Here is a 56,034-nt window from a genome sequence, read left to right as displayed (position 1 = left end):
GCCCGGCGAGTTCGGCGCGGTGAGTTGCCGATGCCGGACAACGACGACCTGGCCGACAAGTACGTGCTTGCCGACGACCTGCTCAGCCAGGCCGACCTGAACTGGTACGAGGTCTCCAACTGGGCCCGCACCGAGGACGCGCGCTGTCGCCACAACGAGCTCTACTGGCGCGGCGACACCTGGTGGGGCATCGGACCGGGCGCGCACAGCCACGTCGGCGGCGTCCGGTGGTGGAACGTCAAGCACCCCACCGCGTACGCCGAACGCCTGACCGCCGGCGTCAGTCCGGCCCACGCCCGCGAAGTGCTGGACGACGAGACTCGCCGGATCGAGCGTGTGCTGCTGGAGGTCCGCCTCTCAGCCGGCCTGCCCCTCGACGTCCTCGACGCCCCCGGCCGAGCCGCCGTCGACACCCTCGTCACCGACGGACTGGTGAGTGTCACCAAAGATCGCCTCACCCTCACCGACCGCGGCCGCCTGCTCGCCGACGCCGTCGTCCGCGATCTGCTGCCCTGAAACCAGGTCTTCGCACGACCCTGGTAACTCCCTGTGAGTAATGTAAAGATTGAGCACACGGTAATCGGCGTGGCTCACAGCGTCACAACGCTGCCACCTATGTACTGACTAAGGTGTTCCGGTACCGCAGAGTAGTCATCAAACCCTTGACAGACCTGCTGCGAACGCTCGAAACTCAGCTCACTTTCGCGATCCGAGAGCGCTCTCAACTCCGTCCAGTTCCAGGGAGCCATTTCATGCGGCGCAGCAACCGTGCCGGCCACCACCCCCTCCACGTACGACGCTCTGTTGCTCTCCTGCTCGGCTGCACGCTGACGTTGCTGGCTGCCTCCTGTGGCGGCGGCTCGACCGGCTCCGGCGACCAGCCCGAGATCCAGCTGACCATCGCGACCTTCAACGAGTTCGGGTACGACGACCTGTACGACGAGTACATGGCCGAGCACCCGAACATCCGGATCGTCGAACGGCACGCGGAGACGGTCGACGCGCACATCAAGAACCTCGACCAGAACCTGGCCAGCGGCTCCGGTATGGCCGACATCGAGGCGATGGAGATCAACTGGATCTACAAGTACCTGGCCCGTGGTGACCAGTTCGTGGATCTGCGCGACTTCGGCGCGAACGACCTGAAGGACCGCTGGCTGGACTGGAAGGTCGCCGGCGCCACCACCCAGGACGGCCGGATCATCGGCTACGGCACCGACATCGGGCCGGAGGCGATCTGCTACCGCCGCGACCTGTTCGCGAAGGCGGGACTGCCGACCGACCGCGTCGAGGTGGCCAAGCTGTTCGCGGACTGGAAGTCGTACTTCGCGACCGGGCGCAAGTTCAAGGAGAAGGTGCCGGGCTCGGCCTGGTACGACTCCGCGGTGCTGACCTGGGAAGCGATGCGCAACCAGCTGGACCAGGCCTACTACTCCAACCAGGACCGCTTCCTCGCCGGCGAGAACTCGAAACTGCAGGACGTCTGGAAGCAGGTCGTGCAAGGCAGCGCGGACGGTCTGTCCGCCCGGCTGCCGGCCTGGAGCGACGCCTGGAACAAGGCCTTCCGCTCCGACGCGTTCGCGACGATGGCCTGCCCGGGCTGGCTGCTCGGCGTCATCCAGACGAACGCCGGTAGCTTCGGCAAGGGCAAGTGGGACGTCGCCGACGTGTTCCCCAGCGGAGGCGGCAACTGGGGCGGGTCGTACCTGACCGTGCCGAAGCAGTCCCCGCAGCAGGCCGAGGCGGCCCGGCTCGCCGCGTGGCTGACCGCGCCGGAACAGCAGGTCAAGGTGTTCAAGAAGGTCGGCTCGTTCCCGTCGACGCTCGACGCCTACGACGACCCGCAGGTGAAGTCGCAGGTCAACGAGTACTTCAACAACGCCCCGGTCGGCGAGATCTTCGTGAACCGGGCCCGAGCCGTGATTCTCAAGCAGCACAAGGGTCCGCGCGAAGGCGAGATCAACCAGGTGTTCAGCGCGGCGCTGGCGCGGGTCGACAACCGCAAGCAGCAGGCCGACGCCGCCTGGCGGCAGGCCCTGGACGACGCGGACAAGGCGGCGAACACCCGGTCGAGCGGCTAGCGCCAGAAATTAACCCCGGATAGTAATACGGTGTGAACACACACCAACTGATGCGGGGAGGGCCGATGGACGACACGGGTTCTCCCACGCTCGAGCAGGTCGCAGCACTGGCCGGGGTATCGCGGGCGACTGTCTCGCGCGTGGTGAACGGATCGCCCAAGGTCCTGCCGGAGACGGTGGCGCTGGTGGAGCGGGCGATCGGTCAGCTCGGCTACGTGCCGAACCGGGCGGCCCGCGCGCTGGTGACGCGCCGGACGGATTCGGTCGCGATCGTGGTTCCCGAGCCGGACAGCCGGGTCTTCTCCGACCCGTTCTTCGCCGGGATGCTGCGCGGTGTGAGCCGGACGCTGGCTCCGACCTCGTCCCAGCTGGTGCTGTTGCTCGAGCCCGCCGAGGGTGACGACCAGCGGCTGCTGCGGTATCTGCGTGGCGGTCACGTCGACGGCGCGATCATCATCAGCCACCACGGTCGCGACAACGTGCTGCAGGAGCTCGCCCAGTTGCCGCTGCCGATCGTCTTCAGCGCTCGGCCGCTGGGTGTCGACGTACCGGTGGCGAGTGTGGACGTGGACAACGTCGCCGGTGCCCGGACCGCGGTCGAGCATCTGCTGAGTCTCGGCCGGCGCAAGCTCGGCACGGTGGCCGGGCCGATCGACATGACGGCCGGTCTCGACCGGCTGACCGGCTACCAGAACGCCGTGGCCGAGGCCGGCCTGCCCGAGGCCGTTGCCTTCGGCGACTTCACGGCCGACGGCGGTGAGCAGGCCGCGCTGGAGCTGCTCGACAAGCACCCCGATCTCGACGGGATCTTCGTGGCCAACGACCTGATGGCGACCGCCGTACTGCGCGTGCTGTCCGAGCGCGGTCGCCGGGTGCCGGCCGATGTCGCGGTGGTCGGCTTCGACGACTCGGTGATGGCGACCACGACGACGCCGAAGCTGACGACAGTGCGGCAGCCCGTGGAGCGGCTCGGCGCACGGCTGGCCGAGATCCTGCTGGCCAAGATCGGCGGCGCCGACCTGACCAGCCCCGAGGTCTACGGCACCGAACTGATCATTCGCGACTCCGCCTGAGAGATCAGGGCGGATCGTTCTGGAACAGGAACTGCACGCGGACCGAGTCGTTCAGCGGTACGACGACCGTCGTGTTCGCGGCGTTCCAGTTCTGCGGCACCAGGAACAAGCGGTTCTCACCGACGACGAGGAGCCGCAGACCGCGGTACCGGTAGTTGAAGGTCTGGCCGGCCCCGGGCCGGAGCGCGGTCTCCTCCAGACCGGGTGATCGCAGCGCGAGCTTCTCCTTCGTGTCCAGGATGACGACAGGGAAGCGATCCAGCTGTCGTGCGTCGCCTTTGGCCAGCCCGCGGCCGGAGTACTCCGCTGTCGTCGCGGTCGCCCAGAACGCACAGGTGACCGTCACGACAGCGAGCAGACCGATCAGCACCCGCGGTGCGCGAGTCGGCGGATCGAGACGGCTCCGCAGATAGCTGACGTAGGCGAGCGCGGCAGCCGCCAGTCCGATCAGCACCGGCACGACCAAGGCGTAGTACGGCATCTGACCGAGCAGTGGGTAGGCGAGCAGCCCGACCACCCCGAGCAGCAGTACGACGACGATGACGCGGGTCGATCGCCGTACGGCGGTTGCGGTCGGATGAATCGCGTTGTGGACGAGAAGCGCTCCCACCGCGAGGAGAGTGAAGACCAGCAGCGGAACAAGCAGCGGCTGGGGACTGCGCATCACGTAGTCCTGCGTGCTCAGGCCGATCGTGTCGACGTCGATGCCGAAATATCGGTACTGCGATCGCGCGGAGACGTAGCCGAAGTAGAAGAGCAGCGTGCTGATCAGCGTCACCGGCGTGACGATGCCGGCGGCGAAGCTCACCCAGCGCTCGGCCTGCGACCGTTCGTCCGCCATCGCCTATCCACCGGTAGGAGTTTCGGGCGTTTCGCTGGGGAGCTCACCTGGAATGAAGAAGACCTGTGTGCCTTGCTTCTCGGCAGCCGCGCGGACGTCTCGGCAGTCCTGCTCGGTCGCGCACCTGACGTCGGCGGCGATGACGACCTGCACGTCTTTGTCGCCGGCCGCGACCTGTTCCGCGCCGACGTAGCAGGTCTCGGTCGAGTCCGGCTTCCAGACCACGCCGGTGCACTGCGGACGGTCGCTCGAACAGACCTGCTGGTTGAGCTTGAACACGTTGTCCGGTTCGAGCGTGACCGTGCCAAGCGTGACGGTAGTGCCTTCCGGGATCTGGCCGGCCAGCCATGCGACCGCGGTGCATTGCTTGACTCCGGCCTCGTCGGGATTACCGCCGATCGGCGCGGTCGCGAGCGAGATGGCGGGCTGATTCTGCTTGGTCTGCGTGCTCTCCGGGTCCGTCGGCTCCGGCGCCGGCTCGTCGGACGTCACCGATTCCTGGGGCGGCGTCGTACCACCGGGCGGGTCACTACCCGCTGACGTATCGCTGCATCCGACAACCAGCATTACGATCGCAACTGCCGACGCCATCACTGTGCGCATACCGGCCACCCCCGATTACAGAATGCGCCTCGCCTCAGGTGCCGACAACACTTCGACGCAGCAACGTTCTGTTCACGCTCCGCTGTTGCTTTCGTCTCTCTTCGTGACATTGTGGTACCAGTGAGGCTAGGGGGACTTATGAGTGAGCATGAGATCCGGATCGCGCTGGTTCTCAACGGTGGCGTCAGTCTGGCTGTGTGGATGGGCGGCGTGACGCACGAGCTGGACCTGATCCGGCGTGCGTCGGGCTCGGACAACGCGCCCGTTTCGCAGCCGTACGACGCGGTGCTGGCGGACCGTTGGCGTGAGCTGTGCCGCCGGGGTGACGAACGGCGGCGCGTGGTCGTCGACGTCATCGCGGGGACGAGCGCCGGCGGGCTGAACGGGTCGTTGCTGGCGACCGCGATCTCGAACGGGTCGACGCTGGACCCGGGTGGATCGGACGGTCCGTGGCTGCGCCAGAAGTGGGTCGGGCTGGGATCGCTCGAGGTCGGCAAGCTGGTGCCGTCGGCCGGTGCGAAGTCGACGTCGGTGCTGGACGGCAACTACTTCCTGCAGGAGCTCGACAGTCTGCTCAAGGACGTCGCGGACGCCGGTGAGACCGCGGCCGAGGAGCCGGTCACCTTGTTCGTGACCGCGTCCGGGTTGGGGGTTCAGCAGTTCGAGGCGCGTGATGCGGCCGGCCAGCGGTTCGTCGTACCGGACCATCGGTATCTGTTCGCGTTCACCAGCGAGAACGCGGCGAAGTACGACGGGACCACGCGGACGTTCGAGGTCAAGGACACAAACGGGTTGAAGGACACCAAGCTGCTGGCGCGGGCCGCGCGAGCGAGTGCGTCGTTCCCGGCCGCGTTCGGCCCGGTGCTGGAGACGCCGAAGCTGGCGGCGTCGCCGCCGCGGATGCAGCCGACGACCGCGGACTCCGGTGCCTGGCTGGTCGATGGCGGTGTCCTCGACAACGCCCCGTTCGGGCCGGTGCTCGACGTGGTGGCGCGGCGGCCGGTGGCCGGACGAGCGAGCCGGTACGTCCTGTACGTCGTACCGTCGGCCGGGATCGGGAGTGCGGCGACAGCGTTGCCCGAGGCGAAGGAGCCGAGCTGGCGAGTGGCCGCGCTGTCGGCCGTGCAGTTCCCGCGCGAGGTCGACTTCAGGTCCGATGTCGAGCAGCTCGAACGGCTGCTGCTGGAGGCGGACGCGTCCTGGTCGGACACCCAGCGGCTCTTCGATCGTTGCTTGGAGCAACCAGTTGAGCTGCAGCGGCTGCGCTCCGCGGCGGAGGCTCTGCAGCCGGTCTATGCGCGCGGGCGGGCCGCCGGGGGAGTCTGGGAGGCCGTTACGATCGCGAGCCACGACCACTCGACCGTGCTCGACGCAGCCTCTGCCTTGTCCGAGCCGGAGATCGACGAGATCCTCGCGACCGCGCACCCGTGGGTGCCGGATCCGGACGGCTCGATCGAACCACTGCGCAAGGACGGTGAGTCGCTCTGGCTGTGGGGGAGTGGTGCGGCCGAGCGTGTGGTCCGCTTGGTCCTGCGGTCGCTGCGCACCCGGATCGACGTCGCACCGATCGCGGAGCGGCCGGATCTCGAGCGACGGTTGATGGCGGCCAGCGATTGCCTGCTCAAGGTGCAGGCCGTCCGGGACGCGTTGACCGAACAGCTCACCAAGGCGGACCTCGACCTGCGGCCGGCCGGAGGTGCGGAGGCGGTCGCGGTCGGGCTGACCGACATCTTCGAGGACCTGCAGATCCAGCAGGCACTGGGCTCCGCGTTCGCGGACCTGATCGAGGTGGTCGGCTCGAACCTCGTCGAGACCGCCCTCGCGGTGGAGATCGTCTCCCGCTGTACGTCGGCGCGGACGCCGCAGCAACGCAGTGCGCCGTTCCAGTTCCTGCGGCTCGGGCCGGACATTCCGCTGACCCTGCTGGAGGATCTACCGGCCGGGTCGATCGCGGACGACCTGAAGGATCGCATCCTCTACGGCAGTCAGGTCGGGCACTTCGGCGCGTTCGGTGCGGCGGACTGGCGACGCTGGGACTGGCTGATGGGTCGCCTGCACTGCGTGGCGCACCTCGGGGCGATGCTCGGCGCCGATGCGGACTGGATCCGCGAGACGCAGCGCCAAGTCCTGCTGGCCGAGGACTGGAAGCCGCAGGCGCTCGCGGACCGGATCCAGCGGCTGGCCGAGGACTTCCCGATCGATGCCGGCCTCGGTGCGCTGACGACGATGCGGGACGAGCTGAACCAGTCGGCGGAGGGCCGCGCCACGACCAAGGGTCTGGCCGATCGGATGATCGATGTCTCCGGTGGGATCAGCCCGCAGGTCGGCAGCGCGGTGCGAGCGATGGCCGGACGTAAACAGGAGCCGAAGACGTGGCTGCTGCGGACCGCGCGCTGGTTCACCGAGCCGGCCCGGCAGACGGTGTGGGGCCGACTCGTGCGGGGAGCCAAGCTGACGCCGGCGCACCGGCCGCTGCTCTTCGAGCCGTGGCTGCCGGTGGCTGCGCTTGGCGTCGGCGTACTGCTGCTGGTTGTCGCCGGCATCGTCGATGCACCGGCGGTGCGCATCGTTGTCGCCGTACTGGCGGGGATGGTGCTGGCTTCGGCCGCGGTGCTCGGTGCGTTGACCTGGTACGTACGCCGGGCGCGCCGGCTGATCCGGGCGTGGATCGAGAAGCGGTTGCCGGAGATCAGTCCAGCGTCACGAAATCGATGAGCTCCTCGACCCGGCCGAGCAGGCTCGGGTCGAGGTCCGCGAAGCTGTTCACCTTGGACAGGATGTGCTTCCAGGCCGCGGCGACGTCGGCCTGGTCGGTGGCCGGCCAGCCGAACGACTGCAGCACGCCCTTCTTCCAGTCCTGGCCGTGCGGGATCCGCGGCCAGGCCTTGATCCCGACCGACGACGGCTTGATCGCTTCCCAGACGTCGATGAACGGGTGCCCGACGATCCGGACGTACCGGTTGTCGATCTGGGCGGCGATCTTCGACTCCTTCGAGCCCTCGACCAGGTGGTCGACCAGCACGCCGAGCCGCCGGCCGGGACCGGGCTGGAACCGGTTCACGATCCCGGGCAGGTCGTCGATGCCCCCGAGGTACTCGACGACGACACCTTCGATCCGCAGGTCGTCACCCCAGACCTTCTCGACCAGCTCGGCGTCATGCCGGCCCTCGACGTAGATCCGGCTGGCCCGGGCGACCTTGGCCCGGACGTTGTCGACCGCAACCGAACCGGACGCCGTCCGGGTCTTCTTGGCCGGGCCGGCCTTCTTCGGCGCGGTCAGGCTGACCGGCTTGCCGTCCAGCCAGAACCCCGGCCCCATCGGGTACGAGCGGATCTTGCCGTGCCGGTCCTCGAGATCGACGACGCCGTGCTCCCAGCGCACGATCGCCCCGACGAACCCGGACGAGGGTTCCTCGACGACCATGCCCTTCTCGATCTCGACCTCGACGGTCCGCCCGTTCTTGGGTTTGCGCCAGTCCCCACTCAGTACGTCGTTCCCATACCGATCAGCCACGCGCCAACCGTACGTGCTCTTCGCCCCCTTCCCCCTCAACCACACACCCCAACCCCCTCAACTCTCACCCCTACCTCCCCGCCACCGAAGCCAGTGCGCGAGTGGGGGGAGTGTGCTTACGAGTGTGAGGACTGGGGTGCTGGTAAGGGCATTCCGTCGACGCACTCCTCACACTCGGCGCCAGGTTCTTGGAGCCCGCGCGAGGAGCCGCCGTACCCCGCGACCGAAGCCAGCCTGCCCCGCGACCGAAGCCAGCGTGCGAGTGGGGGAGTGTGTGGTTGTGGGTGTAAGGAAGCTGGGGTTTGGTGAACGGTTGGCGGTACGGCCCTTGCAGCCGGGGTGCTGGCTGGGATCGGAGGCTACGCCGGGTCGGGTGGTTGTTAGCGGGATGCGGGGGCGGGTTTGGCAAGGAGGTAGTAGGCAGCGAAACCGGCGACCAGGCCGACGATCCACGAGTAGTCGTACAAGGGTTTGAGGAACGGGATCAGGCCGTCCGCGGGGAACGGGCCGGCGCCCGGGTTCGAGTACGCGCCGCCGACCGCGAGGACCGAGCCGAACACCGTTGCCGCGACCGCGCGCCAGTTCCAGCCCGACGAGTACCAGTAGCGGCCGGACGACTTGTAGAGGTCGGGCAGGGCGAGCGCCGTACGGTCGACGAACCAGTAGCCCGCGATCAGGACGCCGGCGACCGAGGCGAGCAGGCCGCCGTAGAAGGACAGCCAGACGAAGATGTAGATCGACGGGTCCGAGATCAGCCGCCACGGCTGGATCACGATGCCGATGACACCGGTGAGCAGGCCGGCCGTCCGGAAGTTCAGCCAGCGCGGCAACGCGTTCGCGAAGTCGTACGACGGGCTGACGACGTTGGCCGCGACGTTGCACGACATGGTGGCGAGGATCGCCATCACCAGACCGATCGTGACGACGACCGGGTTCTCGAAGCGCCGGGTGAGCTCGACCGGGTCCCAGATCGCCGAACCGTAGACCAGGACCGTGCCCGAGGTGGTGATGATCGAGACCAGCGCGATGAACGACATCGTCGTCGGCAGGCCGATGATCTGCCCGATCACCTGCTGGCGCTGGCCTTTGCCGAACCGGGTGAAGTCCGGCATGTTCAGGCTCAGCGTCGCCCAGAACGCGATCATGCCCATCAGCGACGGCGCGAAGATCTTCCAGAAGTCGGCGTCCCAGCCGAGCTTGGAGGGCTGCGACAGGATCGGGCCGAAGCCGCCGGCCTTGACCAGGATCGCGATCATCAGCGCGAGGAACGCTACCGTGACCAGCGGCGCCGCCCAGTTCTCGAACCGCCGCAGTCCTTCGATGCCGCGCCAGATCAGCACCATCTGCAGCAGCCAGAAGAAGCCGAAGCTGAGCCACATCGTCCACGGGTGACCGCCGACCGCGGACGCCTCGGTCCAGCCCTTGCCGAACAGCTCGCCGACGATCACGTAGATCGCCTGACCGCCGATCCAGGTCTGGATCCCGAACCAGCCGCAGGCGATGAACGCCCGCAGCAGCGCCGGGAAGTTCGCCCCGCGGACGCCGTAGAAGGCGCGCGCGAAGACCGGGAACGGGATGCCGTACTTGGTCCCGGCATGGCTGTTCAGCAACAGCGGCACGAGGACGATCAGGTTCCCCAGCGTGATCGTGAAGAACGCCTGCAACCAGTTCATCCCGAGCGCGACCAGGCCGGCGGCAAGCAGATAGCTGGGGATGTTGTGCGCCATCCCCATCCACAGGGCGGCGTAGTTGTACGTCGTCCAGTTCCGATCGGCCAGCCGGGTCGGCGCGAGCTCCGCGTTCCCGTACTTGCTGGTCGCGATCACATCCGGATCGGTGAGCTCGACCCGGCCGTCGGGGTGCGTCGTCTGTTCAGTCGTGGCCATGGATCAAGTTGCGCCTTTCACCTGACCCATGTCAACGAGTAACTACTCAGCTGGGCCCGAGGAGCGGAATGGTGGGGCGGCGCGGCGGCCCGAGCACTGCGTAGCCGCGCTTGATCGCGTCCTGCAGCCCGGCCGGGTCCCACGGCCAGCCCTCGGTGTGCTGCAGGGCGTCCTCGAGCGACTTGCCGTTGTGGTGGAGGTCGGAGATCGTATTGGCGACCTGGCCGATCTCGTCTCGTTGCGCCGTCGCGAAGGCGGCGTCGACGACCGCGCCGTGGCCCGGTACGACGACCGCGCCCTTCGGCATCGTCCCGATCACGCGCTCCAACGTGTCCGGCCACTCGAGCGGGAACGAGTCCTCGCCGTACTGCGGGGGCTGGGACTCCTCGACGAGGTCGCCCAGGAAGAACACGTTCACGTCCGGTACGACGACGACCGCGTCGCCGGCGGTGTGGGCGTTCCCGAGGTAGAGCAGCTCGACCCGGCGATCACCGAGGTCGATCACCTTCGCGACCGAGAACGACTCGGCGGTCAGCTCCGCGGCCTCGACCGTGTTCTCGTGCGCGTACGCCGTCGCATCCGTGAAGACGCTGTTGCCGTTCACGTGGTCGAAGTGCGAGTGCGTGTTGACGACCCAGCGCACCGGCAGATCGGTCAGCTCGCGGATGTGGCCGAGCAGTTCCTCGGCTTCTTCGGTCGTGGCCCGGGTGTCGATCACCAACGCCCCGCCGGATCCCACGACCAGCCCGACGTTCAGGTCCAACTCGTCGTACCGACGTACCCAGCACCTGTCGCCGATCTCGGCCCAACCACTCATACCGAGGACCCTACTTGCCGATCACATCGCCTCTGAGCACCTGGTCCTTCGCGACCCCGCGCAGCAACAGCCCGACGTTGTCGCCGGCGTTCGCGACCGTGGTGGTCTTGCGGAACATCTCGACGCCGTCGATCTGGCTCTGCAGCACGACCTGTCCGCCCCGGACGACCACGACCTGGTCACCCACCGACGCACTGCCCGAGAGCACCCGCCCGGTCACCACCGTGCCGCGACCGGTGATCGAGAACACGTCCTCCACCGCCAGCCCGAACGTGCCCGGCGGCAGGACATCCTGCGGTCGCACCCCTGGGAAAGGGGTTGCAGCCGACTTCTTCCAGAACTTCCAACCCATGGCCCGACCCTAGACCTTGCCCGGTACACACGCTTAAAGTCATTACGAATATTCCGGTAGTTCATTCGAAAGTTTCGAAGGATGGTCGATGTGACGACACGACGTGCACTGGTGGTGCGGGGTGGCTGGGACGGGCATGTGCCGGTCGAGGCGACCGAGTTGTTCATCCCGTACCTGAAGGAGAACGGGTACGACGTCACCACCTCGGAGAGCACCGAGAGCTACCTGGACCTGGACGGCGTCGATCTCGTCCTGCAATGCGTGACGATGTCGAAGGCCGATCCGGAGCACCTCAAGAGCCTGGACCAGGCGATCCGCCGCGGCACCGGGTTCGCCGGCTGGCACGGCGGGATCGTGGACTCGTTCCGCGACAACGCCGACTACAGCTTCATCACCGGCGGTCAGTTCATCTCGCACCCGCACAACTTCACCGACTACCGCGTCGAGGTCGTCGGTGAGCACCCGATCGTCGAGGGCATCACGCACTTCGACGTCCACACCGAGCAGTACTACGTGCACGCGGACCCGACCAACAACGTGCTCGCGACCACCACCTTCGACACGCACCCCGACTTTCCCTGGATCGAGGGCGCCGTGATGCCGGTGGTCTGGACGCGGACGTGGGGTGAGGGCCGCGTGTTCGTCTGCACGGTCGGTCACAAGCTCGACGACTTCGACGTCCCCGAGGTACGCACGATCATCGAGCGGGGGCTGCTGTGGGCGAGCAAGTGACAAGGGTCGGCATCGTCGGAACCGGCGTCATCTCGGGCACCTACCTCGAGCACCTGGCCAAGCTCCCCGGTGTGGAGGTCGTCGCGGTCGCGGATCTCGACCTCGCCCGCGCGCAGGCCGTCGCGACCGATGGCGTTCGCGCGCTCTCACCCGATGAGCTGTACGCCGCCGACGACGTCGACATCGTCGTCAACCTCACGATCCCCGCGGCGCACGCCGCCGTACATCAGGCTGCGATGGCCGCCGGCAAGCATGTGTACGGCGAGAAGCCGCTGGCCATGGATCGCGCGGAAGCCGAGCCGCTGCTCAAGTACGCCGCTGCGAACGACCTGCGCATCGGCTGTGCCCCGGACACCGTCCTCGGCACGGGCACCCAGACCGCGCGAGCCGTCATCGATCGTGGTGACATCGGTACGCCGCACGCCGCGACCGCCTTCATGGTTACGCCCGGCCACGAGCTCTGGCACCCGGCGCCGGAGTTCTACTACCAGCCTGGTGGCGGCCCGGTGCTCGACATGGGCCCGTACTACGTGACCAGCCTGGTCACCATGCTCGGCCCGGTACGCCGGGTGACCGCGCGGGCCGGTCGGTCGAAACAGGAGCGGATGATCCACACCGGCCCCCGGGCCGGGACCGTGTTCCCGGTCGAGGTGCCGACGCACCTGACCGGCGTACTGGAGCATGAGTCGGGTGCGTTGACCACGGTGCTGATGTCGTTCGACGTGTGGGCCGGGCGGCTGCCGCGGATCGAGGTGCACGGCACCGAGGGCAGTCTGTCCGTTCCGGACCCGAACACCTTCGACGGCGCCGTCGAGCTCGTCACTGCGGCCAACCGGGAGTGGACCGAGGTACCGGTCGCCGGTGGGTACGCCGACTCGGGTCGTGGCGTCGGTGTCGCGGACATGGCGCGGGCGCTGCGCAACGGCGAACCGCACCGGGCGAACGGCGAGCTGGCGTACCACGTGCTCGACGTACTCGAGTCGTTCATCGACTCCGCCGTACAGGATCAACCGCTGGATGTGGCGAGCACCGTGACGCGCCCCGCAGCGGTTCCGTTGGGAGCGACGCCCGACACCGCCTAGACTGGCACTCTGAACTTGTGAGTGCCAGGTCGTACTGGCCGGCTGGGAGAGGGTGGTGCGCGTGCTGGACGAACGCAAACTGGATGTTCTCCGCGCCATCGTCGAGGACTACGTGGCCACCCATGAGCCGGTCGGCTCGAAGACTCTGGTCGACCGGCACAACCTGGGCGTCTCCCCGGCCACCGTGCGTAACGACATGGCCGCGCTGGAGGAGGAGGGGTACATCACCCAGCCGCACACCAGCGCCGGTCGGATCCCGACCGATGCCGGCTACCGGCTGTTCGTCGACAAGCTGAGCACGGTCAAGACGCTCTCCGCGGCCGAGAAGAAGGCGATCACGTCCTTCCTCGGCGGCGCGGTCGACCTGGACGACGTCGTCCGGCGGACCGTGCGGCTGCTGGCGCAGATCACCCGCCAGGTCGCGATCGTGCAGTACCCGTCGCTGAACCGGTCGAGCGTTCGCCACATCGAGGTGGTCACGATGACCCCGCGCCGACTGCTGCTCGTGCTGATCACCAGCAACGGCCGGGTCGAGCAGCGGATCGTCGAGCTCCCGAAGGACATCGAGGAGCAGTTGGTCGCCGACCTCCGGTCGCGACTGAACACGGCGATGGTCGGCCAGCGGCTGACCGAAGCGGCCACCTCGCTGGCCGCCGTCGCCGACAACTTCGCCCCGGAGGACCGGTCGCTGGTGAGCGCGATCGTCTCCACCCTGCTCGAGGCGTTCACCGACGAGATGGGCGAGCAGCGGATCGCCGTCGGCGGCGCCGCCAACCTGACCCGGTACGGCGACGACTTCGAGCGGAACGTGAAGCCGGTGCTGGAGGCGCTGGAGGAGCACGTCATCCTGCTCAAGCTGCTCGGTGAGGCGACCCACCCACAGACCCTGACCGTCCGCATCGGTCACGAGAACCCGTACGAGGAGCTGGCCACCACCTCGGTGGTCGCGACCGGCTACGGGTCGAAGTCGGAGGCGCTGGCCACGCTCGGCATCGTCGGCCCGACCCACATGGACTACCCGAGCACGATGGGCGCTGTCCGGGCCGTCGCGCGCTACGTCAGCCAGATCCTGGCCGAATCCTGATGAAAGGGGGTGTGTGATGGCCCAACGCCTACTGCGCAGCACTCGGCACGGCATCTCGCCGCACTGGAGGAAAGGCCACGATGGAACCACATCGAGGCCTCCCCTCCAGCACGCCGAGCTACCGCCCCGAGCACTTGCTCGCTACGGCGCTGGACCATCACACACCCCCACCACCAACCCCTGGTCTGGAGTATGAGCACCGATTACTACGCCGTCCTGGGCGTCAGCCGTGACGCTTCAGCGGACGAGATCAAGAAGGCGTACCGCAAACTGGCACGCCAGTACCACCCGGACGTGAACGACTCCGAGGACGCGCACCACAAGTTCCAGGAGATCGGCCGCGCGTTCCAGGTGCTGAGCGATCCGCAGAAGCGGCAGATGCACGATCTCGGCGGCGACCCGTTCGCGTCGGCCGGTGCGGGGGGCGGACCGGGCGGCTTCGGTCAGGCGTTCACCTTCACCGACATCATGGACGCGTTCTTCGGCCAGACCGGCGGGGCCACCCGCGGGCCGCGGCCGCGGACCCGCCGTGGTCAGGACGCGTTGATCCCGCTGCGGATCGACCTCGCCGAGGCGGCCTTCGGGACCACCCGCGAGCTCAAGGTCGACACCGCCGTACTCTGCCCGACCTGTTCGGGCTCCGGCGCGGCGGCGGGCTCCGAGCCGGTCACCTGCGAGATCTGCCACGGTCGCGGCGAGGTCACCCACACCCAGCGCTCGTTCCTCGGCGAGGTGCGCACCATGCGCCCCTGCCCGAACTGCCGCGGCTTCGGTACGACGATCCCGAACCCGTGCGTGGAATGCGCCGGCGACGGCCGCGTCCGCTCCCGCCGTACGGTCACTGTGAAGATCCCCGGCGGCGTCGACACCGGCACCCGGGTGCAGCTGTCCGGCCAGGGCGAGGTCGGCCCCGGCGGCGGTCCCGCCGGTGACCTGTACGTCGAGATCGAGGTTGAGCAGCACGAGGTCTTCACCCGCAACGGCGACGACCTGCACTGCACGGTGACCCTGCCGATGACGGCGGCCGCCCTCGGGACGACGATCGACCTGCCGACGCTGGAGGGCGAGAGCACCCCGCTGGAGATCCGGCCCGGCACGCAGTCCGGGACGGCGATGACGCTGACCGCGCGCGGTGTACCGCGGCTGCGGCACGCGGGCCGCGGCGACCTGATCGTGCAGATCATCGTCGAGACCCCGACCAAACTCGACGAGAGTCAGGTCGAGCTTCTCCAGCAGCTCGCGGTGGCTCGCGGCGAGGAGCGTCCGCAGGGTCAGATCCAGGCAGCCCACAAGGGTGTCTTCGGTCGCCTCCGCGACGCCTTCGGCCAGCACTAGAGATGGGCATTGCGGTCTTCTTCGCCGCCGAACTCGACGGCGAGGAGCTGACCCTGGACGGGGCGGAGGGCCGGCACGCCGCCGTCGTACGGCGGATCGGCCCCGGCGAGCGGATCCGGCTGACCGACGGCCGGGGCGCGTGGGCCGAGGGCCCGGTGACGACCGCCTCGAAGTCCGGACTGACCGTGGCCGTCGACCAGCGCGGCAGCGAAGCACCCGGTACGCCGCGGCTCGTCGTCGTACAGGCGTTGCCGAAGGGGGAGCGCGCCGAACTGGCCGTCGAAATGCTGACCGAGGTCGGCGCCGACGTGATCGTGCCGTGGAACGCGGAGCGCAGTCAGTTCCGCAGCAACCCCGAGCGGTCCGCGAAGACGCTCACCAAGTGGCAGGCCTGGGCCTTCGAGGCGAGCAAACAGTCCCGCCGGTCGTGGTTCGCCGAGGTCGCCCCGATCGCGACGACGCCCGAGATCGCCAAACTGCTGCAGGACGCGGCTCTGCCCGTGATCCTGCACGAGGAAGCGACTGTCCCCCTCGCCGGCCTCGAGGTCCCAGCCACCGGCGACATCGTGATCGTCATCGGCCCCGAAGGCGGAATCGCCCCCGTCGAGCTGGCCGCCTTCGCCGTCGAGCCGGTCCGCCTCGGCGACACAGTCCTCCGTACGTCGACCGCCGGCGTGGCCGCCGCCTCAGCCCTCCTCGCCCGCTCCCGCTGGAGCTAATGGGCCGGGGCAGCTAACCCGCCCGTGCGGCTCGTGCGTGGATCCGTGGCCTGACCCGCCCGGGCCAGCGGTGGCGCAGGCGTGCGCGGCCCGCTGAGGTTGTCATTGGCTACAGATGAACGGTGGTTGCCGCTAGCGGCGTGAACGCCGCCCTGATCGATGGGATATCCCCGGGTGTTGCCCCTCCTCAGCTCGTATACGGGGAGCGAACGGGCAACAGCAACGGATATCCGTTGGTGTTGGCGGAGCGACGAGTCGTCCGCCCGTGAACTGGCGCTAGCCCCGCACTGCGTGCTGGTAGGTGGCGAGCGCCTCGGGGTCGTCGATGCTGCCGTGGTGATGAGCCTGCGCCCAGCGGCCGTCGTCGTAGGAGAAGATGCGCGTCGTACGGATCGTGAGCGGCACTTCGCCACGGTCGGGGTGCTGGTAGCTGCCGGTCTCGCGACCGGCGAAGACCACCGAGTCCGCGTGCCAGTAGGTGGCCGCGTCGCCGAAGGTGACCTGGAGGCGGAGGTCGCCGGCGAAGACCTTGCGGTAGAGGTCTGCCACCGCGGCCCGGGAACGCAGGATGCCACCGAGCGGGTTGTTCAGCTGGACCAGTTCGTCGTCGGTCCAGACCGCCGTCAGGACGTCGAGGTCCTGCTGGTTGAGCGCGTAGTAGAACGTCTCGAGCGCCGCCAGCGCGCCGTCTCGCCCGGGCTGTGCTGCCTCCGCGAGCCGGTTCCGCGCGCCGAGCCCGAACTGATAGTCGGCGAGTTCGATCATCACGAGTCGATCGTACTCAGCGCACCACGATGGTCTTGGTGTCCAGGTCGCTGACCGCGCCGTTCTCGGCCGACAGCAGGTAGGCCTCGATCTGCCACTGGCCTGGCTCGAGCTTCAGCTGGAAGGTAAAGGGCGCGAACTTCTGCCCCTCGGTGGTGTTCACGACGTCCTTGAACGTCCGCCCGGTCTTCGCGTTGGTCGCGACGTAGTTGACGGTCGCCTCGTAGGCGGCGGCCTGGCCCTTCACGGTGACCAGGCCGGAGCTCGTCATCGACCCTTCGGTCGGCGACTCGATCGAGACCAGCGCCCGGACGTCGGCCGCCTGGGCGCGCAGGAGCGGCTCACTGGTGTCGACCTGGCCGAACAGCCGCGCGCCGGCCCGGCCCTGTTGCAGGACCTGGACCGGCTGGGTGCTCTCGCCCAGCGCACCTTGGACGGTGTAGACGAGCTGCTGCGCCGCGACCTCCGCGACGGCCGGATCGATCCTCGTCGCCGGCGGCAACCGCTCGAAGTCGACGGTGATCAGGTCGCCGTCCGTCGACACCGACTTCACCTTGGCGCCCTTCCAGAGCGAGTAGTAGTCGGCATCGTCGGGCTGCTGCGTCGTCATGATCTCGACGGCCTCGTACGCCGGCCGGCCCGACACCCTGGAAAACGTCCGGTAGAGCCTCGTCGACGACTTCGCCTGCACGCTCGGCTTGGTCATCGGCCGACCGGCGGCGGCGTCGCCCAGCCAGTAGACCGCGACGGCTTTGTCCGACACGGCCGGCTCGGAGATGCTGTGTCTGGGCTCGGGAGTGGTCGACCGGTCGGCCGGCGCCTCCGTCGGCGCCGTAGCCGACTGGCTCCGCGGGGTCTCCGGCGGAACCACCGGTGCGCCGGTGGCGGAGGTGACTGTGCCGGGTCCGGCGACGGCGTCGCCCTCGTCCGCTGTGTTCAGGTTGTCGTTGAAGACCGTGAAAGCGCCGACCGCTGCCGCCGTACCGACAGCGGCCAGGCCGGCTGTCACCACCCACGGGCGGCGCACGACAGGACGCCGTACGGCGTGGGCGCGGGTGAGGATCTCCGGCAGGGCGTCGGTCGGCTCGATCCGGTCGGCCTCCTCGGCCAGGGATCGGCGCATCAGCTCGTCGAACGGGTCCTTCGAGTAGTCGTTCATAGGTTCTGCTCCAGGAGCTGGCGTAGCGACTTGGTCGCTCGCGCGGCATGGCTCTTCACCGATCCGCGGCTGATCCCCATCGTGTCGGCGATCTCCGCCTCCGACAGGTCGCCGTAGTAGCGCAGCACCATCACGGTGCGCTGCTTCTCCGGCAGGTTGCGCATCGCTTCGATGACCCGGTCGGTCTCGGCCGTCCGCAGCGCCGCCTGCTCGGCACTCGGCTCGTCCGGCAGGCTGCGCGGCATGTGCTTGTCGACCACGACCAGGTGGCGCTGGCGGGAGCGGGTGCGGTTCACCACGGCGGTGCGCAGGTAAGCGAGTGCCTTGTGGGGGTCGCGCAGCCGGTGCCAGTGCCCGTGCATCGCGACGAACGCGTCCTGCACGATCTCCTCGGCGGTTCCGGTGTCACGCAGCAGCAAGGCGGCGAGGCGGACCAGCGACGTGTAGTGCGCCGTGTAGACAGCCGTCAGCGCCTCGTCGGCATTCCACGAGGACTCATGTGTCACGCACTCTTCGTACACCACCGCAGGTTGTGCCACACAACAGAGACGCGAAGGCCTTGTCCCAGGTTGACAACAGCGCTCGATGAACCGTTCCGCTGGCACCCTCTGTACATGAAGCAGCACGGAGACGGTCACTGGTGCGGGCACCGGGACATCACCTACGCCGCCGTCGGGCGCTTGTACGACCGGATGTCTCGGGACGGTCTGACCCGCCAGGAGTACTCCGAGCAGCTCGACAAGGCGCAGGCCTACCAGGACCGCCCGCTCGGCGCCGGCGTGATCAAGAACTTCAACGGCACCGGAAAACCCTTCGTGTACGCCGGAATCGGGCCGACCGGTCACTCGGCGTACGCGAATCCGGACGCACAGCGAGCACACTTCATGGCCGACCCGTACCGGCGCGGCGCCGACAACCTGCAGTCGAACACCGAGTACCTGTACGCCGAACTCGCAGCGGCTCATACTGCCGAGTCGCCGCACGACGAGATGATGCACCTCGGTGCGGCCGTGCACGCGTTGCAGGACAGCTATTCCGGCGCCCATGCCTGGCGGGAGCTCTCCGTGTACGACGGCGATCCCACCGCGCGCGTCCAGTCGTTGCACGTGTTCACGCCGGGGCATGTGGTGGGGCTGGACAAGCACCGCAACACGCATGCCGACGAGTTCGACTCACCACCGGCCAAGTCCGGGTCCACGCTGGCCGCGATCGAGGCGACGTACCGGATGTTGCGGGCGTACGAGGTGAATCGGGACAAGCCGCCGCAGGAAGCAGAGCTCGCCCACCGGGCAGCGCTGGACGAGCTGGTCCGGCCGGGGGACAAGGTCGAGGTGAACCTGCATCCGACAAAGGAGTGGGAAGCCGAGCGGGACCAGCGGCTGGCGCTGGAGCAGGCCGGTCCGGGCACCCAGCGGTCCGGGGAGCTGGGGCAGCTGCGGGGTGTGCTGACAGCGAACGCCGCGCCCGGTCAGGTGCCGTCCGGAGGCGCCTATCGGCCGCCCGAACAGCGGGCAGCGGGCGTGTCCCGGGAAAATGGCAGTGAGGGTGTCGGCCGGGGCGGCTAGCATGGACGTCTCACACTACTTTTCTTCAGGAGGAAGAGCCTGTCCAGGCCACGCAGTATCGAACCGGAGGCGCGCGCGGACGGCGCCACCGCGACCCCGCAGGCGGCCCACAAGATCGTCGTGCCGAACAGCATCGACATGGTGGCCCTGCTCGGAGCCCGGGACGAGTTCCTCCGCATCATCGAGAAGGAGTTCGTCGCCGACATCCTGGTCCGCGGCAACGAGATCACGCTCAAGGGCGAGCCGGCCGAGCTGGCGCTGGCCGAGCGGCTCCTCGACGAGCTGGTCGTGGTGATCCGCACCGGGCACGGCCTGACCGCCGACTCGGTCGAGCGGAGCATCGCGATGGTCAAGCAGGCCACCGGCGAGAGCCCGGCCGACGTGCTGACCCAGAACATCCTGTCCAGCCGCGGCCGCACCATCCGGCCGAAGACGCTGAACCAGAAGCGCTACGTCGACGCCATCGACAAGAACACGATCGTGTTCGGGATCGGCCCGGCCGGTACCGGCAAGACCTACCTGGCGGTCGCCAAGGCGGTGCAGGCCCTGCAGGCCAAGGAGGTCAGCCGGATCATCCTGACCCGGCCGGCCGTCGAGGCCGGCGAGCGGCTCGGCTTCCTGCCCGGCACGCTGTCGGAGAAGATCGACCCGTACCTGCGCCCGCTGTACGACGCCCTGCACGACATGCTCGACCCGGAGTCGATCCCGCGGCTGCTGACCGCCGGCACGATCGAGATCGCGCCGCTGGCCTACATGCGCGGCCGGACGCTGAACGACGCCTACATCATCCTCGACGAGGCGCAGAACACCTCGCCGGAGCAGATGAAGATGTTCCTCACCCGGCTCGGCTTCGGCTCGAAGATGGTCGTCACCGGTGACGTCACCCAGGTCGACCTGCCGACCGGGACGAACTCGGGACTGCGGGTCGTCCAGGACATCCTCGACGGTGTCCAGGACCTGGAGTTCTGCCGGCTCACGTCGCACGACGTGGTCCGGCACAAGCTGGTCGGCCGGATCGTGTCGGCGTACGAGAACTACGAAGGACAACGGGGCGCTGAGCACCAAAGATGAACGTTGAAGTGAACAACGAGTCCGGCGTCGAGATCGACGGCGGCGGACTGATGCGGCTGAGCCGGTTCGTGATGTCGTCGCTGCGGCTGCACCCCGAATGCGAGCTGTCGATCAAGCTGGTCGACGAGGACACGATGGCCAGGTACCACGTCGAGTTCCTGGACCTGCCGGGTCCGACCGACGTGATGTCCTGGCCGATGGACGAGCTGCGGCCCGGGTCGGACGGCGGTGACGACGCCGACCTGCCGCTCGGGCATCTCGGCGACATCGCGCTCTGCCCGACCGTCGCGGCCGCCCAGGGCGCGAAGGCCGGCCACGGCACGTGGGCCGAGCTGGAGCTGCTGACCGTCCACGGCATCCTGCACCTGCTCGGGTACGACCACGCCGAACCGGCCGAGAAGGCCGAGATGTGGGACATCCAGGGCCGGCTGCTCGAAGCCTGGCGCGCCCCCGGAAACAGGTTGGAAGGCGTCTGACGTGAGTTCCCACGACCTGGTCCTCCTGGTCGTTGCGGTCGCGCTCGTCCTGCTCGCCGGTGTGTTCGCCGGCATCGAGGCGGCGCTGTCGGCGTACTCGAAGGTGCGCGCCAACGAGCAGGTGGAACTGGGCAACCTGCGCGCGGTGCGGTTGCGCGACCTGCTCTCGGACGCACCCCGCTACCTGAACTCGCTGCTGCTGCTCCGGCTCAGCTGCGAGATCACCGCGATCGTGCTCGTCACCCAGGCGCTCTCGAACGTCTTCGAGGTCACCTGGGAGCACATCCTGATCACCGCGGTGGTGATGATCCTGATCTCGTACGTGATCATCGGCGTCGCGCCGCGGACGCTGGGCCGGCAGCACTCGGACCGGTTCGCGATCGTCTCGGCCGGCCCGGTGATGGCGCTGACCCGGATCCTCGGGCCGCTGCCGAAGCTGCTGATCCTGGTCGGCAACGCGCTCACCCCGGGCAAGGGGTTCGCGGCCGGCCCGTTCGCGACCGAGGCCGAGCTGCGCGCGCTGGTCGACTACGCGGAGAAGTCCGCGGTGATCGAGTCCGGCGAGCGGCAGATGATCCACTCGGTCTTCGAGCTCGGCGACACCATCGCCCGCGAGGTGATGGTGCCGCGCACCGACATGGTCTACATCGAGAAGCACAAGAAGCTGCGCCAGCTCACCTCGCTGGCGCTGCGCTCGGGCTACTCGCGGATCCCGGTGATCGGGGAGTCGCTGGACGACATCGTCGGCGTCGTCTACCTCAAGGACGTGATGCGCCGGGTCTACGACAACGCCTCGGCCGAGTCGACCGAGCGGGTCGAGTCGGTGATGCGCCCGTGCATGTACGTCCCGGACTCCAAGCCGGTCGACGAACTGCTGCGCGAGATGCAGGCGGCCCGGATGCACCTCGCGATCGTCGTCGACGAGTACGGCGGTACCGCCGGTCTGCTGGCGATCGAGGACATCCTCGAGGAGATCGTCGGCGAGATCACCGACGAGTACGACGAGGACCCGGACTCGGTGCAGGAGCTGGCCGACGGCGCGTTCCGGGTCTCCAGCCGCTACCCGATCGACGAGCTCGGCGAACTGTTCGGCGTACCGCTGGACGACGACGACGTCGACACCGTCGGCGGCCTGATGGCCAAGCTGCTCGGCAAGGTGCCGATCCCCGGCGCCGAGGTCGAGATCGCCGGCCTGTCCCTCACCGCGGAGCGGCCGTCCGGCCGCCGCAACCAGGTCGGTACTGTGCTCGTGCGCCGCGAGGAATCCGTCGCCGGCCGCACCGACTCGAACCACCAGCACGCCTAACTAGGAGTCTTGTGTCAGATCTTTCGGCGGAGGACGCCAAACTCGTCACGCTCGCCCGGGCCGCGCGAGCCCGGACCCGCGCGGCGGAAGGAGCTGCCGTCCGCGATTCCGACGGCCGCACCTACTCGGCGTGCACGGTAGCCCTCGACACCGTCGACCTGACGGCACTGCAGCTGGCCGTCGCCATGGCACTGGCGTCCGGCGTGAAGGGCCTCGAGGCCGCCGCCGTCGTCACCGAGGCGGATACTGCTGACGTCAACGTGGTCCGGCACTTCGCCGGCGCCGCGATCCCGGTCGTCGTGGCCGATCCGACCGGAGAGGTCCGCAATGTCATCAACACCTAAGAGTTCGTCCAAGGGCAAGGGTCGCCCGGCTCCTGTGCCTGCGCCTGCGCAGGTCAGCACTCCGGATGGGTTCAAGTCCGGGTTCGCGTGTTTTGTGGGCCGGCCCAACGCGGGCAAGTCGACGCTGACCAACGCATTGGTCGGCAAGAAGATCGTGATCACCTCGTCGAAGCCGCAGACCACGCGGCACGCCGTACGGGGCATCGTGCACCGGCCGGACGCGCAGCTGATCCTGGTCGACACCCCCGGGCTGCACAAGCCGCGGACGCTGCTCGGTCAGCGGCTGAACGACCTGGTGAAGACGACCTGGGCCGAGGTCGACGTGATCGGGATCTGTCTGCCGGCCAGCGACAAGATCGGCCCTGGTGACCGCTTCCTGGTCGCCGAAGCCGCGAAGGTCGCCAAGACACCGAAGGTCGCGCTGGCCACGAAGGCGGACCTGGTCGAGCCGGAGCGGATGCTCGAGCACCTGAGCGAGATCCAGGCGCTGGGGGAGTCGGCCGGTATCGAGTGGGCCGCGATCATCCCGGTCTCGGCGACGTCCGGGTTCCAGGTCGACCTTGTCGCCGACGAGCTCACGCGGCTGCTGCCGGACGGTTTCCCGCTCTACCCCGACGGCGACATCACCGACGAGCCCGAGGAGACCCTGGTCGCGGAGCTGATCCGCGAGGCTGCCCTGGAGGGCGTCCGCGACGAGCTCCCGCACTCGATCGCCGTCACCATCGACGAGATGGGTCTGCGCGAGGACCGCCCCGAGGACAAGCCGCTGCTCGACATCTACGCGAACATCTTCCTCGAGCGCGACAGCCAGAAGGGCATCGTGATCGGCCACAAGGGCGCCCGGCTCCGCGAGGTCGGCGCCGAGGCCCGTCGCCAGATCGAGGCCCTGCTCGGTACACCGGTCTACCTCGACCTGCACGTCAAGATCGCCAAGAACTGGCAGACCGACGCCAAGCACCTCCGCAAACTGGGCTTCTGATCAGGCCACGCGTTCGCCCGGAGGGGTGAACGCGGCGAGCAAGGTCGCGGTGATGTAACCCGCGGCCTTGCCCGAGCTGAGCCGGCCGGCCTGGATTTCGCCCGCCGCGCCGTGCATCACGTTGTGCATCACGCTGACCAGCCAGGACACCGGCAGGTCCGACCGGAATACGCCCTCGGACCGTCCGCGCTCGAGCAGCTTCTCCACCCGTGCCATCGGGTCGGCGTGCAACTCACGCACACGACCGGACGGCAACGTCTCCTGGGCCGCGACGAGCAGCGCGGCGTACCGGTCCACCAGGTGCCAGCTCGACTCGACCAGCCGGGCCAGCGCCTCACGCGGGTCGCCGGTCAGGTCGACCTGGGACAGCGATTCTTCGCCGACCTCGATCGCGTGCACGAAGACCGCGTCGACCAGCTCGGCCCGCGAGGGGAAGTGACCGTACAGGGTCACTCGCCCGACCCCGGCCGCCTTCGCGATCTCCGACGTACTCGCGGCCGGATCCCGGCTGAGGCACTCCGTCGCCGCGCCCAGGATCGCGGCGATGTTGCGCTGCGCGTCGGCCCGTTTGCCGGTCGTCATCTGCACGACCTCCTCTTGTTGAACACCACTGTTCGAGTTACGGTACCAAACCTAACCTGTACAGCGATGTTCGACTTAAGGAAGAATCATGACCGAACCGAACCCGCTGCGGTGGCGGCTGCTCGGGCTGCTCGCCGTCGCGCAGTTCATGCTGATCCTCGACGTCACCGTGGTTGCGATCGCGCTGCCCACCATCGAGACCGACCTCGGTCTCCGGCGGGAAACCCTGACCTGGGTGGTGAGTGCGTACACGCTGATGTTCGGCGGCCTGATGCTGCTCGGCGGCCGCGCGGCCGACCTGTTCGGCTCCCGGCGCGTCGTCCTGACCGGTCTGCTGGTCTTCACCGCGGCGTCGCTGACCACCGGCCTGGCCGACGGCCCCGAGTTGCTGATCGGCGGGCGGGTCGCGCAGGGCATCGGTGCCGCGATCCTGTCGCCGGCCGCACTCTCGGTCGTCACCAGGACCTTCGACGGCGAAGAGCGCAACAAGGCCCTCGGCATCTGGTCCGCGATGGGCGGTGGGGGCTCGGCCATCGGCGTACTGCTCGGGGGTCTGCTCACCGCCGGTCCCGGCTGGCCGTGGGTGTTCTACGTCAACGTGCCGATCGGCCTGATCGTCTTCGCGCTGCTGCTTCGGATGCTGCCCGCCGACCGCCCGGCCGGCCAGCCGGGCCGCCTCGACGTACCGGGTGCGCTGCTCGTCACGGCCGGGACCGCCGCGGCGATCTACGGGTTGATCAATGCCGGCGACCGTGGCTGGTTGTCCGCCGCCACGCTCGGCGCTCTCGGCGCCGCGATCATCCTGTACGGCGCCTTCGCCGCGGTGCAGCGGTCGGTCCGGTCGCCGCTGATGGACCTGCGCATCCTCACCCGCCGGACCGTTGCCGCAGGCACCTTCATGATCCTGGTCGCGACCGCGCTGATGATCGCGATGTTCTTCCTCGGCTCGTTCTACCTCCAGCACTTCCAGCAGTACGGCGCTCTGCGGACCGGACTGCTGTTCCTCCCGGTCGCGGTCGCCGCGATCGCCGGCGCACAGGCCGCAGGCCGGCTGGTGGGAACGACCGGCGCCAGGCCGGTCGCGATCGCCGGGTTCGCGGTCGCGGCGCTCGGACTGGCTGCCCCCGCGATCTGGGACGGTGCTGCGGTGATCGTGATCGGCATGACGGTGGGGACGATCGGCGTCGGGGCGGCCTTCGTCGCCGCGTCGACGACGACGTTCGCCCAGGTCGACTACCGCGAGGCCGGCCTGGCGTCCGGAATCCTGAGCACCTTCCACGAGTTCGGTGCCTCGCTCGGCGTCGCCGTGGTGTCCAGCGTGGCGGCGGCCAGCTTGGCCGGGACCGTGAGTACGGGGTTCGTCCGCGGGTTCACGTTCGCCGCGATCACTGCCGCGGTGGCGGCTGTTCTCGCGCTGGGCGTCGTACCGGCGCTGAAGTCTTCGACCGGAGAGGTGCACAGTGCCCATTGAGATCAGGCGGGCCGCAGTCGCGGACGCCGAGACCGTGCTGATGCTGCTGCTGGAGCTCGCGGCGTACCAGGACCAGCAGCAGTATGTGCAGTCGACCGTGGCGGACTGGCGGCGCTTCCTGGGGCGCGAGGATGTGATCGTGCTGCTCGCCGAAGTCGACGGCGAGCCGGCCGGGTACGTTTCCTCGCTGCGACGCCCGTACCTGTGGGTCGGTGGTGACCAGTTGGCCCTCGACGACCTCTATGTCCGGGACCAGTACCGCGACGGTGGCGTCGGACGGCAGCTGATGCTGGCGCTGGCCAGGGAAGCGCTGCCGGACCGGCTACCGATCGCCTGGGGACTGCAGCTCGAGAACACTGCCGGGTACCGCTTCTACGAACGGCTCGGCGCCCGGCTGGTCACCAAGACAGCGGCCAGCTGGTCGCCGGATGTCTACGCAGGACTGCTGGATCAGGACGGGTGATCGCGGCGATATCCTTTGTGCATGTCGGCACAGGAGCTGCTCTACCCGGGGTACGCCGCCCTGACCGGTCCTAACGCGGTCTTCGCGGAGTCGCGCGGTAACGCTGTCCGGTATCTGCCCGAGATCGCGCCGTTCCTGGCGGTCCCGCCGGAGCCGACCGAGCAGGACTGGGCCGACGCGGCCGCCCTGCTCAGCCCCGGTACGGCGGCCGCCCTGATGCGCCCGGGGTTCGTGCTGCCGGAGTTCCTCAAGCTGGACAAGCAGTTCGACCTGGTCCAGTTCGTCGCGCCGGAGGGCCTGGCCGCGGTCGACGACGAAGCCGTCAGGCTGACGGCGGACGACGTGCCGGAGATGATCGCGCTGGTCGCGCTGACGGATCCGGGACCGTTCCGCACTCGCACGATCGAGCTGGGTCCGTACCTCGGCATCCGCCGCGGCGGCGAGCTGATCGCGATGGCCGGCGTACGACAGACCCTTCCGTCGTACGCCGAGATCAGCGCTGTCTGCACTCACCCCGACCACCGCGGTCAGGGCCTGGCGCGCCGGTTGATCCGGGCAGTCGCGGCAGAGATCACCGCGACCGGCCGGACCCCGTTCCTGCACACCGGCGGCACGAACGTGAACGCCCAGCGGCTCTACACCGCGATGGGCTTCACGGTCAGCAACCGCATGTACGTCACGATCGTCGAGGCGGTCTAGAGCTTCTTCTGGTATTCGAAGTCCCGCGTGATGATGCGGTAGTTCAGCTGCTCGTTGATCCCGATCATGTGGTCGTTGGACTCCGCGTTCCAGGTGTCGATCGAGGCCACCTCGGGCGCCGCCGTCCGCAGCCACAGCAGCATGTCGGTCTTCACCAGCGCGCCGAGCCGATGTCCACGGTGGTCGCGGGAGACCGCGGTGTCGTGCTGCCAGGCGATCCACGGACGTTCACCGTCGACGGCGATCACGGTGTGACCGGCGAGCCGGCCGGTGGCCTTCTCGCGGGCGACCACCCGGTACGTCGTCATGTCGCACTTGCGCTGCGCTTCTTCGTAGTCCCGCAGCCGCTGTGCGGTGTAGACGTCGTCCTCGATGTCGAGGTCGTCGGTCGGCGCGTCGTTGATCGACGCGGTCACGGCAACCATGTCCTCGAGCATGTCGTCGGGCAGCGGAGCGTTGAGCCGGATCAACTCGTAGCCCGCCGACGCCTCCACCGCCTTGTCGTGCAAGGCCTGGACGACATCCCAGTCCAGGCCGGTCAGGTCCTGGCGGCGCTGCACCTCGATGGCCTTGCGCTCGTACCCGTGCTTGGCGGCGAACGGCTCGACCGCCGGGGACTCGTGGGCGCCGGCGCCCACCGTGTCCTTGCCGGCGTCGGCCGCCAGCTTCTCGAAGTACTTGACCAGCTCGGAGCCGATGCCCCGGCGGCGATGCTCGGGGTGGACCACCACGCCGAACCAGGCCTGGTTGAGGTTCTCCCACTTCGGATAGTGCACGTCGAGCTGGCCGACCACCGTACCGTCGGTGTCGCGGGCCAGGTAGGCATGGCCCGGGTTCAGGTCCCAGCCGTACCGGAGTCCGTTCGCCAAGCCCTTGGGGGTCGGCAGGATCTCTTCAGGGCAGTCGACCTTCGCGGCTGCGGTCTGCAGTGCTACGGCGTCGACACAGCCGGCTTCGTCGTCAGGCGACAGTCTGGTGATCTCCACCTCCCCAGACTGACGCGCTCGACCACTTCCCGCGAATGATTTATCGGGACCGCAGCAATTCGTCGGACAGTTGCCACAATTGGCGCGCATTCTCCGGGTCGATCGCGTACGGCAGCACGCCGAAGGCTCCCGGTGTCAGCGCCAGTACGTCGGTGTCCGGCCGCTCGCCGGTGTGCACCTCGGCGACCTCGACGTCTTCGCAGTACAAGCCGCCGAGTCCGTCGAGTTGCCGACTGGTCGCGCACCAGACCTGGGTCGCGGCACCCTGCTCGGGTGTCTTCAGGCCGCGGCTGGGGTCGATGATCGGCTGGAAGTCGTCGTCCAGGAACCCGCCCTGGCGCAGGACCTCGCGGTCGGCGCTCTGCGCCAGGTTGGTCATGATGCTGCCGGGATGGACGGCGAACGCGCGGACGCCGTGGTCCCGCTCGCGGGCGTCGAGCTCCACCGCGAACAGGACATTCGCCGTCTTCGACTGCCCGTACGCCGCATAGGGCGCGTACTCGCGATGCTCGAAGTTCGGGTCGTCGAAGACGACCGGGCTGTAGCGATGGCCGCGCGACGACACCGCGACGACCCGCGCTCCCTGCGCTGCCCGCAACGCAGGGAGCAGCCTCGTGGTCAGCTGGAAATGCCCGAGGTGGTTGGTGGCGAACTGCGACTCGAAGCCGCGGGCGTCGCGGGCCAGGGGAGTGGCCATGATCCCGGCGCTGTTGACCAGGAGATCGAGTGCGCGGCCGCTGCCGAGGAAGCGATCCGCGAATGCGTCGATGCTGACCGGATCCAGGAGGTCCAGTTCGTTCACCACGACACCGTCGATACCGGCGAGCTGCCGGCTCGCCCGCGCGGTGTCGCGCGCCGGGACGATCACGTCGGCACCGGCCGCGCGGAAGCTGCGAACCGTCTCCAGGCCGAGACCGGAGTAGCCGCCGGTGACGATCGCGGTCCGGCCGGTCAGATCGATGCCGTCGATGACGTCGGCGGTCGTCGAGTACGCCGTGAAACCGGATCCGATGGGTTGCTGTGTGCTCATAGCTTGAACGTAGGCCGGGAGATCCGTACGTTGAATGCTTGTGAGTCCTAAAGATTTGCGCGATCGTACGGATGATCCGCTGGTGGCGACCCTCGCGCTCACCGAGGCGCGATGCCATGTCTCCCGCGGCTTCGAGGCGTACGGCGACTGGGCGCTGCGCTACCCGGCGGCCGGCCGGCTGAAGTTCAGTGCGATGGTCGAAGGCAGTTGCTGGATCGACTTCGGGGACGGTGCGCCGCGGATCGAGCTGCGGCCTGGTGACGTCGTGCTGTTCGACGGACGACGGGGATTCGTGAAGGGCAATGCCGACGTACCGGCCGGGGACGCGGTGGCGGCGTTCGAGGCGAGCGACGGGCCGATCGCCCGGTTCGGTAGCGGTGCGGCCGATCGGTCCGGGCCGAAGGCGGTCGGCATCGGCGGGCACGTCAGCGTGAACCGGACCGGCGCGGAGCTGCTCCTGCGAGCGCTGCCGCCGGCCATCGTGCTGCGGGCCACCGATGAGCGTGCGCAGACCTTTCGCTGGCTCCTCGACAGACTGTTGCATGAGGCAACGACCGTCGATCCGGGGGCGAGCCTGGCCGCGAACACCGTGGCCCAGTTGCTGTTCGTCGAGACCTTGCGGGCCTGCCTCGCGGATGCCGGCTCGCTGCCGGTCGGTTGGTTGCGAGCGATCGCGGACGACCGGATCGCGCCCTCGCTGCGCCTGATGCACGGCGATCCGGGGCGGGCCTGGCAGCTCGAGGAGCTGGCGAAGGCGGCGGCGATGTCCCGGACGACGTTCGCCGAACGGTTCCGGGACGTGGCCGGAGTGCCGCCGCTGACCTACCTGCTGAACTGGCGGATGCGGCTGGCCGAGCGTGCGTTGCGCGACGACGACATCTCGCTGTCCGCGCTCGCGCACTCGCTCGGCTACACCTCCGGCAGTGCCTTCAGTACGGCGTTCAAACGCGTGAACGGCGTGGCGCCGAAACGCTACCGCGAAGCCTCACGCCGGTGAGGGCATCCCGTACGCGTGCTCGACCGTCATCGAGAACAGCAGCCGTTTGTCCTGCACCATCACGGCCCGGTACTCGTCCCAGTCCGGGTGCTCGCCGGATCCCTTGCGGTAGTAGTCGACCAGTTCCTCGACCACTGCGTCGTACGGGTCGGCGGCGACCGGGCTGAGCTCGGCCTTGCCTTCCAGTACGACGTACGAGCGGCCGTTCGGGCCGTCGACGTAGACGCTGGCGCGCGGGTCGCGGCGCAGGTTCTTGGTCTTGGCCCGGTCGTCGGTCAGTGAGATGCGGATCCGCTCACCGTCGTACACATAGGTGATGTTCGACAGCTGCGGGCGGCCGTCGCGCTTGAGCGTGACGAGGACACCGAGGCCGGTGCTGCCGATCCGTTCCAGGAGAGAGGTCATGCCGGTGAGCCTACGAATTCAAGTGCGCTTGAGGACAAGCGCGTCACGCTCCGTGTCTCGCCGGGTGAGACCCCCGGTTCGACGGCCGGGCAAGGTTGTGCATAGACTCACAGTCACTATGCGGCACCAGCTTCTCCTCCTTCGCTGCCGCGGCGAGGCCTGATCAGGCCGGTTCCCTCGCCGCGGGGTTTCGTCGTTTCTTGCCGGTCGGCAGCGACTTCCGCATATCTTCCGAGGAGAACCTCTCGTGGCACCGCAGAACCAGCCCCAGCCTGTACAGCAGCCTTCCGGCATGCCGATCCACCGCTACAGCGCGTTCCCGCCGATCGACCTGCCGGACCGCACCTGGCCGGCCAAGGCCGTCGACAAGACCCCACGCTGGCTGTCCACCGATCTGCGCGACGGAAACCAGGCGCTGGTCGAGCCGATGTCACCGGCCCGCAAGCGGCGGATGTTCGACCTGCTGGTGAAGATGGGCTACAAGGAGATCGAGGTCGGGTTCCCGAGCGCGAGCCAGTACGACTTCGACTTCGTCCGCAGCCTGATCGAGGGCGACGCGATCCCCGACGACGTGACGATCTCGGTGCTGACCCAGGCCCGGGACGAGCTGATCGAGCGGACCGTGCAGTCGCTGCAGGGCTCGCCGAAGGCGACCATCCATCTGTACAACGCGACCGCGCCGCTGTTCCGCCGGGTCGTCTTCAACGTGGACAAGGCCGAGTGCCTGAACATCGCCGTCCGCGGCACCGAGACGGTGATGAAGTACGCCGACGACATGCTGGGCGACTGCGAGTTCGGCTACCAGTACAGCCCGGAGATCTTCACCGGCACCGAGCTGGAGTTCGCGCTCGAGGTCTGCGAGGCGGTCAGTGACCAGTGGCAGCCCGCCGCCGGCCGCGAGATCATCCTGAACCTGCCGGCCACCGTCGAGATGTGCACGCCGAACGTGTACGCCGACCAGATCGAGTGGTTCGGCCGGCACCTGACCCGGCGCGAGCACAGCACGATCAGCCTGCACCCGCACAACGACCGCGGTACGGCGGTCGCCGCCACCGAGCTGGCGTTGATGGCCGGCGCGGACCGGGTCGAGGGCTGCCTGTTCGGCCACGGTGAGCGGACCGGCAACGTCGACCTGGTGACGCTGGGGATGAACCTGTTCAGCCAGGGCATCGACCCGCAGATCGACTTCTCCGACATCGACGAGATCCGCCGCACGGTCGAGTACTGCACCCAGATGCGGGTCCCGGAGCGCCAGCCGTACGCCGGTGACCTGGTCTACACCGCCTTCTCCGGGTCCCACCAGGACGCGATCAAGAAGGGCCTGGAGGCGCTGGACAAGCAGGCCGCCGCCGAGGGTCGCCCGGTCGGCGAGATCCACTGGGAGGCGCCGTACCTGCCGATCGATCCGAAGGACGTCGGCCGGTCGTACGAGGCCGTGATCCGGGTGAACTCGCAGTCCGGCAAGGGCGGGATCGCCTACATGATGAAGGCCGAGCACCGCCTCGACCTGCCGCGCCGGCTGCAGATCGAGTTCAGCCGTGTGGTGCAGCAGCACACCGACACCGAGGGCGGCGAGGTCGGCCCGCAGCAGCTGTGGGACATCTTCGCGGCCGAGTACCTTGCCCCGGGCAAGCTGTCGCTGCTGACGGTCAACTCGTCGTCCGGCGAGGGCCAGAGCGACCACCTTCGTGTTCAGGTCTATTCCAATGGCGTCCCGCACGAGCTGCACGGTGAGGGCAACGGCCCGGTCTCGGCGTTCGTCGACGCGATCAAGCCGCTGAAGTACGACGTACGGGTGCTGGACTACCACGAGCACGCGCTCTCGGCCGGTGGCGACGCCCTGGCCGCGGCGTACGTCGAGTGCGAGGTCGGCGACGAGGTCTTCTGGGGCGTCGGCCGGGACGCCAACATTCTCACTGCCTCACTGAAGGCGGTCGTCTCCGCGATCAACCGCGCAACGCGCTGAACTATCAAACGGCGCCCGTCACCTTCAAGGGGTGGCGGGCGTCGTTTGCGTTGCGTTGCCCAGTGATCCGGCACACACCGTGGCAGGATCGGCGCTGAGCGGAGTCATCTCCTCACGATTCGGTGTCTGTGTCCGCAGGTTGGCGGAAACCGTTGACTTGGTGCCTGCGCCTGCGCAAACTAGCGCCACTGTGCGCAGATCAAAGCAAGGGATCGTGCATTAGAGCCGGTAGTCCTCGATGGAGGTGAGCTGTGAGCGGTGCGGTCGAGACACCTGCCCCCAAGCTGATCGAAGGGCCGGTGGACGAACCGAGACCCACGGCGGTGCGGCGGTTCCTCGGCGCCTGGCTGGTGCGGCGGCTCGCGAAGGCGATCCTGACCGTCTTCCTGGTGGCGACACTGACGTTCTTCCTGGTCCGGCTGCTGCCGGGCAACCCGGTCGACACCTACATCCAGACGCAGATCGCGCAGACCGGCATCTCGTACGCCGATGCGGCCGCGCAGGCCAAGGGCCTGTTCTCGCTGGACCCGAACGAGCCGGTGATCCTGCAGTACCTGACCTATATGGGCAACCTGGTGCAGGGTGACTTCGGGACGTCGCTGCTCTCACCCGGCACGACGGTCGCCCAGGTGATCAAGACCTACCTGCCCTGGACGCTGTTCTCGGTCGGCGTCGCGCAGATCCTCAGCTTCGTGCTCGGCATCCTCGCCGGCATGATCATGGCGTACCGCCGCGAGAGCTGGATCGACCACCTGCTGACGTCGATCGGCTCGCTGCTGCACGCGATCCCGAACTACATCGTCGCGATCCTGATCGTCGTCTTCCTCGGCGTGAAACTGCAGGTCTTCAACCTGACCGAAGCGCGCGGTTCCTATACGCCAGGTGTCACACCATCGTTCAGTTTCAGCTTCCTGAACGACATCCTGTACCACGCGACGCTGCCGATCCTGGCCTATCTGCTGACCACGGTCGGCTCCTGGGCGCTGGTGATGAAGTCGTCCACCGTGGAGACGCTCGGCGAGGACTACGTCACTGTCGCCCGCGCCCGCGGCCTGACCGACGGTCGGATCCGCGCCGGGTACGTCGGCCGGAACGCCGTACTGCCGTTGTTCAGCCAGCTCGCGGTGTCGCTCGGCTTCGTGGTCGGCGGCTCGATCTTCGTGGAGAAGATCTTCGGCTACCAGGGGATCGGGTTCAGCCTCTACAACGCCGTCTCCGGACGTGACTATCCCGTCCTGCAAGGCATCTTCCTGGTCGTCACGATCTCGGTCGTGGTGGCCAACCTGCTCGCAGATGTCCTCTACAGCCGGCTGGATCCGCGGATCCGGGTCGGCGGGAAGGCCAAGGGGTAAGCGCGTGGCCACCGAAACTGTGACCAGCGGCGCGGTCGCCGCGATCGGCACGACCGGGGTCTCCCGGTTCGCCGGGATCCTGCGCTCGCTCCGCCGCAGCCCGGCCGGGTTCATCGGCTTCATCATCGTCGCGCTGCTGGTGCTGATCACCGCGATCGGCCCGTTCTTCACGCCGGCGGTCTCGCCGAACATCAAGGAGATCCTGCTGCCGTTCGGATCGCCCGGGCATCTGTTCGGCACCGACAACGAGGGCAAGGACGTCCTGATCCAGATGATCGACGGCGGCCGGTCCGTCATCTTCATCGGGTTCGTCGCCGCCGCGATCTCGACCGCGCTGGCGATCGCGCTCGGCTCTCTGGCCGCCTACCTCGGCGGCTGGGTCGACTCGGTGGTCGTCACGCTGGCCGACGTCGTCCTGACCGTGCCGCAGATCGTGCTGCTGGCGGTGCTCGGGGCGCTGTTCAAGCTGGACTCGCCGGTCCTGCTCGCGTTGCTGGTCGGCGGCTTGTCCTGGCCCGTACTGACTCGAGCGGTTCGCTCGCAGGTGCTGTCGCTGAAAGAACGCGAGTTCGTCGAAGCGGCCCGATTACTCGATCTCGGGACACCGCGGGTGGTGTTCGTCGAGATCCTGCCGAACATGGCCAGCTTCATCCTGATGAACTTCATGATCGGCGTGACGAACGCGATCTACTCGCTCGTCGGCCTGTACCTGCTCGGCCTGGCGCCGCTGACCGGATCGAACTGGGGCATCATGCTCAACCGCGCCTGGATCGCCGGCGCCATCTTCAACGACGCCAGCCTGGGGTTCATCCTCAGTCCGGTCGTCGCCATCACGTTGCTCCTGCTCGGCCTGGTGATGATGACCAGGTCGCTCGAGGAGATCCTCAACCCCCGCCTCCGGGACCGGTGATCGCATGACTGCCATCTCTCCGGGAACCGCTGACCGCGCCGTGCGCGGCGGCACCGGCAAGCCCCTGCTCTCGATCCGCGACTTCAAGGTCGAGTACCGAACCGGCTCCGGTACGACGGTCCAGGCGGTCCGTGGTGTCGACCTCGACCTCTATCCGGGCGAGAGCCTGGCGCTGGTGGGCGAGAGCGGCTGCGGCAAGACGACGTTCGGGCTCGGCCTGCTGCGGCTGCTGCCGCGGCTCGGGCACGCGTCCGGCCAGGTGACGTTCAACCGCGGTGACGGTACGGAGATCGACGTACTGAAACTGGACGGACGCGACCTGCGGCAGTTCCGCTGGCGGGACGCCGCGATGGTGTTCCAGGGCGCGATGAACGCGTTCAACCCGGTGCTGAAGATCCGCGGGCACATGCACGACACGATGAAGGCGCACACCAAGGCGACCAAGCAGGAGATCGAGGAGCGCGCGGCCGAGCTGCTTCGGCTGGTCCGGCTCGAGCCCGAGCGGGTGATGGACTCGTACCCGCACGAGCTGTCCGGCGGCATGCGGCAGCGGGTGCTGATCGCGATGAGTCTGCTGCTGGAGCCCGAAGTACTGATCCTCGACGAGCCGACCACGGCGCTCGACATCCTCACCCAGCGGTCGGTGGTCGACGTCCTGCACGAGGTCCGCGAGCGGCTCGGCTTCTCGATGATCTTCATCTCGCACGACCTCTCACTGGCCGCCGAGCTCGCCGACCGCGTCGCCACCATGTACGCCGGGCGGATCATCGAGACCGGTGGTGTCCGGGACATCTTCTACAAGCCGCGGCATCCGTACACGCTCGGCCTGATCAAGGCCGTGCCGCCGATCGTCGGCGACCTGCCCGACCTCGAGTCGATCCCCGGCGGACCGCCGAGCCTGGCCGCGCTGCCGGCGGGCTGCAAGTTCCACCCGCGCTGCAAGTTCGCCACCGACGAGTGCAAAGAGGCGGATCCGCCGTTGATCCCGATCACCGACGTACCAGGGAACGCCCACGAAGCCGCCTGCATCCACTACGACCAGGTCCACCTCGAGCGGAGGATCGTCTCGTGACCGCAGTCGAGGCCGCTGCCGACGTACCGGTGGAGAGCGGCAAGCCGTTGATGACCCTGGACGGGGTCAGCCAGCTGTTCGACACCAAGGCGGGACCGATCCGCGCGGTCGACCACGCCGACCTGTCGATCAACCCGGGTGAAGTGTTGTGCCTGGTGGGGGAGAGTGGTTCGGGGAAGACGACGGCGGCCCGGATGGCGGCCGGTCTCACCCGGCCGAGCGGTGGTCAGGTGCTGTTCGACGGCACCGACATCTGGTCGCTGAAGAAGAACGACTTCCGGACCTTCCGGCGCAGTGTGCAGTACGTCCACCAGGACCCGTACGCGTCGCTGAACCCGACCCGGACGATCCAGCAGACACTCACCGCGCCGCTGCTCAAACACGGTGTGGTGAAGGGTTCCAAGGCTGCCGTCGAGCGCGCGACCGAGCTGCTGGCGAAGGTCGAGCTGACGCCGCCGGAGAACTACCTGTCCAAGTACCCGCACCAGCTGTCTGGTGGCCAACGGCAACGAGTTGCGGTGGCGCGGGCGCTCACGCTGGACCCGAAGATCATCATCGCCGACGAGTCCACCTCGATGCTCGACGTGTCGATCCGGATCAGCGTGCTGGCGATGCTCGGCCGGCTGCGCGACGAGCTCGGCGTCGGCTTCCTGTTCATCACCCACGACCTGGCGATCGCGAAGTACTTCGGCTGGCGCGGCCGGACCGCGGTGATGTACCTCGGCCGGATCGTCGAGTTCGGCCCGACGCCGCGGATCATCAACGCGCCGACGCACCCGTACACGCGCGCACTGATCGACGCGATCCCGGAACCGGATCCCGATCTGACCCGGACCAAGAACGCGGAATCCCTGCGCAGCCTGGAGATTCCGAGCCTGGCGCACCTGCCACCGGGCTGTGCGTTCCACCCGCGGTGCGGCCTGTTCGAGGAGGGGCTGTGTGACGGCAACGTCCCGCAACTGCTCGAAGTGCGGCCGGGGCAGTCGGCCGCGTGCCATGTGGTCCAACGTGACGGTGCCGATGAGGTGGCCTGATGCCTCCGGAGCTCGGGCGGATGGCGCTCGGCTGGGCAGCCTTTCTGGTGCTCGCCGCGAGCGTCCTGCTGCTCACGCTCACGCCCGGTACGCCGGAGTTCGTGGTCACGTTGGTCACCTTGTTCTTGGGCCTGTTCCTTGGCCTGATCGTCGTCGCCGGCGTCCTGTGGACCCGGCGGCGGGCGAAGCGAGAAGAATCCCAGTAGGAAAGGACCGAGGATGAGTCCCACCGGCAACAATGAGTCCGCGGAACGCGCGCGGACCAACGAGGTCTCCCGCCGAAACGTGCTGCAGCTGTTCGGCATCGCCGGCATCGGCGTGGCCGGTCTCGGCTCCGCCGTGGCGTGCTCGCCCAGCAAGCCCAACGCCCAGGGCGGCGACGGGGGCAGCAGCAAAGAGTTCCACGGCGCGTATCCGTACCAGCTGCCGCCGAAGGGCCACTTCAACCTGGGCCCCGGTGTCACCGACGGCATCCAGGCGGCCAACAGCCCGTACAACGACCTCGTGTACCCCAGCGCCGGCCTGTACTACTGGGCCGACAAGAAGTGGGAGTACATGATGGCCGAGTCCGGCACCCTGGACGAGAAGGCCAGCACCTACACCCTCAAGCTGCGGTCCGGTCTGACCTGGAGCGACGGCTCGCCGGTCACCAGCAAGGACGTCGTCGCGACCTTCAACCTGCACTGGCTGATGCGCCAGCAGGTGTGGACGTTCCTGTCCGACGTGAAGGCGAGCGACGACACCACGGTGTTGTTCACCATCGGTACGCCGTCCACCGTGCTCGAGCGGTACATCCTGCGCGCCCCGATCCTGCCGGCCGCCGTGTACGGCGAGTTCGCGACGAAGGCCGAGACGATCCGCAAGGCCAAGGGCAGCCTCGACGACGGCGAGGGCAAGACGCTGAACGGCGACTTCCAGAAGTTCCGTCCGGAGAACCCGATCGTCTCCGGCCCGTTCACCTACGACGTCAAGAGCATGACGAACGCCCAGATGGCGCTGGTGAAGAACGACAAGGGCCTGTTCGCCGACAAGATCGCGTTCACCAAGGTCGTGCTCTACAACGGTGAGACCTCCGACATCACCCCGACGGTGATGAACAAGGACGTCGACTACGCGACCCACGGGTTCGCGGTGGCCAGCGAGAAGAGCTTCCAGAACAACGGCTTCCGGATCCTCCGCCCGCCGGTGTACTCCGGTCCCGCGCTGGTCTTCAACTACACCACGCACCCCGAGTTCGCCGACGTCCGGGTCCGGCAGGCGATCGCCTACATCCTGGACCGCGGCGAGAACGGCACGATCGCGCTCGGCGAGTCCGGCAAGGCCTGCAAGTTCATGGCCGGCTTCTCCGACCAGGCCGTTCCGGACTGGGTCTCCGACGCCGACCAGAAGAAGCTGCAGCCGTACGAGAAGGACTTCGACAAGGCCACCCAGCTGCTCACCGCGGCCGGCTGGAAGAAGTCCGGGGACAAGTGGCAGACGCCGGCCGGCAAGCCCGCGGCGTACGACATCAAGTTCCCGACCGAGTTCGCCGACTGGAACCCGGCCGCCACCAACGCGGCCGACCAGCTGACGAAGTTCGGCTTCAACATCACCAAGCGCGGCATCACGTTCACCCAGCTGAGCCCCGACGTACTGGCCGGCAAGTTCGACCTGGCGATCCAGAGCTGGGGCGCGTCGTCGCACCCGCACCCGTACTTCGCGTTCGTCCAGGACCTCTACACGTTCAACTACGTGACGGCCGCGAACTCCGGCGGCAAGGGGATGAACTTCCCGCTCAAGCAGAAGACCTCGGCCGGTGACATCGACCTGAAGGCCGTCGTCGACAAGTCCGCCCAGGGCCTCGACCTCGAGGAGCAGAAGAAGAACGTGACCGCCGCGGCGCTCGCGTTCAACGAGCTGCTGCCGATCATCCCGCTCTGGGAGCGGTACGGGAACAACCCGGCCCTCGAGGGCAAGCGGGTGGCCAAGTTCCCGGCCGACGACGACCCGATCCTGAAGAACGCGCCGTACGCGGACAACTTCGTGATCATGGGCATGTACTCGGGCAAGGTGGCGCCGGTTTAATCGGTAGCTTCTGACCCTAGAGTTTGATTGGGTCGGCCGGGTGATCAGCGTGCGCGAGATCGACCCGGCCGACCCTGTTCTGTTCGACCACTGGTACGACGCGCTCCGGGCGGGGGCAGTCGCAGGGCGCGCGGCGGCGCTCATCGGCTCGCGCGAGAGCTTCGCCGTCTCGCTGCGCGACCCGTCGCCGCTCAAGGCGCGGCTCCCGGTCGCCGCATTCGACGACGACCAGGTCGTCGGCGCGATGCTCTTCGAGTACCGGCTGCAGGACAACCTGGACAGCATCGACATCGAGATCGACGTACCGCCGGAGCATCGGCGTCGCGGTGTCGGTACGGCGTTGTGGCAGTGGGCAACGACTCGCGCCGCGCAGCTCGGGCGGACGATCTTCCAGACCGAGCTCGGCGTGGCCGCCGATCCCTGGCCCGGAGCTGTGTTTGCCTCTCGCTTGGGGTTCGAAGTCGAGCATGTCGAGGACCACCTCGTCGTACCACTGCCGTACGACGCTTCGCGGCTTGCTGCGCTGCGTGAGTCGGCGGGGAAGCTCGAGGGGTACACACTGACGTCCTGGGCCGGGCTGTGCCCGCCGGAGTACCAGCAGGCGTACGCCGATCTGCACACCGCGATGGACAACGACGTACCGACCGGCGGGATGACGCGGGAGACGGTGCCGTGGACGGTCGAGCGCCTGATGACCAGCGAGGAGCGCGTCGATCGCACCTACCTCGCGCTGGTGACGATGGCGCACACCGAGGCCGGTTCGCCGGCCGGATACACCTTGATCTATGTGCCGAGAACGGACCCCGACAACGTCCAGCAGGACGACACTCTCGTGCTCCGCGACCACCGCGGCCACAACCTCGGCACCCACCTGAAGCTGGCGAACCTGGACCTGCTCGCCTCGCATGTGGGTTCGCAGTCGTACCTGCACACGTGGACCGCCCAGTCGAACACCGCGATGCAGAAAGTCAACGCCCGCTTCGGTTTCTCGACTGTCGAGCAGAACCAGGAGTTGGAGCTCACCCGCCCGCGGCTGCGCCCGGCTGCCCGTGCCGTCATCCTCGACCCTGCGGACCGCGTCCTGCTGGTCCGCTTCGAGTTCGGCTCCGGCCCGGTGTGGGCAACCCCCGGCGGCGGTCTGGAAGCCGATGAGTCCGTCCTCGATGGCCTCCGCCGCGAACTCGCCGAGGAGGTCGGCCTCGAGGTGGTCGCCGACCCGCCGCTCGTCTGGCACCAGGAAGTAGTTGCCGAAGGCCACGCCACCGGCTACGACGGGGTGATCAACGACTTCTTCCTGATCCGCACCGACCCGTTCGAGATCGGCGGCACCATGACCGCCGCGGAGCTGGCCGCCGAGAACCTCCACGAACTCCGCTGGTGGACCCTCGAAGAACTCCAAGCCCACCAAGGCCGCTTCGCCCCCCGCAACCTGCCTGAGCTGGTCGCCGACCTCCTCGAGACCGGCCCACCCGATGTCCCGACGGCCGTCGGCCTGTAAGAACCGCCCGCCTGAGCGCGGACCTGCGCCACTCATCAACCTCGAAGTAGCCCTCACCAGCAGCCACCGCTGAGCGTGAACGCGGTGGCTTCCCCAGAGTTGGTGAGTGGGGGCGGTCCGCCCCAGGCGGCGAGCGCCGTACCGCCGGGCGAGTTACAACCGGCGGAGCCAGGTCAGGCGGCCTTCGTCCATGACTGCGTGGCCGTCGGCGGCGTCGGCGACTGTGGGTAGTGCGTGGCGATCACGACCGCGGCACCGCGATCCGCTTGCGTGCGAAGCAGACCGAGGACGCGTTCACGGTTGGTGCTCTGTCGCGGCCGATCCCGGCAAAATGTCACGGAGTCGTTGCCTGCGCAGGAATCGGGTCACCGGTTGCGTCGGCGCCGGCGGCCGCGCGGTAGGTTCGGAGCATGAGTGAATCCCAGCTCGGTGACCTGACCGTCTCCCGCCTCGGCCTCGGCTGCATGGGGATGTCCCAGTCGTACGGCGTGACCTCGGACGAGACCGAGTCGATCGCGACCGTGCACGCGGCGATCGACGCGGGCTGCACCTTCCTGGACACCGCCGACGTGTACGGCGACGGCGCGAACGAAGAACTCCTCGGCCGGGCGCTGGCCGGTCGCCGCGACGAGGTGGTGCTGGCGACCAAGTTCGGGTTCCGCCGGCCGGACAGTGCCGAGGCGACGCCCACGACCGTCGACGGCAGCCCGGAGTACGCCGTACAGGCGCTGGATGCGTCGCTGCGGCGGCTCGGGGTGGACCACGTCGACCTTTGGTACCTGCATCGGCGCGATCCCAAGGTGCCGATCGAGGAGACCGTCGGGGCGATGGCTTCGCAGGTCGAGGCCGGGAAGGTCCGGTACCTCGGGCTGTCCGAGGTGAACGGCGACACGGTCCGGGCCGCGCACGCGGTGCACCCGATCACCGCCGTACAGAGTGAGTGGTCGCTGTGGACACGCGACCCGGAGACCGTCGTACTGCCGACACTGCGGGAGCTCGGGATCGGGTTCGTGCCGTTCAGCCCGCTGGGACGCGGGTTCCTCACCGGGCAGCTGAAGTCGCCGGACGACTTCGAGCCGGACGACGCGCGGCGCGGACTGCCGCGGTTCAGCGGCTCGAACTTCCAGCGGAACCTGGATCTGGTCGCCCGCGTGCAGGAACTCGCTGCGGCTCGTGGTGTCACTCCGGGCCAGTTGGCGCTCGCCTGGTTGCTGGCCCAGGGCAACGACATCGTCCCGATCCCGGGGACGAAGCGCCGCAAGTACCTGGCCGAGAACCTTGGTGCGCTGGACGTTTCACTGACCGCCGACGAGCAGCGAGCGCTGGATGAGGCGTTCCCGCCCGATCTGGATGTGGCCGGCGAGCGGTACTCCGCCGGCGCCATGGGCTTGGTGGGCAAGTGACGTCCGCGAGCGGGCCGGGTGCGAGCGGGTCCGGGGCGAGTGTGCCGGGGCTGATCGCGGTCACGGGATCGACCGGACAGCTCGGTTCGCGGATCGCGCGGTCGCTGGCTGAGGCCGGCGTACCGCAGCGGCTGCTCGTCCGCGACGCCTCGCGCGCACCGTCGCTGCCGGGCGCTTCCGTCGCGGTCGCGGCGTACGGCGAGCACTCGGCGCTGCTGGACGCGCTGGACGGCGTGGACACGTTGATGTTGCTCAGTGCAACGGAATCCGCGGATCGAGTGTCCTTGCATAAGGCAACCATTGATGCCGCGGTCGCGGCCGGGGTGCAGCGGATCGTGTACACGTCCTTCGCCGGCGCGGCTCCGGACGCCACCTTCACCTTCGCGCGCGACCACTGGCACACCGAGCAGCACATCCGCTCGACCGGGGTGGACTTCACCTTCCTTCGGGACAATCTGTACCTCGACTTCGTGCCCGGCTTCGTGGGGGAGGACGGCACGATCCGCGGTCCGGCGGGTGACGGGCGGGTCGCCGCGGTCGCCCGGGACGACGTTGCCGCGGTGGCCGCTGCGGTTCTCACCAGCGCCGGGCATTCAGGGACGACGTACGACTTGACCGGTCCGCGCGCGTTCACGCTCGCCGAGGCGGCCGCCGTACTGGCTGCTGCGTGGGGCCGCCCGGTCCGCTACGAGCCCGAGACCCTCGACGAGGCCTACCGCTCCCGCGAGTCGTACGGCGCTCCCGCCTGGGAGGTCGCCGGCTGGGTCACGTCGTACGCCGCCATCGCGTCGGGCGAACTCAGTACCGTCTCCACCGCTGTCCCGGACCTGACCGGCCGTTCGCCCATCAGCCTCGAGCAGCTGCTCGCCCGCTCCTGACCCCGCCCGCCACCGAAGCCACCGTGCGAGTGTGAGGAGTCGCCCGGCGAGTGTGAGGAGTGGGGCGTAGGCAAAGGCTTTCCGGCGACAAGGTCATCGCACTCGACGGGAGGTCTACGGGGTGAGGTGGTTTGTCGGTCGGGAGTGAGAGACTGAGCGGGTGCCGTACTACCGGGATGAGGCGATCGTGCTGCGCACCCACAAACTGGGTGAAGCAGACCGCATCGCCACGCTCCTGACCCGCTCCCGCGGCAAGGTCCGCGCCGTCGTCAAGGGCGTCCGCCGTACGTCGTCGCGCTTCGGCGCCCGCCTCGAACCCTTCAGCCACGTCGACCTCCAGCTCGCCACCGGCCGCACCCTCGACGTCGTCACCCAGGCCGTCTCCATCGCCGCCTACGGCGAAGGCATCGTCAACGACTACGCCCGCTACACCACCGGCACAGTCCTCCTCGAAACCACCGACCGCCTCGTCGTCGAAGAAAAAGAACCCGCCACCCAGCACCACCTCCTCCTGGCCGGCGCCCTCCGCGTCCTCTCCACCGGCGAACGCGAACCAGCCCTCGTCCTGGACTCCTTCCTCCTCCGAGCCCTCGCCATCTCCGGCTACGCCCCCTCCTTCGGCGACTGCGCCCGCTGCGGCGAACCAGGCCCCCACCGAGCCTTCAACCCCGCCTCCGGCGGCGTAGTCTGCGCCACCTGCCGCCCCCCAGCCTCAGCCATGCCCGCCCCCACCACAGTCACCCACCTCGCCGCCCTCCTCACCGGCGACTGGCCCACCGCCCTCCGCGCCGACCCCCGAACCCGCCGCGAAGCCACCGGCCTCATCGCCGCCTTCTTCACCTACCACCAAGACCACCAACTAAGGTCCCTACCCCACCTGGACCTCACCCAGTAGGCAACGCCGCTCAGGCCCCCGGCCGATCGCCCCGCAGCCGGTCCCGCCCAACCGGCACCCCCCCACCGCCCGCGGCCCTCCCACAGTCAGTGGTCGCGCCGATCGCGACGGCCGCTGCCCAGCCCACGCCTGAGTAATCGCCCGTCGCTCCGCCCCGTCCTCGTAGATCCCGCCGGCGATGCAGCTAACGCGAACCCGCCACCGCGCCCCTGCCCCGACACAGACCAACCCACGCCGTACGACGTCAGCCCCGCCCACGCCCCGACGGATCCACCGGCCGCTCAACGCCGCCCCGCCCACCACCGGGCGCGCCGGCCCCTCGAGCCCCGTTCCCCAACTGTGGCTTGTGCCGAACCGCCCCAGCCGCCGGCGCCAACCCACTGAGAAACCGTGCCTCGGTCCCGGCCTCCACTGGCATGCCAGCCCTCCGCGCGGTCGACTGTCGGTCGTCTGCGGGCCGCGCTGCGCCTTCGTGATTCCGGGGCTCTGCACCCCGCCCTTCGACTCGACTGGCAAGCGCTGGCGGCGGCAACTTGGTGAGGTCTATCTCCCCGCCGTGACTGCTCGTCCGTTCTTGTGCTCCGCCGACCTTTTGGTGCTGTTGCTGTCGTGCCAGCAAGAAGTTTGGGGTCGACGAGGCATATGGAGCCGCAGTATTGGTCGCGTAGTGTTCGCGAATCCTCTGTGCGGCTGCGTCCAAGGCAGCGGTGCTGTCTTTCGCTGCGACCTGGCCAGCGCTTTCAAGGGTTGATTTGTGGAGCTTCGTCCAGCCTGCGTGCGCCATGGAATTGATCAGTTCCGCACGAGCGGCTTGCTGATGTTCGGCGTCGGCGGGAACGATGTCGCTCAACCGATTCTTCACGAGCTCGTCCGCAATCGCGTCCCACCGCATCACGACCGGCTGATCGAGAGCCCGGATCGCCAGGTCGCGGGCGCCTTCCGGGCCTGCGGCGTACTCGAGAAGCTCTGCGGTGGCGTGGTGGGCGTGCGGATACTCTGGCGCCGGGTCCGGTAGGTCGTCGTAGCCGGCCAACGCTGCGAACGCGGAGGCATCGTCCACAGCGACCCACTCGGTCAGGCCTTCGTCGAGAGCTTTGGAACGCTCTGAGAGTACGGCGTTCGGCTCGTCGACGGCGTTGATCTCGACTCGTGCGTGGTAGGCCTCGTGCAGGATGGTCGTGAGCGCCTGGGCTTGTTCTTGTGGCGCGGCGTCGGGGCCGAGCTTGTCGAGCACGAGCTCTCTGGACAGCTGCAGGGAACCGTCAACCTGAAGGCTGCCCCACCTGCCGCCTTCGCCCACAATTTCGTACAGCTCACCGTTCCAGCGGTCGAGCTCTGCTGGCCGGGTTCTCCGCGCCGCCTCGTACAAGCGCACGAACCGCCGATACTCCTCCGACGAAGGATCGACCTGATAGACCGGCATCGCTTAGTGGCCGCCGTCGACTTCCTGCGGTCCGTCGAAGGGCCAGTACGGGTTACGGAGGGTGTCTTCGATGTGCTCCAGAACCCGAGTCAGGCCTCGGATGGCCGGTGCCTCATCAGCCGGTGCGCGATCGGCGATCTCGAAGATCTGCCGACGGGCCGCAGCCATCAGGGCAGTCCGCTCTTCGGCAGTGCCACCGGCTTCAAAGGCCGCTCGCTCGATCTCCATCGCCTCGACCATCAACGGGCTCGGCGGAGGCGGTGGGACGGCGTACTGCGGCAGCCGCTTGATCAGGTTCCCGGCAACTCGACGGTCGTCATCCGATTCGAGTTGGGGCAGCAACGCACGGAGTTTCTCCTCGGCCGGAGCAACGGCGTCGAGACCTTGACGCTGGATCTGTCGCTTCGCGGTGACGAACGCATTGTTGAACTCGTGAAACTGCATCGCTTCTCCTTGGCGCCGCATGTGCGAGCTACTCAACTCTGCCACTACTGAGGGACCTATAACTCCCTCTAGCTTCCGCAGCCAGCTTTCTGGGGTACCTTCACGCTGCTGTCGTTGGGATCAACCAGAACCGGCACAGCCTCGCCGATGCGCAGCTGGGTTGTGGCTACCTGAGTCTGGTTGATCTCGCCGTCGTCGCCGAGGGTGCTCTCCCAAGTGATGTTCCAGTGGGCGGTGGCTGTCACCGGGTACTTGCAGTCCTTGAGCTTGCTGGAGGTCTTCTTGTAGCGGTGCCCACAGTCGGGGGAGTCCTTGATGCCCATCGACTTCGCATACGGCGTGCCGGCGCCTCTGCAGCGGACGGTCTTGCCGTCGCCCATGGTCCAGTCGATCGCAGTCACCTGCGCCTTAGCAGTGACGGTCAGACCGGGCACGCTGGCCTCGCGTTCGATCGGGCCCCAGGTGTTCTCGCTCTTGGTCACCCACAACCAAACCGGCATGTTGACCAGGCCGACTTGTGTGGCCCCGGGCGCGGATTGGATCAGGGGCGGCGCGAGGTGCATCTCCGCAATCGCCCGGTAAGCCAACGTCAGCGGATCAATGACCACTGTGTCAGGCTCTCCAGGCAACCAGACCCACTCAGTCACCAAGTGCTGGCCCTCGTCGTAGCCCTGCTGCCGCACACAAGCCCAGATGCTGCCGTCTGTGTGGCCTTGCCACCGAGGGTCGGTGAAAGGAGGTGGCGGAGCCTCGCGGTGCATGTAGCACTGGTGACTGTTCGACCAGTTGCCCAGAGGAGAAGTGCAGGCCTGTGGTGCGTTGTGGAACTGGCACGTCGGCTTCTGCTGGGACACTGGCTTCTTGGTTCCGTCGCTCCCATCATCGGAGGGCGGCTTCGGCGGTTGAACATAGGAGCTCAGAACCCACGCACAGTAGTCCGCGGTGAAGCACTTCCAGACGTAGTCCGGACTCGGCCTTGGCGGACGGTCGTCAGCGAACGCATTCTGTTGTGGGGCCAAAACGAGTGCGGCCAGGGCAACGATCACCAATCTGCGGAGCCTGATCAGCATTGGCCCTGCCCTCTGTCCTCCACCAGCCACCACATCTTGGCGCCGCCATTCGAGCCGGGTGCATAAACTAAGCGAGACACAAAGGAATGCCTCTTACCGTTACCGGGTCCGAGCGGGACAGGTTTGCCGTTTTTCTGGAATCGAATGGTGACAGCGCTGCTGTCCAAGCAGCTTTTGAAGCGTACCTCGGGCTGTTCCAGGTCCAGCTTGACCGAGGTGACAGTTGTGTTCGTGATCTTCACGGCGCCCGTCTGGTACCAGCCGTCGTTCTTGAGGTTGATCAAACTCTCCAGCGCGCTGATGATCCACGCTCCACCGTTGCCCGCCTTCTCCAACGTGGTGCGGTTGATCGACGTTGGTGTCGTCGCCGCCTTGTCGACTGCTCCTCTGGCCGCCGTGTAGCGGGCCTTGGCGGCGTCGATGGCGGCCTGCTCCTCGGCTGTCCACGTTGGTGTTGATGGGGCAGCCGTCGGGGTTGAGGTTGGCGGGGCGGTGTTGGGGCGACCGGCTTCGGGGCTGCCTTGGCAGGCGGTTAGCGCTAGTACGGCGCAGAGGGCTGCGGTGGCGGGTCCGAGGGCTGGTCGGCGGGGCATGGGGGCTCCGTTTCTGGGTGAGGTGAGTTAAGGGTGTCATACGGAGGGTGAACGGCGGGGGAGTTATCCACAGGGGGCCGTGGGGGCAGCAGGTGGTTAGGGCTTGGCCGGGGGTGGCGGCGGGGAGGGGAGGCGGCGGGTAGCTGGCGGGTGTGGGGCGTTGTGAGGGTACGGCGGGGAATGGGAGAAGATTCCGGTATGTCGCCATTGGGTCGTCGCCGGGGTCGTGGGTTGGAGCGGGTGGGGGAGAAGGTGGTGGTGGCTCCCGAGAGGCATCCGAGTGGGGCGGTGCCGCCGGTTCTGCCGAGGGAGCTGGTGCCGGAGCATGTGGCGATCGTGATGGACGGGAACGGGCGGTGGGCCAAGCAGCGGGGGCTGGCGCGGACCGAGGGGCACAAGGCGGGCGAGGCGAGTCTGCTGGATGTGATCAAGGGTGGGATCGAGATCGGGGTGAAGCACATCTCGGCGTACGCGTTCTCTACGGAGAACTGGGCGCGGTCGCCGGAGGAGGTGCGGTTCCTGATGGGGTTCAACCGGGACGTGATCCATCGGCGGCGCGACGAGCTGGACGCGATGGGGGTGCGGGTGGTGTGGTCGGGGCGGCGGCCGCGGTTGTGGAAGAGCGTGATCGACGAACTGGAGTACGCGCAGGAGCGGACGAAGGACAACGACACGATCACGCTGCAGTTCTGTGTGAACTACGGCGGTCAGGCGGAGATCGCGGACGCGGCGAAGGCGATCGCCAAAGAGGTTGCCGCGGGCAAGCTCAATCCGGACCGGATCACCGAGAAGACGATCGCGAAGCATCTGTACAACCCGGGCGTTCCGCCGGTGGATCTGTTCGTGCGCTCGTCGGGGGAGCAGCGGACGTCGAACTTCCTGGTGTGGCAGCTCGCGTACGCCGAGATGGTGTTCCTGGACACGCTGTGGCCGGACTTCGACCGGCGCGACCTGTGGCGCGCGATCGAGATCTACGCGCAGCGCGACCGCCGGTACGGCGGCGCCGTACCGAACGAGGTCAGCCAGACCGAGGGTTAGCCGCCGAGAGTTAGCCGGACCCGAGGGGTAGCCGGACCGAGGGGGCTAGCCGGACCGAGGGTTGGGCAGCAGCCCGAGCTCGATGGCGACCGTCACCGCGCGGGTTCGGTCGTCGACGTCGAGTTTCGTGAACAGGCGCTGGAGATGCGTCTTCACGGTCGCTTCGCCGATGTACAGCTCACGCCCGATCTCGGCATTGCTGAGCCCGCGCGCGACCGCTGCCAGCACCTGCAGTTCGCGCGGTGACGGCTGTGCGACCGCGGACTGCGCCGGCGTACGCAGGCGGGACATCAACCGGGCGGCGACCGGTGGCGCGAGGACGGTCTCGCCGCGCGCGGCGGCGCGGATGCCGTCGAGCAGTTCGGCGTGCGGGGTGTCCTTCAGCAGGTAGCCGGTCGCGCCGGCTTCGACCGCGTGCAGGATGTCGGTATCCGTGTCGTACGTCGTCAGCACGAGCACCTTGGTCGCCGGATACCCGGAGGCGATCGCGCCGGTCGCGGTCACGCCGTCGGTGCGCGGCATCCGCAGATCCATCAGTACGACGTCCGGCCGCGTCGACTCGACCAGCGCCAGGGCCTCCGAGCCGTCGCCCGCTTCGCCGACCACGGTGATGTCGTCGGTCACCGAGAGCATGCCGATCAGACCGGATCGAACCACCGGATGGTCGTCGACGACGAGAACCCGGATGCTGGGCGCGGAGCCGGAGGCATGGGGTTGGTGGCCGGGGCTGGTCACGCGGTCTCCTGGGTTGTGGGGATGAGGACTTGGACCGTGGTGCCGCGGCCCGGCGCGCTGTCGACCTGGACCGTACCGCCGGACTCCTCGACGCGACCGCGCATGGCAGCGAGGCCAAAGCCACCAGACGGGCTATCGGGAGCGAAGCCCGAACCGTCGTCACGGATCTCGATCGAGACGCGCCCCGCGGACAAGCCCAACGTGATCAGCACCGAGGTCGCCCGGGCGTGCTTGCGGACATTCGCCAGCGCCTCTTGCGCAGCCCGCAGCAGAACGACCTGCTGGGACTGAGGCAGCTCGACAGCCTCCGACTCGTCCAGATCCAGCAGCACCTGGACGTCCACGCCGGTCTCGGCCGCGAAGCGCTCGCCCTGCCGCCGCAGTACCTCGGACAAAGTTGCTTCCGACAACGCCACCGGGGTGAACGCGGCAACCAACGCACGCGCTTCGGCGAGGTTCTCACGAGCCGTCGCCTCGATCTGCGCCAGCCGCTCCGCCACACCGTCACCGCCCCGTGCCAACTCCGCTGCACCGGTCTGCGACAGCATCACGATGCTCGTCATCCCCTGCGCGAGCGTGTCGTGGATCTCGCGCGCCATCCGCTCCCGCTCAGCCATCACACCGGCACTGTGGTGCGCCTCGGCGAGCTCGTCGCGGGTCGCGCGCAGCTCTTCGATCAGTACGCCGCGTTGCCGGCTCTCCGCGATGACCCGATCGATCCAGATCCCGAACAGCAGACTGACGACCAGGCTGACCAGCATCCACGGCAGGATCTCCCAGAAGGCGTCCCAGCCCCAGCCGGCGCTCCACAGCTGCGCGGTTCCGCACCCGGTCACCAGCGCCAGGCTGAACCCGATGCCGTCCTTCAGGCTTCCGGACAGCAGCCAGACCTGGGCGGAGGCGATGAACATCATGAAGACCGAGGTCGGGTTCAGTCCGACCAGCACCATCAGGCACCCGATCAGCACGACTCGGTACACGATCGACGGCAGCAGCCGCCGCGACGTCACCGCCGGCCACCCGACGAACTGGTACGTCGCTCCCAGCAGCGCGGTCGCCCCGACCACGATCCAGCGGTGCGGCGTACTCAGCTCCGTGGTGAGTGCGACAGCCAGGGTCATCGCCAGCAGAACCCAAAAGACGATGTTCCATCCGAGCAGGGTCCGGTCCCCGACCACTTGGTCCGCCCGCGGGCTGGTCGCTTCCATGGCGACCATCTTCCTCCACCGCAGGACCCAGACGCGCGAACCGCCCGACGACAACCCGGTACGGCGCTCACCCGCGCGGGCCGGCGCCGTACCGGGGAGCCGTTCCATCAGCCCGCGTCCCGGCGGGTCCAGCGGAACATCCGCTGGGCGAAGACGAGGCCGACGACCAGCCAGACGCTCAACATGATCGCTGCGGTCCCGATGTGCCAGGACCCGCCGGGCTCGTTGACCACGAAGCTGTCCGGCAGGAACACCGACCGCATGCCCTGGGCGAGCCACTTCAGCGGGAAGACCGATGCGATCGACTGCATCCAGCTCGGCAGGCTGCTGTAGACGAAGTAGACGCCGGAGATGAACTGCAGCAGCAGGACGACCGGCGTGACGACGGCAGAGGCCGCCTTTCCGGACCGGGGGACGCCGGAGAACGCGATCCCGAGCACCGAGCCGGACGCCGTCCCGAGCACGAAGATCCACAGGAACCGCAGCCACTTGCCGGGGTCGGTGGGGATGGCGACGTCGAGCAACAGGCCGGCGACCGTCAGCAGCAGGGCGAACTGCAGGATCGACGTGGTCAGGACCAGCCCGATCTTGCCGATGAAGTAGGCCTGCGGCGACATCGGCGTACCGCGCAGCCGCTTCAGGGTGTCCTGGTCGCGCTCGATCGCGATCGAGATCGCCAGCGACTGGAAGCTGGTCAAGAAGATGCCGGAGGCAATCATTCCGGGCGTGAAGTAGGTCGCCGCGGTGACGCCGCCGTCGAAGTTCGAGCCGCTGAAGACCGCGGAGAAGATGGCGAGGAAGATGATCGGGAAGAAGAACGTGAAGATCAGTGCCTCGCGCTCGCGGAAGAACTCCTTCACCTCGAGCTTGGTGCGGGACAGCCCGACCTTCCAGGTCGAGGGCAACACGGTGGCAGTGCTCATCGGACCGCTCCTTCAAGCTCCGCGGCGGCCGCCGTGTGGGCGGTACCGATCAGTTCCAGGTAGATGTCTTCCAGGCTCGGCCGGCGTACCTGCAGCTCCGGTACCTCGCCGCCGTACTGGGCCAGCAGCCGCGTGACCTCGGCGGTCGGGGTGTCGGTGCGGATCTCCCGGAGGCCGTCCGCGGCCAGCCAGGAGACGCGGGCGGTTCGGGCGCCGCGTCCACCGAGCGTGTCCGGGGTCGCGATCTCGAGCATCTTGCCGTCCGCGATCACGCCGACCCGGTCGGCCAGTTCCTCGGCCTCGTCCAGGTAGTGCGTGGTCAGCACGATCGTGGTGCCTTCGGTGCGGAGGTTCTTGATCAAGGTCCAGAACTGGCGGCGCGCCTCTGGGTCGAAGCCGGTGGTCGGCTCGTCGAGGAACAGCAGTTCCGGGTTGCCGATCACGCCGAGGGCGACGTCGAGCCGGCGACGCTGACCGCCGGAGAGCTTCCGGGTCCGCGTCTTCCGCTTCTCCTCCAGGCCGACCGCGGCGATCACCTCCTCGGGATCACGTGGCGACGGGTAGTACCCGGCGAAGTGGTGAACCAGCTCGGCCACCGTCAGCTCGGCCTCGTCTCGCGAGGTCTGCGCCACGATCCCGATCCGCGCCCGCCACTTCCGATCGCCGTGCGCCGGGTCGCTGCCCAGGACGTCGATCTCACCTTCGTCGGCGTGGCGATACCCCTCCAGAATCTCCACGGTCGTCGTCTTGCCGGCCCCGTTCGGCCCCAGCAGCGCGAACACCTCACCGCGGTGGATGTCCAGATCCACGCCGGCCACCGCCACCTTGTCCGGGTAGCGCTTCACCAGCCCCCGCACCCTCACTGCCTCGTCTGTCTGCATGCCTCAACTCTCCCGTCCGCACCGCCTGCCCAGGGAGCGTCACCCGGCGGACCCTCTGTCCCCCGACCGGTGGACACAGCTGTCGGTAAGGACACGTAGTAGTGCTGGATTCGGGGCCCAGGGAGCCTCGTCTGAGCGTGGCGGCCGGCCGCGGAGGTGGACACTACGTGCCCTTAGCGACGCGGAGAATCCGCCACGCCCGCAGGTGCTGACGGGAGTGGGGTCAGGCGGTTAGCGTCGGGGGATGGGACAGACGGTGCGTGGTGTGGTGGCGGCGGCCAAGGGTGCTCCGGTGACGATCGAGGAGATCACCATCCCGGATCCAGGGCCGGGGGAGGCGGTGGTCCAGATCCAGGCCTGCGGGGTCTGTCATACCGACCTGCACTATCGCGAGGGTGGCATTAACGACGAGTTCCCGTTCCTGCTCGGGCATGAGGCGGCCGGGATCGTCGAGAGCGTCGGCGAAGGCGTCACCGACGTGCAGCCCGGTGACTTCGTCGTACTGAACTGGCGGGCGGTTTGCGGTAGCTGTCGCGCCTGCCTGCGCGGCCGCCCGTGGTACTGCTTCAACACGCACAACGCGAAGCAGAAGATGACGCTCAAGGACGGTACCGAGCTGAGTCCCGCGCTCGGCATCGGCGCCTTCGCCGAGAAGACGCTGGTCGCCGCGGGCCAGTGCACCAAGGTGGATCCAGCCGCCAAGGCCGAGGTCGCCGGCCTGCTCGGGTGCGGCGTGATGGCTGGCCTCGGCGCCGCCATCAACACCGGGAACGTCGGCCGCGGTGACACTGTCGCGGTGATCGGCTGCGGCGGCGTCGGTACGGCGGCCGTCGTCGGCGCACGCTTGGCCGGAGCAGCGAAGGTGATCGCGGTCGACATCGACGAGCGCAAACTGGCCACCGCCCAGGAGCTCGGCGCGACCCACGCGATCAACTCCCAGGACCTAGACCACGACGGTGTGGTCGAGGCGATCCAGGAGCTGACCGGCGGGTTCGGCGCCGATGTCGTGATCGACGCGGTCGGCCGCCCCGAGACCTGGAAGCAGGCGTTCTACGGCCGCGACCTGGCCGGCACCGTCGTGCTGGTCGGTGTTCCGACCCCGGACATGCGGCTCGAGATGCCGCTGCTGGACTTCTTCGGGCGCGGCGGTTCGCTCAAGTCCAGCTGGTACGGCGACTGCCTGCCGAGCCGCGATTTCCCCCTGCTGATCGACCTGCACCTGCAGGGCCGGCTGCCGCTCGACCGGTTCGTCTCCGAGACGATCGCACTGGAGGACATCGAAGCCGCCTTCGCCAAGATGCACCACGGCGACGTCCTGCGCTCGGTCGTGCTCTTCTAGACGACGAAAGAGATCCAGGTGTCCGGCGGAGCGTCGGGCCGGCCCTTGATCGGCCGACGCTCCTCCGTCCACGCGTCCCCGGACATCGTCGCGGCGACCCGCCGCCAGAAGCGCACCGCGGTCTCGTTGTTGTCCTGGAACGCGACCTCACACGGTCCAGGGTGATGTGCGAGTACCTCCTGAACCGCCCGCAGCCCCAGACCACCACGCCGTACCGGTCGCACGATGAAGAAGCTGTTCAGCACCCGCACCGGCTGTTGCAGCGCCCGCATCAGGCAGTATCCGATCGGGTGCTCGCCGCTGTGGAAGATGTACCCCGCCCACTCCGGGTCCCCGATCAGCGCCGACTCCAGCCACTCGCTGCGGTAGCTGCCGTCGGGCTTCGGCAGTTGCCCTTGGAACTCCGACAAGTCGTGGCGGAACATCAGGTACAGCCGCTCCATCACCACTCGATCGTCGGCGTCGAACCGCCGTACGGCCAGGTCTGTCATCGGTCTCCTCCGCTCGAAACGCAGAAAAGCCTCCCGCCGGAATCATCCGGTAGAAGGCTTACTGCGTGCAGTCTATCAACCCAAGGGGGCGGTCTTCCCGGCGACCCAGTCCATATCGGGGTAGCGCGTCCCCGCCGGCGTGAGCTCGGACAGCGCGGCGAGATCCTCCTCGCTCAGCTCCACCGACAGCGCGCCGGCGTTCTCCTCCAGGTACTTGCGCCGCTTCGTGCCCGGGATCGGCGCAATATCGTTGCCCTGAGCAAGCACCCAGGCGAGCGCCACCTGTCCTGGCGTCGCGCCAAGCCGGGCGGCGACTGCGCGAACCCGGTCGACCAGCGCGAGGTTGGCGTCCAGGTTCTCGCCGGTGAAGCGCGGCAGCGTACGGCGGAAGTCGTCAGCGGCGAGTTGGTCCGGCAACGCGCCGGTCAGCATGCCCCGGCCGAGCGGCGAGTACGGAACGATGCCGATCCCGAGCTCGCGGCACGTCGGCAGTACAGACTCCTCGATGTCCCGGCTGAACAGCGACCACTCCGACTGCACCGCGGTGATCGGGTGCACGGCATGCGCCCGCCGGATGGTCTCCGCCGAGGCCTCGGACAACCCGACGTACCGGATCTTGCCGGCCTCGACCAGCGACGCCAGCGCGCCGACCGTCTCTTCAATCGGTACGGCGGGATCCGCGCGGTGCTGGTAGTACAGCTCGACGTGGTCGACGCCCAGCCGGGTCAGCGACCGGTCGATCGCGGCGCGCACGTACTCCGGCGAGCCGTTCACCCCACGCGTGGCGGTCCGCGGATCGCCGACGATGCCGAACTTGGTCGCGAGGAACACCTCGTCCCGGCGGTCCTTGATCGCCCGGCCGATCAGCTCCTCGTTGGCCCCGAATCCGTACATGTCGGCGGTGTCGAGGAACGTGATCCCGAGGTCGAGCGCGCGGTGCAAGGTCGCCACCGACTCGACGTCGTCGGGCTCGCCGTACGCGAAACTCATGCCCATACAGCCCAGCCCGAGCCGGCTGACCTCAGCGCCTTCGTTTCCCAATTTCACAAGCTTCTCCCTGATTCAGGTGTGTAGGCGGCGATCTTGTAGTCGGTCACCGCGAGCGCGGACTGCAGATCGTGCAGCCGGCGCAGGATGGTGGCGCGATGCGCCTGCATGATGGCGAGCCGCTCCGGCTCGGTGCCCGGACCCTGTTCCACCAGGTCCAGGTAGTGGCCGATGGCGGCGATCGGCATGTCGGAGGCGCGCAGCCGGGTGACGAACACGATCCGGGTCAGCGCGTGCCGGTCGTAGGACCGGTAGCCGGACTCGTCGCGGTCGACGCTGACGAGTCCGATCCGTTCGTAGTACCGCAGCGTGTGCGCGGTCAGGCCGGTCGCCTCGGCGGCCTCGGCGATCGACAATCGTTCCGGGAGGTCCGAGGGCAGCTCGAGGAGTCCGAGCAGCTGGAGATCGATCGGTGCGACGAGGAGTTCGGCCATGTCCTCGACGGTATGCCTTCGAGTGCGCTCAAAGGCAAGCCGGACTGTGGACTACGCCTGCTGGCAGTCCGCGCAGGTGCCGAAGATCTCGAGCGTGTGGCTGATCTCGGCGTACCCGTGCTCGGCGGCAACCTTGTCGGCCCAGCGCTCGACGGCCGGTCCCTCAACCTCCACAGTGCGCCCGCAGTTGCGGCAGACCAGGTGGTGGTGGTGACCCTTCGAGCACCGCCGGTACGCCGTCTCGCCGTCGGCGGTCCGCAGTACGTCGACCTCGCGGGAATCGGCCAGCGCCTGCAGGGTGCGGTACACGGTGGTCAGCCCGACGGCCTCGCCGGCTGACCGCAGTTGCGCGTGGATCTCCTGGGCAGTCCGGAAGTCGTCGAGCGAGTCGAGCGCCAAAGCGACCGCTGCGCGCTGACGGGTCGAGCGTGTTCCGATGGCCACCGTTCCTCCTGTCCTCACCGGCTTTTCCGCAGCATCGCCGACAATTGTCTCAGAACTCAGCAAATCAGTGCTCATCCCAGTGGTCGCCGTGCGCCGCATGCAAGTGACCGTCGTGGACGTAGTCGACGTGATCGCCGTGGTCGACCTTCTTGTGACCGCACTCCTGGCTGTGTGCGTGCGGGTGCGTCGCGCTGACCACGTGCGGCTCCGGAGCCGGTACGCCGATCTCCGGCTCCTCGTCGTCGAGAGGCGCGACCCGTCCGGCCCGCCGCCGGAGCAGCGTGCCGACGGTCGCGGCGACGACGAAGCCGGCCAGCGCCAGGACGACGATGGTCGCGCCGGGTGCGACGTCCGCGTTGTACGACGTGATGATGCCGGCCAGGCACGCGGTCACGCCGATCGCGCAGGCGGTGACGAACGTACTGCGGAACGATCGAGTGATCTGCTGAGCGGTAGCCACCGGAACGACCATCAG

The 56,034-nt window shown here is 68.2% G+C and carries 58 protein-coding genes (2 of these 58 only partly in view); 33 read left to right on the top strand and 25 right to left on the bottom strand.

The genetic code is table 11. From position 1 onward, the window contains the following. The 3 genes from hemW to ABZS29_RS25340 form a co-directional block, all read left to right on the top strand. Positions 1–516 carry the 3' portion of a radical SAM family heme chaperone HemW gene (gene hemW, locus ABZS29_RS25350; RefSeq protein ID WP_355465179.1) on the top strand. Its footprint begins 696 nt before the window's first position, so 516 of the gene's 1,212 nt are visible here — the last part of the coding sequence; the start codon falls outside the window, past its left edge; its stop codon occupies positions 514–516. A gap of 236 nt (positions 517–752) precedes the next feature. Then, positions 753–2,081 carry an extracellular solute-binding protein gene (locus tag ABZS29_RS25345; RefSeq protein ID WP_355465177.1) on the top strand — a complete coding sequence of 443 codons (1,329 nt, stop codon included), beginning with the start codon at positions 753–755 and terminating at the stop codon, positions 2,079–2,081. A gap of 65 nt (positions 2,082–2,146) precedes the next feature. Then, positions 2,147–3,154 (top strand): LacI family DNA-binding transcriptional regulator, encoded by a 1,008-nt coding sequence (locus ABZS29_RS25340; protein ID WP_355465175.1) that lies wholly within the window; start codon positions 2,147–2,149, stop codon positions 3,152–3,154. A 4-nt stretch (positions 3,155–3,158) separates the two neighbouring features. Here the strand turns inward: ABZS29_RS25340 and ABZS29_RS25335 are convergent, their stop codons facing one another. Both ABZS29_RS25335 and ABZS29_RS25330 read right to left on the bottom strand, forming a co-directional pair. After that, positions 3,159–3,995, bottom strand: coding sequence for a hypothetical protein (locus ABZS29_RS25335; RefSeq protein ID WP_355465173.1), 837 nt, complete (start codon positions 3,993–3,995; stop codon positions 3,159–3,161). Positions 3,996–3,998: 3 nt separating this feature from the next. Beyond that, complete coding sequence (locus tag ABZS29_RS25330) at positions 3,999–4,487, bottom strand: hypothetical protein (RefSeq protein WP_355465171.1); 489 nt, start codon at positions 4,485–4,487, stop codon at positions 3,999–4,001. Positions 4,488–4,736: 249 nt separating this feature from the next. On the opposite strand from ABZS29_RS25330, the gene ABZS29_RS25325 reads away from it, so the two are divergent. Beyond that, positions 4,737–7,313 (top strand): DUF3376 domain-containing protein, encoded by a 2,577-nt coding sequence (locus tag ABZS29_RS25325; RefSeq protein ID WP_355465170.1) that lies wholly within the window; start codon positions 4,737–4,739, stop codon positions 7,311–7,313. On the opposite strand, the gene ABZS29_RS25320 is transcribed toward ABZS29_RS25325, so the two are convergent. The 4 genes from ABZS29_RS25320 to ABZS29_RS25305 form a co-directional block, all read right to left on the bottom strand. Then, the gene (locus tag ABZS29_RS25320; protein ID WP_355465168.1) at positions 7,288–8,112 is read right to left on the bottom strand and encodes a DUF3097 domain-containing protein; all 825 of its coding nucleotides are present in this window, start codon (positions 8,110–8,112) and stop codon (positions 7,288–7,290) included. The genes ABZS29_RS25325 and ABZS29_RS25320 overlap by 26 nt on opposite strands. A 380-nt stretch (positions 8,113–8,492) precedes the next feature. Continuing rightward, positions 8,493–9,998, bottom strand: a complete 1,506-nt coding sequence (locus tag ABZS29_RS25315) for an NCS1 family nucleobase:cation symporter-1 (protein ID WP_355465166.1) — start codon at positions 9,996–9,998, stop codon at positions 8,493–8,495. A 46-nt stretch (positions 9,999–10,044) separates the two neighbouring features. Then, the gene (locus ABZS29_RS25310; RefSeq protein WP_355465164.1) at positions 10,045–10,815 is read right to left on the bottom strand and encodes an MBL fold metallo-hydrolase; all 771 of its coding nucleotides are present in this window, start codon (positions 10,813–10,815) and stop codon (positions 10,045–10,047) included. A 10-nt stretch (positions 10,816–10,825) separates the two neighbouring features. Then, positions 10,826–11,167, bottom strand: coding sequence for an EF-Tu/IF-2/RF-3 family GTPase (locus ABZS29_RS25305; protein ID WP_355465162.1), 342 nt, complete (start codon positions 11,165–11,167; stop codon positions 10,826–10,828). A gap of 81 nt (positions 11,168–11,248) precedes the next feature. Here ABZS29_RS25305 and ABZS29_RS25300 point away from each other — a divergent pair, with 81 nt between their 5' ends. The 5 genes from ABZS29_RS25300 (at position 11,249) to ABZS29_RS25280 (ending at position 16,119) form a co-directional block, all read left to right on the top strand. Continuing rightward, positions 11,249–11,899, top strand: coding sequence for a ThuA domain-containing protein (locus ABZS29_RS25300; RefSeq protein WP_355465160.1), 651 nt, complete (start codon positions 11,249–11,251; stop codon positions 11,897–11,899). Beyond that, positions 11,884–12,981 carry a Gfo/Idh/MocA family oxidoreductase gene (locus tag ABZS29_RS25295; RefSeq protein WP_355465158.1) on the top strand — a complete coding sequence of 366 codons (1,098 nt, stop codon included), beginning with the start codon at positions 11,884–11,886 and terminating at the stop codon, positions 12,979–12,981. Before ABZS29_RS25300 ends, ABZS29_RS25295 begins: the two co-directional genes overlap by 16 nt. Positions 12,982–13,042: 61 nt before the next feature. Beyond that, positions 13,043–14,065, top strand: coding sequence for a heat-inducible transcriptional repressor HrcA (gene hrcA, locus ABZS29_RS25290; protein ID WP_355465156.1), 1,023 nt, complete (start codon positions 13,043–13,045; stop codon positions 14,063–14,065). A gap of 192 nt (positions 14,066–14,257) precedes the next feature. Then, positions 14,258–15,400 carry a molecular chaperone DnaJ gene (gene dnaJ / locus ABZS29_RS25285; RefSeq protein ID WP_355465154.1) on the top strand — a complete coding sequence of 381 codons (1,143 nt, stop codon included), beginning with the start codon at positions 14,258–14,260 and terminating at the stop codon, positions 15,398–15,400. 2 nt (positions 15,401–15,402) lie between these two features. Continuing rightward, positions 15,403–16,119 (top strand): 16S rRNA (uracil(1498)-N(3))-methyltransferase, encoded by a 717-nt coding sequence (locus ABZS29_RS25280; RefSeq protein ID WP_355465152.1) that lies wholly within the window; start codon positions 15,403–15,405, stop codon positions 16,117–16,119. A gap of 276 nt (positions 16,120–16,395) precedes the next feature. On the opposite strand, the gene ABZS29_RS25275 is transcribed toward ABZS29_RS25280, so the two are convergent. Genes ABZS29_RS25275 through ABZS29_RS25265 form a run of 3 tightly spaced genes read right to left on the bottom strand, consistent with a single transcriptional unit; the run spans position 16,396 to position 18,549 of the window. After that, entirely contained in the window at positions 16,396–16,884 is a 489-nt protein-coding gene (locus tag ABZS29_RS25275; RefSeq protein WP_355465578.1) for a nuclear transport factor 2 family protein, read from the bottom strand. A 16-nt stretch (positions 16,885–16,900) separates the two neighbouring features. After that, a complete protein-coding gene (locus ABZS29_RS25270) occupies positions 16,901–18,043 on the bottom strand; it encodes a Gmad2 immunoglobulin-like domain-containing protein (protein WP_355465150.1) in 1,143 nt (380 codons plus the stop codon). Then, positions 18,040–18,549: a SigE family RNA polymerase sigma factor gene (locus tag ABZS29_RS25265; protein WP_355465148.1), complete on the bottom strand. Its 510-nt coding sequence runs from the start codon at positions 18,547–18,549 to the stop codon at positions 18,040–18,042. The genes ABZS29_RS25270 and ABZS29_RS25265 overlap by 4 nt, the downstream gene beginning before the upstream one ends. A gap of 108 nt (positions 18,550–18,657) precedes the next feature. Here ABZS29_RS25265 and ABZS29_RS25260 point away from each other — a divergent pair, with 108 nt between their 5' ends. From ABZS29_RS25260 to era, 6 genes are all read left to right on the top strand, one after another. After that, on the top strand, positions 18,658–19,608 hold the full coding sequence (locus tag ABZS29_RS25260) for a hypothetical protein (RefSeq protein ID WP_355465147.1): 951 nt from the start codon (positions 18,658–18,660) through the stop codon (positions 19,606–19,608). Between the two features lie 138 nt (positions 19,609–19,746). Continuing rightward, positions 19,747–20,679 (top strand): PhoH family protein, encoded by a 933-nt coding sequence (locus ABZS29_RS25255; protein WP_355465576.1) that lies wholly within the window; start codon positions 19,747–19,749, stop codon positions 20,677–20,679. Next, a complete protein-coding gene (gene ybeY, locus ABZS29_RS25250; protein ID WP_355465145.1) occupies positions 20,676–21,155 on the top strand; it encodes an rRNA maturation RNase YbeY in 480 nt (159 codons plus the stop codon). The genes ABZS29_RS25255 and ybeY overlap by 4 nt, the downstream gene beginning before the upstream one ends. A gap of 1 nt (position 21,156) precedes the next feature. Continuing rightward, complete coding sequence (locus ABZS29_RS25245; protein WP_355465143.1) at positions 21,157–22,461, top strand: hemolysin family protein; 1,305 nt, start codon at positions 21,157–21,159, stop codon at positions 22,459–22,461. 11 nt (positions 22,462–22,472) lie between these two features. Next, positions 22,473–22,805 carry a cytidine deaminase gene (locus ABZS29_RS25240; RefSeq protein ID WP_355465141.1) on the top strand — a complete coding sequence of 111 codons (333 nt, stop codon included), beginning with the start codon at positions 22,473–22,475 and terminating at the stop codon, positions 22,803–22,805. Positions 22,806–22,839: 34 nt separating this feature from the next. Further along, positions 22,840–23,784: a GTPase Era gene (gene era, locus ABZS29_RS25235; protein ID WP_355465139.1), complete on the top strand. Its 945-nt coding sequence runs from the start codon at positions 22,840–22,842 to the stop codon at positions 23,782–23,784. Here era and ABZS29_RS25230 read toward each other — a convergent pair whose 3' ends face one another. Beyond that, positions 23,785–24,366 carry a TetR/AcrR family transcriptional regulator gene (locus tag ABZS29_RS25230; RefSeq protein WP_355465137.1) on the bottom strand — a complete coding sequence of 194 codons (582 nt, stop codon included), beginning with the start codon at positions 24,364–24,366 and terminating at the stop codon, positions 23,785–23,787. A gap of 88 nt (positions 24,367–24,454) precedes the next feature. Here ABZS29_RS25230 and ABZS29_RS25225 point away from each other — a divergent pair, with 88 nt between their 5' ends. From ABZS29_RS25225 to ABZS29_RS25215, 3 genes are read left to right on the top strand one after another with little or no spacing between them, the layout of a single operon-like run. Continuing rightward, positions 24,455–25,837 carry an MFS transporter gene (locus ABZS29_RS25225; protein ID WP_355465135.1) on the top strand — a complete coding sequence of 461 codons (1,383 nt, stop codon included), beginning with the start codon at positions 24,455–24,457 and terminating at the stop codon, positions 25,835–25,837. Further along, the gene (locus ABZS29_RS25220; RefSeq protein ID WP_355465133.1) at positions 25,827–26,300 is read left to right on the top strand and encodes a GNAT family N-acetyltransferase; all 474 of its coding nucleotides are present in this window, start codon (positions 25,827–25,829) and stop codon (positions 26,298–26,300) included. Before ABZS29_RS25225 ends, ABZS29_RS25220 begins: the two co-directional genes overlap by 11 nt. A gap of 21 nt (positions 26,301–26,321) precedes the next feature. Further along, positions 26,322–26,999 carry a GNAT family N-acetyltransferase gene (locus ABZS29_RS25215; protein WP_355465131.1) on the top strand — a complete coding sequence of 226 codons (678 nt, stop codon included), beginning with the start codon at positions 26,322–26,324 and terminating at the stop codon, positions 26,997–26,999. Here ABZS29_RS25215 and ABZS29_RS25210 read toward each other — a convergent pair. Both ABZS29_RS25210 and ABZS29_RS25205 read right to left on the bottom strand, forming a co-directional pair. After that, on the bottom strand, positions 26,996–27,985 hold the full coding sequence (locus ABZS29_RS25210) for a GNAT family N-acetyltransferase (RefSeq protein ID WP_355465129.1): 990 nt from the start codon (positions 27,983–27,985) through the stop codon (positions 26,996–26,998). The genes ABZS29_RS25215 and ABZS29_RS25210 overlap by 4 nt on opposite strands. A gap of 40 nt (positions 27,986–28,025) precedes the next feature. Beyond that, positions 28,026–29,015, bottom strand: a complete 990-nt coding sequence (locus tag ABZS29_RS25205; RefSeq protein ID WP_355465127.1) for an oxidoreductase — start codon at positions 29,013–29,015, stop codon at positions 28,026–28,028. A gap of 82 nt (positions 29,016–29,097) precedes the next feature. Between ABZS29_RS25205 and ABZS29_RS25200 the strand changes: the two genes are divergently transcribed. Continuing rightward, positions 29,098–30,012 (top strand): AraC family transcriptional regulator, encoded by a 915-nt coding sequence (locus tag ABZS29_RS25200; RefSeq protein WP_355465125.1) that lies wholly within the window; start codon positions 29,098–29,100, stop codon positions 30,010–30,012. On the opposite strand, the gene ABZS29_RS25195 is transcribed toward ABZS29_RS25200, so the two are convergent. Beyond that, positions 30,001–30,417, bottom strand: coding sequence for a PPOX class F420-dependent oxidoreductase (locus tag ABZS29_RS25195; RefSeq protein ID WP_355465123.1), 417 nt, complete (start codon positions 30,415–30,417; stop codon positions 30,001–30,003). The genes ABZS29_RS25200 and ABZS29_RS25195 overlap by 12 nt on opposite strands. A 292-nt stretch (positions 30,418–30,709) precedes the next feature. Here ABZS29_RS25195 and leuA point away from each other — a divergent pair, with 292 nt between their 5' ends. The 11 genes from leuA (at position 30,710) to recO (ending at position 43,489) form a co-directional block, all read left to right on the top strand. Next, a complete protein-coding gene (leuA, locus tag ABZS29_RS25190; protein WP_355465121.1) occupies positions 30,710–32,383 on the top strand; it encodes a 2-isopropylmalate synthase in 1,674 nt (557 codons plus the stop codon). A gap of 251 nt (positions 32,384–32,634) precedes the next feature. Next, positions 32,635–33,735 carry an ABC transporter permease gene (locus ABZS29_RS25185; RefSeq protein WP_355465119.1) on the top strand — a complete coding sequence of 367 codons (1,101 nt, stop codon included), beginning with the start codon at positions 32,635–32,637 and terminating at the stop codon, positions 33,733–33,735. A gap of 4 nt (positions 33,736–33,739) precedes the next feature. Then, positions 33,740–34,645, top strand: a complete 906-nt coding sequence (locus ABZS29_RS25180; RefSeq protein WP_355465117.1) for an ABC transporter permease — start codon at positions 33,740–33,742, stop codon at positions 34,643–34,645. 4 nt (positions 34,646–34,649) lie between these two features. Beyond that, positions 34,650–35,717, top strand: coding sequence for an ABC transporter ATP-binding protein (locus ABZS29_RS25175; RefSeq protein WP_355465115.1), 1,068 nt, complete (start codon positions 34,650–34,652; stop codon positions 35,715–35,717). Beyond that, complete coding sequence (locus tag ABZS29_RS25170; RefSeq protein WP_355465113.1) at positions 35,714–36,751, top strand: ABC transporter ATP-binding protein; 1,038 nt, start codon at positions 35,714–35,716, stop codon at positions 36,749–36,751. The genes ABZS29_RS25175 and ABZS29_RS25170 overlap by 4 nt, the downstream gene beginning before the upstream one ends. Next, entirely contained in the window at positions 36,751–36,957 is a 207-nt protein-coding gene (locus ABZS29_RS25165) for a hypothetical protein (protein ID WP_355465112.1), read from the top strand. The genes ABZS29_RS25170 and ABZS29_RS25165 overlap by 1 nt, the downstream gene beginning before the upstream one ends. A 13-nt stretch (positions 36,958–36,970) precedes the next feature. Beyond that, positions 36,971–38,815: an ABC transporter substrate-binding protein gene (locus ABZS29_RS25160; RefSeq protein WP_355465110.1), complete on the top strand. Its 1,845-nt coding sequence runs from the start codon at positions 36,971–36,973 to the stop codon at positions 38,813–38,815. Between the two features lie 49 nt (positions 38,816–38,864). Next, positions 38,865–40,313, top strand: a complete 1,449-nt coding sequence (locus ABZS29_RS25155; RefSeq protein ID WP_355465108.1) for a GNAT family N-acetyltransferase — start codon at positions 38,865–38,867, stop codon at positions 40,311–40,313. Positions 40,314–40,723: 410 nt separating this feature from the next. Beyond that, positions 40,724–41,716: an aldo/keto reductase gene (locus ABZS29_RS25150; RefSeq protein ID WP_355465106.1), complete on the top strand. Its 993-nt coding sequence runs from the start codon at positions 40,724–40,726 to the stop codon at positions 41,714–41,716. Beyond that, positions 41,713–42,594, top strand: a complete 882-nt coding sequence (locus tag ABZS29_RS25145) for an SDR family oxidoreductase (RefSeq protein WP_355465104.1) — start codon at positions 41,713–41,715, stop codon at positions 42,592–42,594. Before ABZS29_RS25150 ends, ABZS29_RS25145 begins: the two co-directional genes overlap by 4 nt. A 160-nt stretch (positions 42,595–42,754) precedes the next feature. Beyond that, positions 42,755–43,489 carry a DNA repair protein RecO gene (gene recO / locus ABZS29_RS25140; protein WP_355465102.1) on the top strand — a complete coding sequence of 245 codons (735 nt, stop codon included), beginning with the start codon at positions 42,755–42,757 and terminating at the stop codon, positions 43,487–43,489. A gap of 244 nt (positions 43,490–43,733) precedes the next feature. Here recO and ABZS29_RS25135 read toward each other — a convergent pair whose 3' ends face one another. The 3 genes from ABZS29_RS25135 to ABZS29_RS25125 form a co-directional block, all read right to left on the bottom strand. Then, positions 43,734–44,912: a hypothetical protein gene (locus ABZS29_RS25135; RefSeq protein WP_355465100.1), complete on the bottom strand. Its 1,179-nt coding sequence runs from the start codon at positions 44,910–44,912 to the stop codon at positions 43,734–43,736. A gap of 3 nt (positions 44,913–44,915) precedes the next feature. Then, positions 44,916–45,356: a hypothetical protein gene (locus ABZS29_RS25130; RefSeq protein ID WP_355465098.1), complete on the bottom strand. Its 441-nt coding sequence runs from the start codon at positions 45,354–45,356 to the stop codon at positions 44,916–44,918. A gap of 68 nt (positions 45,357–45,424) precedes the next feature. Then, positions 45,425–45,964, bottom strand: coding sequence for a hypothetical protein (locus tag ABZS29_RS25125; protein ID WP_355465096.1), 540 nt, complete (start codon positions 45,962–45,964; stop codon positions 45,425–45,427). A gap of 609 nt (positions 45,965–46,573) precedes the next feature. Between ABZS29_RS25125 and ABZS29_RS25120 the strand changes: the two genes are divergently transcribed. Together ABZS29_RS25120 and ABZS29_RS25115 are read left to right on the top strand one after the other, a co-directional pair. Beyond that, the gene (locus tag ABZS29_RS25120) at positions 46,574–46,828 is read left to right on the top strand and encodes a hypothetical protein (protein ID WP_355465094.1); all 255 of its coding nucleotides are present in this window, start codon (positions 46,574–46,576) and stop codon (positions 46,826–46,828) included. 389 nt (positions 46,829–47,217) lie between these two features. Further along, positions 47,218–48,057: an isoprenyl transferase gene (locus tag ABZS29_RS25115; RefSeq protein WP_355465092.1), complete on the top strand. Its 840-nt coding sequence runs from the start codon at positions 47,218–47,220 to the stop codon at positions 48,055–48,057. Positions 48,058–48,102: 45 nt separating this feature from the next. Here ABZS29_RS25115 and ABZS29_RS25110 read toward each other — a convergent pair whose 3' ends face one another. The 4 genes from ABZS29_RS25110 to ABZS29_RS25095 are packed head-to-tail and all read right to left on the bottom strand — an operon-like array spanning position 48,103 to position 51,804. After that, complete coding sequence (locus tag ABZS29_RS25110; RefSeq protein WP_355465090.1) at positions 48,103–48,792, bottom strand: response regulator transcription factor; 690 nt, start codon at positions 48,790–48,792, stop codon at positions 48,103–48,105. Next, complete coding sequence (locus tag ABZS29_RS25105) at positions 48,789–50,108, bottom strand: sensor histidine kinase (RefSeq protein ID WP_355465088.1); 1,320 nt, start codon at positions 50,106–50,108, stop codon at positions 48,789–48,791. The genes ABZS29_RS25110 and ABZS29_RS25105 overlap by 4 nt, the downstream gene beginning before the upstream one ends. Next, positions 50,108–50,923 (bottom strand): ABC transporter permease, encoded by an 816-nt coding sequence (locus ABZS29_RS25100; protein ID WP_355465086.1) that lies wholly within the window; start codon positions 50,921–50,923, stop codon positions 50,108–50,110. The genes ABZS29_RS25105 and ABZS29_RS25100 overlap by 1 nt, the downstream gene beginning before the upstream one ends. Then, entirely contained in the window at positions 50,920–51,804 is an 885-nt protein-coding gene (locus tag ABZS29_RS25095; protein ID WP_355465084.1) for an ABC transporter ATP-binding protein, read from the bottom strand. The genes ABZS29_RS25100 and ABZS29_RS25095 overlap by 4 nt, the downstream gene beginning before the upstream one ends. A gap of 244 nt (positions 51,805–52,048) precedes the next feature. On the opposite strand from ABZS29_RS25095, the gene ABZS29_RS25090 reads away from it, so the two are divergent. After that, positions 52,049–53,143 carry an S-(hydroxymethyl)mycothiol dehydrogenase gene (locus ABZS29_RS25090; protein WP_355465082.1) on the top strand — a complete coding sequence of 365 codons (1,095 nt, stop codon included), beginning with the start codon at positions 52,049–52,051 and terminating at the stop codon, positions 53,141–53,143. Here the strand turns inward: ABZS29_RS25090 and ABZS29_RS25085 are convergent. The 5 genes from ABZS29_RS25085 to ABZS29_RS25065 form a co-directional block, all read right to left on the bottom strand. Continuing rightward, positions 53,140–53,634: a GNAT family N-acetyltransferase gene (locus ABZS29_RS25085; RefSeq protein WP_355465081.1), complete on the bottom strand. Its 495-nt coding sequence runs from the start codon at positions 53,632–53,634 to the stop codon at positions 53,140–53,142. The genes ABZS29_RS25090 and ABZS29_RS25085 overlap by 4 nt on opposite strands. Before the next feature lie 75 nt (positions 53,635–53,709). Then, positions 53,710–54,681 (bottom strand): aldo/keto reductase, encoded by a 972-nt coding sequence (locus tag ABZS29_RS25080; protein WP_355465079.1) that lies wholly within the window; start codon positions 54,679–54,681, stop codon positions 53,710–53,712. Then, positions 54,678–55,115 (bottom strand): MerR family transcriptional regulator, encoded by a 438-nt coding sequence (locus tag ABZS29_RS25075; RefSeq protein WP_355465077.1) that lies wholly within the window; start codon positions 55,113–55,115, stop codon positions 54,678–54,680. Before ABZS29_RS25075 ends, ABZS29_RS25080 begins: the two co-directional genes overlap by 4 nt. 51 nt (positions 55,116–55,166) lie before the next feature. Further along, entirely contained in the window at positions 55,167–55,559 is a 393-nt protein-coding gene (locus ABZS29_RS25070; RefSeq protein WP_355465075.1) for a Fur family transcriptional regulator, read from the bottom strand. A gap of 64 nt (positions 55,560–55,623) precedes the next feature. After that, on the bottom strand, positions 55,624–56,034 hold the end of the coding sequence (locus ABZS29_RS25065) for a metal ABC transporter permease (RefSeq protein ID WP_355465073.1). The gene runs 594 nt beyond the window's last position; only the last 411 of its 1,005 coding nucleotides appear in the window; its start codon lies beyond the right edge, outside the window; its stop codon occupies positions 55,624–55,626.

This window comes from Kribbella sp. NPDC005582 (assembly GCF_040605415.1).
Taxonomy (GTDB): Bacteria; Actinomycetota; Actinomycetes; order Propionibacteriales; family Kribbellaceae; genus Kribbella.
This window is presented reverse-complemented; position numbering and strand designations above follow the sequence as displayed.

What these genes read in the sequence shown, in the direction of transcription:
- ABZS29_RS25345 (WP_355465177.1), top strand. Translation starts at nt 753, where the DNA reads ATGCGGCGCAGCAACCGTGCCGGCCACCACCCCCTCCACGTACGACGC.
- ABZS29_RS25340 (WP_355465175.1), top strand. Translation starts at nt 2,147, where the DNA reads ATGGACGACACGGGTTCTCCCACGCTCGAGCAGGTCGCAGCACTGGCC.
- ABZS29_RS25335 (WP_355465173.1), bottom strand. Translation starts at nt 3,995, where the DNA reads ATGGCGGACGAACGGTCGCAGGCCGAGCGCTGGGTGAGCTTCGCCGCC.
- ABZS29_RS25325 (WP_355465170.1), top strand. Translation starts at nt 4,737, where the DNA reads ATGAGTGAGCATGAGATCCGGATCGCGCTGGTTCTCAACGGTGGCGTC.
- ABZS29_RS25315 (WP_355465166.1), bottom strand. Translation starts at nt 9,998, where the DNA reads ATGGCCACGACTGAACAGACGACGCACCCCGACGGCCGGGTCGAGCTC.
- ABZS29_RS25310 (WP_355465164.1), bottom strand. Translation starts at nt 10,815, where the DNA reads ATGAGTGGTTGGGCCGAGATCGGCGACAGGTGCTGGGTACGTCGGTAC.
- ABZS29_RS25305 (WP_355465162.1), bottom strand. Translation starts at nt 11,167, where the DNA reads ATGGGTTGGAAGTTCTGGAAGAAGTCGGCTGCAACCCCTTTCCCAGGG.
- ABZS29_RS25300 (WP_355465160.1), top strand. Translation starts at nt 11,249, where the DNA reads ATGGTCGATGTGACGACACGACGTGCACTGGTGGTGCGGGGTGGCTGG.
- dnaJ (WP_355465154.1), top strand. Translation starts at nt 14,258, where the DNA reads ATGAGCACCGATTACTACGCCGTCCTGGGCGTCAGCCGTGACGCTTCA.
- ABZS29_RS25280 (WP_355465152.1), top strand. Translation starts at nt 15,403, where the DNA reads ATGGGCATTGCGGTCTTCTTCGCCGCCGAACTCGACGGCGAGGAGCTG.
- ABZS29_RS25275 (WP_355465578.1), bottom strand. Translation starts at nt 16,884, where the DNA reads ATGATCGAACTCGCCGACTATCAGTTCGGGCTCGGCGCGCGGAACCGG.
- ABZS29_RS25270 (WP_355465150.1), bottom strand. Translation starts at nt 18,043, where the DNA reads ATGAACGACTACTCGAAGGACCCGTTCGACGAGCTGATGCGCCGATCC.
- ABZS29_RS25260 (WP_355465147.1), top strand. Translation starts at nt 18,658, where the DNA reads ATGAAGCAGCACGGAGACGGTCACTGGTGCGGGCACCGGGACATCACC.
- ABZS29_RS25255 (WP_355465576.1), top strand. Translation starts at nt 19,747, where the DNA reads ATGGTGGCCCTGCTCGGAGCCCGGGACGAGTTCCTCCGCATCATCGAG.
- ybeY (WP_355465145.1), top strand. Translation starts at nt 20,676, where the DNA reads ATGAACGTTGAAGTGAACAACGAGTCCGGCGTCGAGATCGACGGCGGC.
- ABZS29_RS25230 (WP_355465137.1), bottom strand. Translation starts at nt 24,366, where the DNA reads ATGACGACCGGCAAACGGGCCGACGCGCAGCGCAACATCGCCGCGATC.
- ABZS29_RS25225 (WP_355465135.1), top strand. Translation starts at nt 24,455, where the DNA reads ATGACCGAACCGAACCCGCTGCGGTGGCGGCTGCTCGGGCTGCTCGCC.
- ABZS29_RS25215 (WP_355465131.1), top strand. Translation starts at nt 26,322, where the DNA reads ATGTCGGCACAGGAGCTGCTCTACCCGGGGTACGCCGCCCTGACCGGT.
- ABZS29_RS25205 (WP_355465127.1), bottom strand. Translation starts at nt 29,015, where the DNA reads ATGAGCACACAGCAACCCATCGGATCCGGTTTCACGGCGTACTCGACG.
- ABZS29_RS25195 (WP_355465123.1), bottom strand. Translation starts at nt 30,417, where the DNA reads ATGACCTCTCTCCTGGAACGGATCGGCAGCACCGGCCTCGGTGTCCTC.
- leuA (WP_355465121.1), top strand. Translation starts at nt 30,710, where the DNA reads ATGCCGATCCACCGCTACAGCGCGTTCCCGCCGATCGACCTGCCGGAC.
- ABZS29_RS25175 (WP_355465115.1), top strand. Translation starts at nt 34,650, where the DNA reads ATGACTGCCATCTCTCCGGGAACCGCTGACCGCGCCGTGCGCGGCGGC.
- ABZS29_RS25165 (WP_355465112.1), top strand. Translation starts at nt 36,751, where the DNA reads ATGCCTCCGGAGCTCGGGCGGATGGCGCTCGGCTGGGCAGCCTTTCTG.
- ABZS29_RS25160 (WP_355465110.1), top strand. Translation starts at nt 36,971, where the DNA reads ATGAGTCCCACCGGCAACAATGAGTCCGCGGAACGCGCGCGGACCAAC.
- ABZS29_RS25150 (WP_355465106.1), top strand. Translation starts at nt 40,724, where the DNA reads ATGAGTGAATCCCAGCTCGGTGACCTGACCGTCTCCCGCCTCGGCCTC.
- ABZS29_RS25135 (WP_355465100.1), bottom strand. Translation starts at nt 44,912, where the DNA reads ATGCCGGTCTATCAGGTCGATCCTTCGTCGGAGGAGTATCGGCGGTTC.
- ABZS29_RS25130 (WP_355465098.1), bottom strand. Translation starts at nt 45,356, where the DNA reads ATGCAGTTTCACGAGTTCAACAATGCGTTCGTCACCGCGAAGCGACAG.
- ABZS29_RS25115 (WP_355465092.1), top strand. Translation starts at nt 47,218, where the DNA reads ATGTCGCCATTGGGTCGTCGCCGGGGTCGTGGGTTGGAGCGGGTGGGG.
- ABZS29_RS25105 (WP_355465088.1), bottom strand. Translation starts at nt 50,108, where the DNA reads ATGGAACGGCTCCCCGGTACGGCGCCGGCCCGCGCGGGTGAGCGCCGT.
- ABZS29_RS25100 (WP_355465086.1), bottom strand. Translation starts at nt 50,923, where the DNA reads ATGAGCACTGCCACCGTGTTGCCCTCGACCTGGAAGGTCGGGCTGTCC.
- ABZS29_RS25095 (WP_355465084.1), bottom strand. Translation starts at nt 51,804, where the DNA reads ATGCAGACAGACGAGGCAGTGAGGGTGCGGGGGCTGGTGAAGCGCTAC.
- ABZS29_RS25090 (WP_355465082.1), top strand. Translation starts at nt 52,049, where the DNA reads ATGGGACAGACGGTGCGTGGTGTGGTGGCGGCGGCCAAGGGTGCTCCG.
- ABZS29_RS25085 (WP_355465081.1), bottom strand. Translation starts at nt 53,634, where the DNA reads ATGACAGACCTGGCCGTACGGCGGTTCGACGCCGACGATCGAGTGGTG.
- ABZS29_RS25075 (WP_355465077.1), bottom strand. Translation starts at nt 55,115, where the DNA reads ATGGCCGAACTCCTCGTCGCACCGATCGATCTCCAGCTGCTCGGACTC.